General features: G+C 67.4%; 48 protein-coding genes. 29 read left to right on the forward strand and 19 right to left on the reverse strand.

Translation table 11 applies throughout. From position 1 onward, the window contains the following. The first annotated feature begins 182 nt into the window (after window positions 1–182). Window positions 183–1,187 (forward strand): hypothetical protein, encoded by a 1,005-nt coding sequence (locus ACFZCE_RS25345; protein ID WP_390943339.1) that lies wholly within the window; start codon window positions 183–185, stop codon window positions 1,185–1,187. A 47-nt stretch (window positions 1,188–1,234) separates the two neighbouring features. Here ACFZCE_RS25345 and ACFZCE_RS25350 read toward each other — a convergent pair whose 3' ends face one another. Next, entirely contained in the window at window positions 1,235–2,386 is a 1,152-nt protein-coding gene (locus ACFZCE_RS25350) for a galactose-1-epimerase (RefSeq protein ID WP_390943295.1), read from the reverse strand. Between the two features lie 185 nt (window positions 2,387–2,571). Here ACFZCE_RS25350 and ACFZCE_RS25355 point away from each other — a divergent pair, with 185 nt between their 5' ends. From ACFZCE_RS25355 to ACFZCE_RS25375, 5 genes are all read left to right on the forward strand, one after another. After that, a complete protein-coding gene (locus tag ACFZCE_RS25355) occupies window positions 2,572–3,441 on the forward strand; it encodes an SMP-30/gluconolactonase/LRE family protein (protein ID WP_390943296.1) in 870 nt (289 codons plus the stop codon). 93 nt (window positions 3,442–3,534) lie between these two features. Continuing rightward, entirely contained in the window at window positions 3,535–4,539 is a 1,005-nt protein-coding gene (locus ACFZCE_RS25360) for a substrate-binding domain-containing protein (protein WP_390943297.1), read from the forward strand. Window positions 4,540–4,553: 14 nt separating this feature from the next. Next, window positions 4,554–6,068, forward strand: a complete 1,515-nt coding sequence (araG, locus tag ACFZCE_RS25365; RefSeq protein WP_390943298.1) for an L-arabinose ABC transporter ATP-binding protein AraG — start codon at window positions 4,554–4,556, stop codon at window positions 6,066–6,068. 12 nt (window positions 6,069–6,080) lie between these two features. After that, the gene (gene araH / locus ACFZCE_RS25370) at window positions 6,081–7,055 is read left to right on the forward strand and encodes an L-arabinose ABC transporter permease AraH (protein ID WP_390943299.1); all 975 of its coding nucleotides are present in this window, start codon (window positions 6,081–6,083) and stop codon (window positions 7,053–7,055) included. A gap of 151 nt (window positions 7,056–7,206) precedes the next feature. Continuing rightward, on the forward strand, window positions 7,207–7,869 hold the full coding sequence (locus ACFZCE_RS25375; protein WP_390943300.1) for a GntR family transcriptional regulator: 663 nt from the start codon (window positions 7,207–7,209) through the stop codon (window positions 7,867–7,869). Between the two features lie 115 nt (window positions 7,870–7,984). Here the strand turns inward: ACFZCE_RS25375 and ACFZCE_RS25380 are convergent, their stop codons facing one another. Next, entirely contained in the window at window positions 7,985–8,311 is a 327-nt protein-coding gene (locus ACFZCE_RS25380) for an NIPSNAP family protein (protein WP_390943301.1), read from the reverse strand. Window positions 8,312–8,429: 118 nt separating this feature from the next. On the opposite strand from ACFZCE_RS25380, the gene ACFZCE_RS25385 reads away from it, so the two are divergent. The 10 genes from ACFZCE_RS25385 to ACFZCE_RS25430 all read left to right on the forward strand — a co-directional run bounded on the left by ACFZCE_RS25385 (window position 8,430) and on the right by ACFZCE_RS25430 (window position 17,807). Further along, on the forward strand, window positions 8,430–9,305 hold the full coding sequence (locus tag ACFZCE_RS25385; protein ID WP_390943302.1) for an NAD-binding protein: 876 nt from the start codon (window positions 8,430–8,432) through the stop codon (window positions 9,303–9,305). Window positions 9,306–9,310: 5 nt separating this feature from the next. Beyond that, entirely contained in the window at window positions 9,311–10,741 is a 1,431-nt protein-coding gene (locus ACFZCE_RS25390; protein WP_390943303.1) for an aldehyde dehydrogenase family protein, read from the forward strand. A 104-nt stretch (window positions 10,742–10,845) separates the two neighbouring features. Continuing rightward, window positions 10,846–11,229, forward strand: coding sequence for a carboxymuconolactone decarboxylase family protein (locus tag ACFZCE_RS25395; RefSeq protein WP_390943304.1), 384 nt, complete (start codon window positions 10,846–10,848; stop codon window positions 11,227–11,229). Window positions 11,230–11,291: 62 nt separating this feature from the next. Continuing rightward, a complete protein-coding gene (locus tag ACFZCE_RS25400) occupies window positions 11,292–12,632 on the forward strand; it encodes an MFS transporter (RefSeq protein WP_390943305.1) in 1,341 nt (446 codons plus the stop codon). Between the two features lie 16 nt (window positions 12,633–12,648). Continuing rightward, window positions 12,649–13,557 carry an NAD(P)-binding domain-containing protein gene (locus ACFZCE_RS25405; protein ID WP_390943306.1) on the forward strand — a complete coding sequence of 303 codons (909 nt, stop codon included), beginning with the start codon at window positions 12,649–12,651 and terminating at the stop codon, window positions 13,555–13,557. After that, the gene (locus tag ACFZCE_RS25410; RefSeq protein ID WP_390943307.1) at window positions 13,554–13,943 is read left to right on the forward strand and encodes a cupin domain-containing protein; all 390 of its coding nucleotides are present in this window, start codon (window positions 13,554–13,556) and stop codon (window positions 13,941–13,943) included. The genes ACFZCE_RS25405 and ACFZCE_RS25410 overlap by 4 nt, the downstream gene beginning before the upstream one ends. An 85-nt stretch (window positions 13,944–14,028) precedes the next feature. Next, window positions 14,029–14,778, forward strand: coding sequence for a carboxymuconolactone decarboxylase family protein (locus tag ACFZCE_RS25415; RefSeq protein ID WP_390943308.1), 750 nt, complete (start codon window positions 14,029–14,031; stop codon window positions 14,776–14,778). Then, window positions 14,771–15,580, forward strand: a complete 810-nt coding sequence (locus ACFZCE_RS25420) for an MBL fold metallo-hydrolase (RefSeq protein WP_390943309.1) — start codon at window positions 14,771–14,773, stop codon at window positions 15,578–15,580. The genes ACFZCE_RS25415 and ACFZCE_RS25420 overlap by 8 nt, the downstream gene beginning before the upstream one ends. Beyond that, the gene (locus ACFZCE_RS25425) at window positions 15,577–16,911 is read left to right on the forward strand and encodes an MmgE/PrpD family protein (protein ID WP_390943310.1); all 1,335 of its coding nucleotides are present in this window, start codon (window positions 15,577–15,579) and stop codon (window positions 16,909–16,911) included. The genes ACFZCE_RS25420 and ACFZCE_RS25425 overlap by 4 nt, the downstream gene beginning before the upstream one ends. Beyond that, complete coding sequence (locus ACFZCE_RS25430) at window positions 16,908–17,807, forward strand: NAD(P)-binding domain-containing protein (RefSeq protein WP_390943311.1); 900 nt, start codon at window positions 16,908–16,910, stop codon at window positions 17,805–17,807. The genes ACFZCE_RS25425 and ACFZCE_RS25430 overlap by 4 nt, the downstream gene beginning before the upstream one ends. Here the strand turns inward: ACFZCE_RS25430 and cobF are convergent. Together cobF and ACFZCE_RS25440 are read right to left on the reverse strand one after the other, a co-directional pair. After that, on the reverse strand, window positions 17,761–18,528 hold the full coding sequence (cobF, locus tag ACFZCE_RS25435; protein WP_390943312.1) for a precorrin-6A synthase (deacetylating): 768 nt from the start codon (window positions 18,526–18,528) through the stop codon (window positions 17,761–17,763). The two genes, ACFZCE_RS25430 and cobF, sit on opposite strands and share 47 nt — an antisense overlap. A 196-nt stretch (window positions 18,529–18,724) precedes the next feature. Next, window positions 18,725–20,875 carry an EAL domain-containing protein gene (locus ACFZCE_RS25440; protein WP_390943340.1) on the reverse strand — a complete coding sequence of 717 codons (2,151 nt, stop codon included), beginning with the start codon at window positions 20,873–20,875 and terminating at the stop codon, window positions 18,725–18,727. A 190-nt stretch (window positions 20,876–21,065) separates the two neighbouring features. Here ACFZCE_RS25440 and ACFZCE_RS25445 point away from each other — a divergent pair, with 190 nt between their 5' ends. After that, on the forward strand, window positions 21,066–21,476 hold the full coding sequence (locus tag ACFZCE_RS25445; protein ID WP_390943313.1) for a response regulator: 411 nt from the start codon (window positions 21,066–21,068) through the stop codon (window positions 21,474–21,476). Window positions 21,477–21,480: 4 nt separating this feature from the next. Here ACFZCE_RS25445 and ACFZCE_RS25450 read toward each other — a convergent pair whose 3' ends face one another. Then, window positions 21,481–22,107, reverse strand: a complete 627-nt coding sequence (locus ACFZCE_RS25450; protein ID WP_390943314.1) for a LysE family transporter — start codon at window positions 22,105–22,107, stop codon at window positions 21,481–21,483. A gap of 92 nt (window positions 22,108–22,199) precedes the next feature. On the opposite strand from ACFZCE_RS25450, the gene ACFZCE_RS25455 reads away from it, so the two are divergent. After that, window positions 22,200–23,636, forward strand: a complete 1,437-nt coding sequence (locus ACFZCE_RS25455) for an aminotransferase class I/II-fold pyridoxal phosphate-dependent enzyme (RefSeq protein ID WP_390943315.1) — start codon at window positions 22,200–22,202, stop codon at window positions 23,634–23,636. A gap of 120 nt (window positions 23,637–23,756) precedes the next feature. Here ACFZCE_RS25455 and ACFZCE_RS25460 read toward each other — a convergent pair whose 3' ends face one another. Together ACFZCE_RS25460 and ACFZCE_RS25465 are read right to left on the reverse strand one after the other, a co-directional pair. Next, window positions 23,757–25,373, reverse strand: a complete 1,617-nt coding sequence (locus ACFZCE_RS25460; protein WP_390943316.1) for a methyl-accepting chemotaxis protein — start codon at window positions 25,371–25,373, stop codon at window positions 23,757–23,759. A 123-nt stretch (window positions 25,374–25,496) separates the two neighbouring features. Next, entirely contained in the window at window positions 25,497–26,081 is a 585-nt protein-coding gene (locus tag ACFZCE_RS25465) for an NAD(P)H-dependent oxidoreductase (protein ID WP_390943317.1), read from the reverse strand. A 151-nt stretch (window positions 26,082–26,232) separates the two neighbouring features. On the opposite strand from ACFZCE_RS25465, the gene ACFZCE_RS25470 reads away from it, so the two are divergent. Both ACFZCE_RS25470 and ACFZCE_RS25475 read left to right on the forward strand, forming a co-directional pair. Continuing rightward, window positions 26,233–26,526, forward strand: coding sequence for an antibiotic biosynthesis monooxygenase (locus tag ACFZCE_RS25470; protein WP_390943318.1), 294 nt, complete (start codon window positions 26,233–26,235; stop codon window positions 26,524–26,526). Between the two features lie 74 nt (window positions 26,527–26,600). After that, window positions 26,601–27,332 (forward strand): hypothetical protein, encoded by a 732-nt coding sequence (locus ACFZCE_RS25475; protein WP_390943319.1) that lies wholly within the window; start codon window positions 26,601–26,603, stop codon window positions 27,330–27,332. On the opposite strand, the gene ACFZCE_RS25480 is transcribed toward ACFZCE_RS25475, so the two are convergent. After that, complete coding sequence (locus ACFZCE_RS25480; protein ID WP_390943320.1) at window positions 27,333–27,896, reverse strand: DJ-1/PfpI/YhbO family deglycase/protease; 564 nt, start codon at window positions 27,894–27,896, stop codon at window positions 27,333–27,335. A 141-nt stretch (window positions 27,897–28,037) separates the two neighbouring features. Further along, complete coding sequence (locus ACFZCE_RS25485; RefSeq protein ID WP_390943321.1) at window positions 28,038–28,292, reverse strand: PepSY domain-containing protein; 255 nt, start codon at window positions 28,290–28,292, stop codon at window positions 28,038–28,040. A 172-nt stretch (window positions 28,293–28,464) separates the two neighbouring features. On the opposite strand from ACFZCE_RS25485, the gene ACFZCE_RS25490 reads away from it, so the two are divergent. Together ACFZCE_RS25490 and ACFZCE_RS25495 are read left to right on the forward strand one after the other, a co-directional pair. Further along, a complete protein-coding gene (locus ACFZCE_RS25490; RefSeq protein ID WP_390943322.1) occupies window positions 28,465–29,556 on the forward strand; it encodes a catalase family protein in 1,092 nt (363 codons plus the stop codon). Window positions 29,557–29,655: 99 nt separating this feature from the next. Continuing rightward, on the forward strand, window positions 29,656–29,898 hold the full coding sequence (locus ACFZCE_RS25495) for a hypothetical protein (protein WP_390943323.1): 243 nt from the start codon (window positions 29,656–29,658) through the stop codon (window positions 29,896–29,898). Between the two features lie 3 nt (window positions 29,899–29,901). Here ACFZCE_RS25495 and ACFZCE_RS25500 read toward each other — a convergent pair whose 3' ends face one another. The 3 genes from ACFZCE_RS25500 to ACFZCE_RS25510 all read right to left on the reverse strand — a co-directional run bounded on the left by ACFZCE_RS25500 (window position 29,902) and on the right by ACFZCE_RS25510 (window position 32,657). Then, window positions 29,902–30,117: a protein L gene (locus ACFZCE_RS25500; RefSeq protein ID WP_390943324.1), complete on the reverse strand. Its 216-nt coding sequence runs from the start codon at window positions 30,115–30,117 to the stop codon at window positions 29,902–29,904. Between the two features lie 303 nt (window positions 30,118–30,420). Then, window positions 30,421–31,806 (reverse strand): amino acid permease, encoded by a 1,386-nt coding sequence (locus tag ACFZCE_RS25505; protein ID WP_390943325.1) that lies wholly within the window; start codon window positions 31,804–31,806, stop codon window positions 30,421–30,423. 350 nt (window positions 31,807–32,156) lie between these two features. Next, entirely contained in the window at window positions 32,157–32,657 is a 501-nt protein-coding gene (locus ACFZCE_RS25510; protein WP_390943326.1) for a methylated-DNA--[protein]-cysteine S-methyltransferase, read from the reverse strand. A 118-nt stretch (window positions 32,658–32,775) separates the two neighbouring features. On the opposite strand from ACFZCE_RS25510, the gene ACFZCE_RS25515 reads away from it, so the two are divergent. Continuing rightward, window positions 32,776–34,842, forward strand: a complete 2,067-nt coding sequence (locus ACFZCE_RS25515) for an EAL domain-containing protein (RefSeq protein ID WP_390943327.1) — start codon at window positions 32,776–32,778, stop codon at window positions 34,840–34,842. On the opposite strand, the gene ACFZCE_RS25520 is transcribed toward ACFZCE_RS25515, so the two are convergent. The 5 genes from ACFZCE_RS25520 to ACFZCE_RS25540 all read right to left on the reverse strand — a co-directional run bounded on the left by ACFZCE_RS25520 (window position 34,826) and on the right by ACFZCE_RS25540 (window position 39,382). Further along, the gene (locus tag ACFZCE_RS25520; protein WP_390943328.1) at window positions 34,826–35,671 is read right to left on the reverse strand and encodes a c-type cytochrome; all 846 of its coding nucleotides are present in this window, start codon (window positions 35,669–35,671) and stop codon (window positions 34,826–34,828) included. The two genes, ACFZCE_RS25515 and ACFZCE_RS25520, sit on opposite strands and share 17 nt — an antisense overlap. 1 nt (window position 35,672) lies before the next feature. Beyond that, entirely contained in the window at window positions 35,673–37,250 is a 1,578-nt protein-coding gene (locus ACFZCE_RS25525) for a GMC oxidoreductase (protein ID WP_390943329.1), read from the reverse strand. Then, window positions 37,243–37,725 carry a sugar dehydrogenase complex small subunit gene (locus ACFZCE_RS25530; RefSeq protein ID WP_390943330.1) on the reverse strand — a complete coding sequence of 161 codons (483 nt, stop codon included), beginning with the start codon at window positions 37,723–37,725 and terminating at the stop codon, window positions 37,243–37,245. Before ACFZCE_RS25530 ends, ACFZCE_RS25525 begins: the two co-directional genes overlap by 8 nt. Before the next feature lie 135 nt (window positions 37,726–37,860). Further along, window positions 37,861–38,994 (reverse strand): NAD(P)-dependent oxidoreductase, encoded by a 1,134-nt coding sequence (locus tag ACFZCE_RS25535; RefSeq protein ID WP_390943341.1) that lies wholly within the window; start codon window positions 38,992–38,994, stop codon window positions 37,861–37,863. Window positions 38,995–39,157: 163 nt separating this feature from the next. Further along, entirely contained in the window at window positions 39,158–39,382 is a 225-nt protein-coding gene (locus ACFZCE_RS25540; RefSeq protein ID WP_390943331.1) for a hypothetical protein, read from the reverse strand. Between the two features lie 461 nt (window positions 39,383–39,843). Between ACFZCE_RS25540 and ACFZCE_RS25545 the strand changes: the two genes are divergently transcribed. Further along, entirely contained in the window at window positions 39,844–40,542 is a 699-nt protein-coding gene (locus tag ACFZCE_RS25545) for an ATP-binding cassette domain-containing protein (protein ID WP_390943332.1), read from the forward strand. Beyond that, the gene (locus ACFZCE_RS25550; protein WP_390943333.1) at window positions 40,539–41,330 is read left to right on the forward strand and encodes an ABC transporter permease; all 792 of its coding nucleotides are present in this window, start codon (window positions 40,539–40,541) and stop codon (window positions 41,328–41,330) included. Before ACFZCE_RS25545 ends, ACFZCE_RS25550 begins: the two co-directional genes overlap by 4 nt. Before the next feature lie 335 nt (window positions 41,331–41,665). Here the strand turns inward: ACFZCE_RS25550 and ACFZCE_RS25555 are convergent, their stop codons facing one another. Beyond that, the gene (locus tag ACFZCE_RS25555; RefSeq protein WP_390943334.1) at window positions 41,666–42,580 is read right to left on the reverse strand and encodes a LysR substrate-binding domain-containing protein; all 915 of its coding nucleotides are present in this window, start codon (window positions 42,578–42,580) and stop codon (window positions 41,666–41,668) included. Window positions 42,581–42,711: 131 nt separating this feature from the next. Here ACFZCE_RS25555 and ACFZCE_RS25560 point away from each other — a divergent pair, with 131 nt between their 5' ends. The 4 genes from ACFZCE_RS25560 (at window position 42,712) to ACFZCE_RS25575 (ending at window position 47,824) form a co-directional block, all read left to right on the forward strand. After that, the gene (locus tag ACFZCE_RS25560) at window positions 42,712–43,593 is read left to right on the forward strand and encodes an NAD(P)-binding domain-containing protein (RefSeq protein ID WP_390943342.1); all 882 of its coding nucleotides are present in this window, start codon (window positions 42,712–42,714) and stop codon (window positions 43,591–43,593) included. A gap of 4 nt (window positions 43,594–43,597) precedes the next feature. Beyond that, on the forward strand, window positions 43,598–45,112 hold the full coding sequence (locus ACFZCE_RS25565) for an aldehyde dehydrogenase family protein (RefSeq protein ID WP_390943335.1): 1,515 nt from the start codon (window positions 43,598–43,600) through the stop codon (window positions 45,110–45,112). A 5-nt stretch (window positions 45,113–45,117) separates the two neighbouring features. Beyond that, window positions 45,118–46,278: an amidohydrolase gene (locus ACFZCE_RS25570; RefSeq protein ID WP_390943336.1), complete on the forward strand. Its 1,161-nt coding sequence runs from the start codon at window positions 45,118–45,120 to the stop codon at window positions 46,276–46,278. Between the two features lie 214 nt (window positions 46,279–46,492). Then, window positions 46,493–47,824, forward strand: a complete 1,332-nt coding sequence (locus ACFZCE_RS25575) for a DUF3100 domain-containing protein (protein WP_390943337.1) — start codon at window positions 46,493–46,495, stop codon at window positions 47,822–47,824. Here ACFZCE_RS25575 and ACFZCE_RS25580 read toward each other — a convergent pair. Then, entirely contained in the window at window positions 47,787–49,094 is a 1,308-nt protein-coding gene (locus ACFZCE_RS25580; RefSeq protein ID WP_390943338.1) for an O-antigen ligase family protein, read from the reverse strand. The two genes, ACFZCE_RS25575 and ACFZCE_RS25580, sit on opposite strands and share 38 nt — an antisense overlap. Between the last annotated feature and the right edge of the window lie 367 nt (window positions 49,095–49,461).

Below are 49,461 nucleotides of genomic sequence, written 5' to 3' on the forward strand. Positions count from 1 at the left end.
CTGGGATCGAATTTTCTGTACTTCTTGGTCATGAAAAGCTCCTCGATAGGGTCATTTTCACCTATCGAGGTGTCCGGGGTTAGTAGACCACTACATGGCGCCTAACCCTCCCCGGCATCACCGCCACCCCATCCACCCCCAACACCCCTTGGGACTACACCCCCATCCCCCTGACCCAACCCCTGGAAACCGTGTTCGCCGACCAACTCGCCTGGCTCACCGCCTGGCGCATCGGCCGCTACGCCAATGGCAGTTACACACGCCAACCCTTCTTCCGCTCGGCCATCGAGAACACCCCCGCCGAGGTTGAACAAGGCGAGGCCGCCTTCGAAGCCGCTAAAGCAAAGGCACTCAAGGAACGCGCCGGTGGCAATTCTAAAGCAGCCGGCCCACCCCTTTACGAAGGCCAGATCGATCAAACCCAACTGGGCGAAGCCGCCGCTGAATTCGCCAGCGACTACCGCGACGAAAAGCGCCAGCAAACCAGCCCCAAAGGCTACATCTTCGACGTGCTGGCGCGGGAAACCGTTTACTGGCTCAACGACGATGAAGAGCGCCGCGACCGCCACGAACTGGTGACCCAGGGCGACCAGTACCACCGTGAGTTGTTCGCCGACCACCACGGCACCCCGAGCCGGGATCGCAACCGGGCGCTGCTGGTGGAGCTGTTCGACGAGCAGGTGCACGACTCCCGCGCCTGGTTCATGCACTCGGCGCTGGGCACGCGGGAGATCTGGGCGGGGTACTTTTTCTACCGGATGATCTACTTCGGCAACCACAGCAACCGCCGGCTCACCCCGATGATGGTGGCGGGCAAGGTCATCGGTGTGACGATGGTCGCCGGGGCGGCGCTGTACGGCGTGCGCCGGCACCTGCGCAACGGCGTGGATGGGGCGGTGGCCGGCACGCTGGGGGGCTTCGGCAGCGCGGTGCTGGCGGTGACCTTGCCGGGCATCAGCTATGAGATTTTCGACGTGAGCACCGGCCGCACCCTGGGTTTCGTCGAGGGCGCGGCGGAGTTGCTCAAGCCGACCCAGGCCATCGGCGAGGTGGCCGGTGCGCTGAAGGCGCAGTTTATCCGTGACGACCAGGCCGAGCGCTTGAGCCGCAGCGATGCCTACTTGCGCGCCGCCGGTGTGCTGGTGGAGTGGGGCCAGGACAAAGGCGCTGCGGTGCAGCCTCGGTGAACCGATAGCCTAGTGCTGCGCACAAGCGCCTGAGGGCCCTCCACCCACTACAACGCACTAAACCTGAACACCGTGTTCTGGCTATACACCTGCCCCGGGTTCAAGCGGGTGCTGGGGAAGTTCGCCTGGTTGGGCGAATCCGGGTAGTGCTGGGTCTCCAGGGTGAAGGCGCCCCAGTGCGGGTAGGTGAGGCCGCCCTTGCCGCTGAACGCCCCGGTGAGGAAGTTGCTGGTGTACAGCTGCACCCCCGGTTCGCTGGTGAACAACTGCAGGCGCCGGCCGCTGCCGGGATCGGTCACTTCCACCGCCAGTTTGCGCGCGTCGCCCGCGGCATCCAGCACCCAGTTGAAGTCAAAACCGCCTTGCTTGGGCTCGGCGAACTTCAACTGCGGGTGCTCGTCACGGATGTGCTTGCCGAACGCCGTGGGCGTGGTGAAGTCCATCGGCGTGCCGGCCACTGGTGCCAGTTCGCCGGTGGGGATCAAGGTGCCGTCGATCGGTGTGTAGCGCGCCGCGTGCAGCACCGCCACCTGGTTGAGGATGTCGCCGTGGCCGGCGCCGGCCAGGTTGAAATAGCTGTGGTTGGTCAGGTTCACCACCGTGGGTTTGTCGGTGGTGGCCTTGTACTGGATGCGCAGTTCGTTCTGCTCGTTGAGGCTGTAGGTCACCTCCACGTTGAGGTTGCCGGGGAAGCCCATTTCGCCGTCTTTGGAATGGTAGCTGAGGGTCACCCCGACCCAGCCCGGGCCTTGCGCCGGCTTGGCCTTCCACACCTGATGGTCGAAGCCCATGGGCCCACCGTGCAGGGCGTTGGGCCCGTCGTTGAGCGGCACCTGGTAGGCCTTGCCATCCAGGCTGAAGCTGCCCCCGGCCAGGCGGTTGCCGAAGCGCCCGATGGTGGCGCCGAAGTGCACGTCGCCGTGGTCCTGGTAGCCTTGTGGGTCATCGAAGCCCAGCACCACGTCGGCGGCCTGGCCGTTGCGGTCGGGCACCTTCAGCGCCTGCAGCACGGCGCCGTAGGTGATCACGCTGGCCTGCATGCCGCGGCTGTTGCTGAGCACGTAGCGCTCGATCGGGGTGCCGTCCTTGAGGGTGCCAAAGGCGCCGTGTTCACTGCTCAGGGCGGCATGGGCAGAGGCGGCGAAAGCGCTCAAGGCCGTGGCCATCAGCAGTTGGCCCAAGCGAAAGGGGTGTGCCATGGGGGTGTCTCCTTGCATTGTTTTTATTGTGGCGTGAAGGCGAACAGGGCACCTTCTACTTCCAATATAGTCATACCAATCGAACGGGTTGAACGTTTTTACACCGTTGAATAATCCGGTTGCGCCATCAAAGGTAATACTTTTTAATCGGCCTACGCGTTCAGAACAACAACAACGGAGGCGCCATGCACTGGCAGCCGATCACGCCACAGCGCTATGCCCTGGCCGAAGGCCCGTTCTGGGACGGCCCCAGCCACAGCCTGTACTGGGTAGACATCGCCGGCCGCCTGGCCTGCCGCCTTGGCCCCGAGGGCTTGCAACAGTGGCCGATGCCCGAGCCGGTGTCGGCGTTCATCCCCACCCAGGCCGGCGACGCGCTGGTCACCCTGGCCAGCGGCGTATACCGCTTGCCCCTCGACCGGCCCACCGCCGCGCTCAGGTTGTTCTGCCAAGCCGACCTCACCCCGGGCAACCGCGCCAACGAAGCGCGCTGCGATGCCCAGGGCCAACTGTGGCTGGGCACCATGCAGAACAACCTCGGCGAGGGCGGCAGCGACCTTCCCGTGACCCGGCGCAGCGGCGGTTTGTTCCGCATTGCCAGCGATGGCACGGCCACCCGCCTGCTGGCCGAGCAAGGCATCGTCAACACCCTGCTGTGGAGCGCCGACGGCCAGTGGCTGTATTGCGCCGACAGCCTCGACGGCGAACTGCGCCGCTATCCGCTGCTTGCCGGGGGCCAATTGGGCCCGGCGCAGCCGTGGGCGCAAGCCGGCCCTGGCAGCCCGGACGGCTCGGCGATGGACGAACAGGGTTACGTGTGGAACGCCCGCTGGGGCGGTGGCTGCCTGCTGCGCTTCGCCCCCGATGGGCGCCTTGACCGGCGCATCGAGCTGCCGCTCAGCCACCCCACCAGTTGTGTGTTCGGCGGCCTGCAGCGGCGCCATTTGTACGTGACCTCGGCGCGCCCGCAAGGCAGCGACAACCCCTTCGACGGCGCCGTGCTGTGCGCCGAAACCGAGGTCGCCGGGGTGCAGTGCCAGCGGTTTGCCGGCTAGGCGAGGGTGACAATTCGTTACTTTGATGGCCAGACCACTCTGCTATCAATGCTTTGCAACAACAGGCTTTCAAACAACAACAAGGAGTGAGCCATGTTTGCTACCCAATGGGCCCGTACCCTCTGCGCGGCCGCCTGCACCAGCGTAATGCTGTCTGCCTCCAGCCTTGCCCTCGCGGCAGACCCAGTCAAGATCGGCTTTCTGGTCAAGCAACCGGAAGAACCCTGGTTCCAGACCGAATGGGCCTTCGCCGAAAAAGCTGCCAAAGACAAAGGCTTCACCCTGCTGAAGATCGCCGTGCCCGACGGCGAGAAAACCCTCTCGGCAATCGACAGCCTGGCCGCCAACGGCGCCAAGGGGTTTGTAATCTGCCCGCCGGACGTGTCGCTCGGCCCGAGCATCGTCGCCAAGGCGAAAATGGCCGACATGAAGGTCATGGCGGTGGACGACCGCTTCGTCGACGCCAACGGCAAGTTCATGGAAGACGTGCCCTACCTGGGCATGGCCGCCTTCGAAGTGGGGCAAAAACAAGGCAGCGCCATGGCCAGCGAAGCGCAGAAGCGCGGCTGGAAGTGGGATGACACCTACGCGGTGATCAACACCTACGACGAACTCGACACCGGCAAGAAGCGCACCGACGGCTCGGTCGATGCCCTGAAAAAAGCCGGCCTGCCGGCCGACCACATAGTCTTCGCGCCGCAGAAAACCCTCGACGTGCCCGGCGGCATGGACGCGGCCAACGCGGCCTTGGTCAAGCTGCCCGGCGCCGCCAAGCACTTGCTGATCGGCGGCATGAACGACAACACCGTGCTCGGCGGCGTGCGCGCCACCGAAACCGCCGGCTTCAAGGCGGCGGATGTGATCGGCATCGGCATCAACGGCACCGATGCCAAGGAAGAGCTGAAAAAGGCCAACAGCGGGTTTTATGGCTCGCTGCTGCCCAGCCCGCACATCGAGGGCTACAAAACCGCCGAGATGGTGTTCGACTGGGTGACCACCGGCAAGGAGCCGCCCAAGTACACCGCGATGGATGAAGTCACGCTGATCACCCGCGAGAACTTCAAGCAGGAACTGGAAAAAATCGGCCTGTGGAACTGAGCGGAGGGCTTGCGATGAGCAGCACCCCAGCGGCATTGCGCTTTGACGGCATCGGCAAGCAGTTCCCCGGCGTGCGCGCCCTGGCCGGCATCACCTTCGAGGTGCGCCCCGGCCAGGTGCATGCGCTGATGGGCGAGAACGGCGCGGGTAAATCCACCTTGCTGAAGATCCTCGGCGGCGCCTACACCCCCAGCGATGGCGAACTGCGCCTGGGCGATGAAGTGCTGCGCTTCAAAAGCGCGGCCGACAGCATCCACAGTGGCATCGCGGTGATCCACCAAGAGCTGCACCTGGTGCCCGACATGAGCGTGGCGGAAAACCTGCTGCTCGGGCACCTGCCCAACCGCTTTGGCCTGGTCGACCGCCGCGCCCTGCGCCGGCGTGCCACTGAGCTGCTGGCCGGGCTGGCCGACGAGATCGACCCAGGCATGCGCCTGGGCGAGCTGTCGCTGGGCCAGCGGCAGTTGGTCGAGATCGCCAAGGCGTTGTCGCGCGATGCCCGGGTGATCGCCTTCGACGAGCCCACCAGCAGCCTGTCGGCGCGGGAAATCGACCGCCTGATGCAGATCATCGGCCGCCTGCGCGACGAGGGCAGGGTGGTGCTGTACGTGTCGCACCGCATGGAAGAAATCTTCCGCATTTGTGACGCGGTCACGGTGTTCAAAGACGGCCGTTTTGTGCGTACCTTCACCGACATGGCCGCGCTGACCCACGACCAACTGGTCACCAGCATGGTCGGCCGCGACATCGAAGACATCTACGACTACCGCGAGCGCCCCCACGGCGAGGTGGCCCTGCGCGTGCAAGGCCTGCTTGGCCCGGGGGTGGTCGAGCCGGCCAGCTTTGCCGTGCGCCACGGCGAGGTGCTGGGGTTCTTCGGCCTGGTTGGCGCCGGCCGCACCGAGCTGTTGCGCCTGCTCAGCGGGCTGGCCCGGCGCCAGGCCGGGGAGGTGCTGCTCGACGGCAAAGCCCTGGCCTTGCACAGCCCCCGCGCAGCCATCGACGCCGGCATCCTGCTGTGCCCTGAAGACCGCAAGAAAGAAGGCATCGTGCCGCTGGCCTCGGTGCAAGAGAACATCAACCTCGGCGCGCGCCCGGCCCACGCGCGCTTTGGCTGCCTGCTGCGCGGGCCGTGGGAACGGGCCAACGCCGAGAAGCAGATCCGCGCGCTGAACGTGAAAACCCCCTCGGCCGACCAGGCGATCCTGTACCTCTCCGGCGGTAACCAGCAAAAAGCCATTCTCGGCCGCTGGTTGTCGTTGCCGATGAAAGTACTGCTGCTCGACGAGCCGACGCGTGGCATCGACATCGGCGCCAAATCGGAGATCTACCAGATCATCCACAACCTGGCCGCCAGCGGTGTGGCGGTGATCGTGGTGTCCAGCGACCTGATGGAAGTGATCGGCATCAGCGACCGCATTCTGGTGATGAGCGAAGGCGCCCTGACCGGCGAGGTGAACCGCAGCGAGGCCGATGAAGCACGCCTGCTGCAACTGGCACTGCCGCGTACCCGCGAGCGCGCCCAATAACAAGAGGTGAACATGGCTACCATCCCCCACAAAAAGCCCCTGGGCCTGCCCGGCCACCCCTTCAACCTGCGCCGGTTCCTCGACGACTGGGCCATGCTGCTGGTGGCGGTGCTGGTGTTCGCCGGCTCCGCGCTGTTGATCGACAACTTTCTTTCGCCGCTGAACATGCGCGGGCTGGGGCTGGCGATTTCCACGGTTGGCATTGCCGCCTGCACCATGTTGTTCTGCCTGGCGTCTGGGCATTTCGATTTGTCCGTTGGCTCGGTGATCGCCTGCGCCGGGGTGATCGCCGCGGTGGTGATGCGCGACACCGGCAGCGTTGCCTTTGGCGTGGCCGCGGCGCTGGGCATGGGCCTGGTGGTGGGGCTGATCAACGGCATCGTGATCGCCAAGTTGCGTATCAACGCGTTGATCACCACCCTGGCGACGATGCAGATCGTCCGTGGCCTGGCCTATATCTTTTCCAACGGCAAGGCGGTGGGCGTGGGCCAGGAGGGGTTTTTCGTGTTCGGCAACGGCCAGTTGTGGGGCGTGCCGGTGCCGATCGTGATCACGGTCGTGTGCTTCGCCTTTTTCGGCTGGTTGCTGAACCACACCACCTACGGGCGCAACACCATGGCCATCGGCGGCAACCAGGAAGCCTCGCGGCTGGCCGGGGTGCGGGTCGACCGCACCAAAGTCGTGATCTTCGCCGTGCACGGGGTGATTGGCGCGCTGGCCGGGGTGGTGCTGGCCTCGCGGATGACCAGCGGCCAGCCGATGGTCGGCCAGGGCTTCGAACTCACGGTGATCAGCGCCTGCGTACTGGGTGGGGTATCCCTGGCCGGCGGCATCGGCATGATGCGCCATGTGATTGCCGGGGTGTTGATCCTGGCGATCATCGAGAACGCGATGAACCTGAAGAACATCGATACCTTCTACCAGTATGTGATCCGCGGGACCATTCTGCTGCTGGCGGTGATCATTGACCGCTTGAAACAGAGGTAGGTGGTGAAGAGGCAAGGGGCAAGGGGCAAGCGGCAAGGGGTGCGCGGCGGTGGCTATGTCGCGGTTTTTACTTGCCGCTTGTAGCTTGACACTTGCCCCCTGCTCTAATTGTCATACAATCCTATATCAAGGATTGTGGAGTTTTACCTCGATGAAAGTACACCGCCAAGCTGCTTCGCTGCGCCACCAGGTGCAAGATGCCCTGCGCAACGAGATCATCTCCGGGCGTTTCAAGCCCGGCGACCGGCTGGTCGAGCAACAGCTGTACACCGCGCTGGACGTCAGCCGCACCTCGCTGCGCGAGGCCCTGCGCCAGCTCGAGGCCGAAGGCCTGGTGGAACAGGTGCCGCACCGCGGCGCCTTTGTCGCCTCGGTCGATGCCGCCGACGCGCGGCAGATCTACGACGTACGCGGCGCGCTGGAAGTGCTGGCGGTGCGGAACTTCGTGCGCTTTGCCAGCGCCGAAGACGTGGCCGAACTGCGCGCGGTGTTCGATGAATTCGCCGAGCGGGCCAGCATCGGCCTGGACGGCACCGCGCTGCTCGACATCAAGCAGCGCTTTTACCATGTGCTGCTCGACATCGACCAAAGCCGCATGGTCGGCAACATGCTCGAGCTGGTGAACAACCGCGTCAGCCTGCTTCGCGCGCTCTCGCTCGGCCGCCCGGGGCGCATGGCCTATACCCTCAGCGAGCTGCAAGCGGTGGTGCGCGCCATCGAAGCGCGCAACGAAGCCGCCGCCTGCGCCGCCGCCTTGACCCACGTGGAAAATGCCGCGGAGAACGTGCTGGGGTTGCTCCGCGATCAAGCCTGAACGGCCCCTCGCCCGGCACAGCCGGCCTCCCACCGGTTCTGTGTTGCCATGTAAATCAAGCATTTACACAAATCTGGTGGGAGGCCGGCTGCGCCGGGCGAAGGGCCCTAAAACCTTACTTCAACGCCGAATACCCCGTCGGCTGTAAGAACTGGTTCTCGATCCGCTCGACGATCGGCTTTTCCGCCTCGGTCGCGGCGCGTTTGGCGATCCACTCCGGGTCTGCCTGGAACGCGTTCCACTTCTGCTCACGCTCGGCCAGGCTGTCCCATTCCAGCAGGTAGGTAAGGGCGTGGTTCGACGGGCCGGCGATAGTGGTCCAGAAGCCGATGGGGCGGATGCCGTACTTCTCGAAAAAGCCTAAGGTGATCTGGGTAAAACGGTCGTTCAGCGCCGGCAGGCGGCCGGGGGCACAGTGGTAGATCCGCATTTCGACGATCATGGCATCGCTCCTTGTTGTGGTTCGGGCCAGAATACCCGTTGACGTATTGTATGACAATCCTATAGCTTATGGATCAGACGCTGTCGCTCGCTCACAAGAACACAATAGGGGCAAACCCATGAGTACACCGCACCGCATCGGTTTCATTGGCCTGGGGATGATGGGCCAGCCCATGACCGCCTGCCTGGCCAAGGCCGATTTCGCCCTCTACCTGCTCGATGCAGACACCGCCCGCGCCGAACAACTGGCCGGCGAATTGAAGGCCAACCTGCTCAACGAAGGCAATGCCGCCCAGCTCGACGTGCTGATCACCATGCTGCCCAGCTCGAAGGTGGTCGAACAGGTGCTCGAAGGCAACGGCTGGGCCGCGCGCCTGGCCCGTGGCGCCACGGTGATCGACATGAGCTCTTCGGAGCCGGCCCGCTCCCGTGCCCTCGGCGAACGGCTGCAGGCCGCCGGCCTGGGTTACCTCGACGCACCGGTATCCGGTGGGGTCAAGCGCGCCATTGCCGGCAGCCTGGCGATCCTCGCCGGTGGCGACGCCGAGCTGCTGCAACGCTGCCTGCCACTGCTCGAATGCATGGGCAGCAGCGTGCTGCACATCGGCCCCGCAGGCGCCGGCCACGCCGCCAAGGCGCTGAACAACTACGTCTCGGCCGCCGGGCTGGTGGCCACCGTCGAAGCCCTGCACGTGGCCGAGCGCTTCGGCATCGCGCCGCAGGTGATGGTCGATGTGCTCAACGCCTCCAGCGGGCGCAGCAACACCTCCGAGAACAAGGCCGGGCAGTTCATGCTCAGCGGCAGCTATGCCTCGGGGTTCTCCCTGCAGTTGATGGACAAAGACCTCAACATCGCCATGGCCCTGGCCGAGGCGCTGGGTTACCCGATGCCGCTGGGCAAGGCCTGCACCGCGCTGTGGGATGCCGCCGCCGAGCACGCCACGGCGCGCACCGACCACACTGAAATGTACCGCCTGCTCGCCGCCAAGGAGTGACCGCCATGGCTCACCTGGAACAGTTCTACATCGGCGGGCAATGGGTGGCGCCCACCGCGCCGCAGTGGCACACGCTGATCGACCCGGCCACCGAGCAGGCCGTCGGCCGCCTGGCCATGGGCAACGCCGCCGACGTCGACCGCGCCGTGGCCGCCGCGCGCCAGGCCTGGCCGGCCTGGGCCAATACCACGGCGGCAGAGCGCCTGGCCCTGCTGCAGCGCGTGCTGGCGATCTACCAGCGCCGGCAAGACGAATTCGCCGAAGCCATGCGCGTGGAAATGGGCGCGCCGATCACCTTCTCCCGCCAAGGCCAGGCGCCGCGTGGCGTGCTGCACCTGCAGGCGCTGATCGAGGTGATGCAGCGCTTTGCCTTCGAGCGGCCCCAGGGCAGCACCTTGCTGCGCTACGAACCGGTCGGGGTGTGCGGCTTGATCGTGCCGTGGAACTGGCCGGTCAACCAGATCGTGGTCAAGGTCGCGCCAGCGCTGGCCGCGGGCTGCGCCATGGTGCTCAAGCCCAGCGAATACTCGCCGTTGAGCAGCCTGCTGTTTGCCGAGGTGCTCGACGAAGCCGGGGTGCCGCCAGGGGTGTTCAACCTGGTCAGCGGCGAGGGCGCGGTGGTCGGCGCGGCGCTGGCGGCGCACCCGGACGTCGACATGGTGTCGTTCACCGGCTCTACCCGCGCCGGCATCGAAGTGGCGCGCGCGGCGGCCGGCACGGTCAAGCGGGTGGCCCAGGAACTGGGCGGCAAGTCGGCCAACCTGCTGCTCGATGATGCCGATTTCGAACAGGCGGTCTCCCGCGGCGTGGCGGCGTGCTTCACCAACAGCGGGCAGTCGTGCTCGATCCCCACCCGCATGCTGGTGCCGCAGGCCCGCCACGCCGAGGCGGTGGCCATCGCCCGGCGCTGCGCCGAGGCCTACGTGCTAGGCCCCACCGAGGCCGCCGATACCCAGCTTGGGCCGTTGGTCAACCGCGTGCAGTTCGAGCGGGTGCAGCGGCTGATTCGCCTGGGCATGGAGGAGGGCGCCCAACTGGTGTGCGGCGGCCCCGGCCTGCCGCCGGGCATCGAGCGTGGCTATTACGCGCGCCCCACGGTGTTCGCCGGGGTCGCGCCACACATGGCCATCGCCCAGGAAGAGGTGTTTGGCCCAGTGCTGGCGATCATGCCTTACCAAGATGAGGCCCATGCCATCGCCATTGCCAACGGCACGCCCTATGGGCTGGCGGCCTACGTGCAGTCGGCCGACCACAGCCGCGCCCAGCGTGTGGGCCGCGCCCTGCGCGCCGGCAGCGTGCACTTGAACTACCCACCGGCGGATTTCCACGCGCCGTTCGGCGGTTACCGGCAGTCGGGCAATGGCCGCGAGTGGGGCGAGCATGGCTTGCTGGAGTACCTGGAACTGAAAGCGATGGTGGGGTATACGCCGCGCTAGGCTGTGCCGCCCTTCGCCCCGCTCATATGGGGTGAAGGGCGAAAAAAATTTTAGCTATTTTGATTGTATGACAATCATCCCATCACACAGGCGGGGTACCACCGATGGACAATAACGAACGCTTCAACAAAGGCTTTGAAAACCGCAAAGAGGTGCTTGGCGCCGCCCACGTGGAGAAATCCTGGGCCGCCGCCGATGCGTTCAACCGGCCCATGCAACAGTTGGTCACTGAATACTGCTGGGGCGAGGTGTGGGGCGACCCCACCCTGCCGTTCAAAACCCGCAGCCTGCTCAACCTGGGCATGCTCACGGCGATGAGCCAGCACCACGAACTGGCGGTGCACGTCAAAGGCGCGCTGCGCAATGGCGTGACCGAAGAAGAAATCCGCGCGGTACTGATGCAGGCCTCGATTTACTGCGGCGTACCACTGGGGCTGGCGGCCTTCCGGGTGGCCAGCGAAGCGATCAAGGCGTACCGCGCCGAGTAAGCCCCAGCGCGGCACTTGGCACCTGATCAGCGTCTCGACAATAACGATAAAGGACACGCGCAATGACAACCCTAGCCCAGGAGCGGTCGGCCGAAGCCACTGACGCTTCCGTCGACAGCAAACGCAAGAACGCCATCAAAGGCGCGTTTTTCTCCGAATACATCGACATGTTCGACATCTACCTGCCTGTGGTGGTGTTGTCACCCGTGTTGTTCGTGTTCAAGCCCGACAACCTCTCGCCGGGCGTGCAGGCGATCTTCGCCTCGTTGATCTTCATCACCACCCTGCTTGGCCGGCCGATCGGCGCGCTGCTGTTCGGCATGATCGCCGACCGCACCGGCCGGCGCATGGCCTCGATCTACTCGGTCACCGGCTTTGGCGTGGTCACCCTGTTGATTGCCTTGCTACCGGGGTACCAGACCCTCGGCATTGCCTCGTATTGGCTATTGGTGCTACTGAGGTTCGTCGACGGGATCTTCCTGGGCGGTGGCTACACCGGCGCCATGCCGCTGGCCATCGAGTACTCGAAGAAGGAACAACGCGGGTTTGTGGGCGGGCTGATCATCGCCGGCTTCCCGCTGGCCTACGTGAGCATCAACCTGGTGGCGATGCTGATGTTCATGCTGTTCCCCCTCGACGGCCCGGATTCGCCCTACGCCCAATGGGGCTGGCGCATTCCGTTCGTGATCGGCGCGCTGTTGGCGGGTGTACTGGCGCTGTACTACGTGTACGCGGTGTCGGAGTCGGAAATCTGGGAAACCGAAGCCAGCGAAAAACCCAAAGAGAAGCTGCCGCTGTCTGACCTGATCCGTGGCCGTAGCGGGCGCAACCTGCTGCAAGTGCTGCTGATGATGACCGGCTTCTGGCTGACGCAGAACATCATCACCATCTTTTTGCCCACCGGCTTGCTGGTCAACACCCTGCACCTGAGCGGGCTGCAGGTCACCGGCACTTTGCTGCTGTGCTACACCGTGCTGTTCTTCAGCTACATCGGCTCGGGGATGATCGGCCAGCGCATCGGCCGCCGGCGGTTCTTCCTGACCCTGGGCCCGATCATCGCCAGCGCTGGCGCCGGGATCATGTACGTGCTGGCCAACGTGCCGAACCTGTCGTTCCCGGCCATCGTCGCGCTGGTGTGCGTGATGTCGGTGCTGGTCACCGCGCCCTGGGGCGTCATTGTCACCTACATCAACGAGCGCTTCGTCACCGACGTGCGCGCCACCGGCTTCGGCGTGGGCTTTAGCCTGTCGGTGATCCTGCCGTCGTTCTATGCCTTCTACATGAGCTGGCTGGGGCAGATCGTGCCGTTCAGCGTGACCCCGGCAATCTTGCTGGTGATCGGCGGTGTGATCGCGACGATTGGCGCGTACATGGGCCCGGAAACCAAAGATGTCGATTTCTGAATCTGGAGGCAATGCCATGAACCAACAGACACTGGGCTTTATCGGCCTGGGTAACATGGGCGGGCGCATGTGCAAGCGCCTGGTCGGCGCCGGCTGGCAGGTACTGGGCTACGACCCCAGCGCCGGGCGCGCCGAAGCCGCCGGCGCGCAGCCGGTGGCCAGCCTGGCCGAGGCGATGGCCGCCGAGGTGGTGTTGCTGTCGCTGCCCGACAGCCGCGTGGTCGAAGCCGTGGTCGAAGGCGAGGGCGGGCTGCTGGCCCACGCCCGCGCCGGGCAGATCGTGGTCGACCTGTCCACCGCCGCCGCCAGCTCGACCATCCGCTTGCAACAGCGCTTCGCCGAGCGCGGCGTGCACTACGTAGACGCCGGTATCTCTGGCGGCGCGGCGGCAGCCGATAAAGGCACGCTGACGCTGATGGTCGGCGGCGAAACCGCCGCGGTGCAGGCGCTGGAAGCGGTGTTCGCGCCGTTCAGCAGCAAGGTGGTGCACATGGGCGCCTCCGGCACCGGGCACACCACCAAGCTGTTGAACAACTTCCTCAACGCCGTCAGCCTGGCGGCCACCGCCGAGGTGATGGTCGCCGGGAAAAAAGCCGGGCTCGACCTGCGCCAGTTGCTGGAGGTGATCAACGCCAGCAGCGGGGTGAACTTCGCCAGCCTCAACCGCTTCCCGAAGATCATCGAGGGCGACTACCTCGAAGGCGGCTTGACTGGCCAGCTGATGACCAAGGACGTGGTGCTGTACATCGAGCGCGCCCGCGAACTGGGCGTGGCCTCGCTCAATGCCTCCGGGCCGCTGGCCAGCTTTGGCCTGCAGACCGCGCTGGGTTACGGCGGCCTGATCAGTAACCGGGTGGTCGATGCCATCGGCGACATGGCCGGTGGCGTACGCCTGCATGAACCGCTCAAGGAGCAAAGCGCATGATCGTGATCCACGGCAACGCCGAAGGCAGTACCAGCGAAAAACGCACCTCGACCTTCACCGGTGACGTGTGGGCCGACCCGATCCTGCCGGCGACCGACGCCGGCGGGGTATCGGTGACCCTCAACCATGTGCACTTCCTGCCCGGCGGGCGTACCCACTGGCACACCCATGAACATGGCCAGGTGCTGCAGGTGACCGCCGGCCGCGGCTGGGTCTGCCTCGAAGGCCAGCGCCCGCAGGCGATCGGCCCGGGCGACACGGTGTTCATCGCCGCCGGCGAGCGGCATTGGCACGGCGCCAGCGTGGACGGGTTGATGTCGCACATCGCCACGTCCATCGGCCAAACCCGCTGGGAAGAGCCGGTGGCCGACAGCGACTATCCGTGATGGCCTGAGGGCGCTTCGCCCGGCACAGCCGGAGTGCCGGGCGAGAGGCCCGTAACCCCCAACAACAATAACAAGGAGGCCCCCGATGCCCGATTCCCGCCCCTGGCTCACCGACCACCCCGGCTGGGCCAGCCTCAGCCGCCTGCACCCGGCCTTCGCTGAGGCCTGCGCCGATTACGCCCAGGTGCCTTGGCGCAACGGCCCGCTGCCGGCCAAGGTCAAGGCCTTCGTGGCCCTGGTGGCCTGCGCCAACGCCACCCACCTGCATGGCCCCGGCACCGAAGCCTGCCTGCGCCTGGCGCTGCGCTGCGGCGCCAGCCGCGAGGAACTCGCCGAGGTGCTGGCGCTGCTCAGCACGGTCGGCATCCATGCCGCCAACGTCGGCGTGCCGGTGCTGCTCGAGGTGCTCGAAGAGCGCGGCCTGCGCAGTGGCCCGGCCGCCCTGAATGAACACCAGCAAGCGCTCAAGGACGGGTTTGTCAGCAACCGCGGCTACTGGCACCCCAGTTGGGAAGGCCTGCTGGAATTCGACCCGGCGCTGTTCGAGGCGTACCTGGCGTTTTCCTCGGTGCCCTGGCGCCAGGGCGTGCTCGAGCCGAAGGTGAAGGAGTTCATGTACTGCGCCTTCGACGCCGCCGCCACCCACCTCTACGTGCCCGGGCTGAAGCTGCACATGCACAACGCCCTGGGCTACGGCGCCAGCGCCGAAGAACTGATGGAAGTGCTCGGCATCACCAGCCTGATCGGCATCCACGGCGCGCTGGCCGCCGCGCCACTGCTCGAACAACTGCTCGAGCCCGCCACCCCGCACACCCAAGGAGCGAACCATGCCTGATTTCCACGACCGCAGCCTGACCATCGTGCGCTACGGCACCCGCCCCACCCGCAAAAGCGAGTGCTACTACAACTACGCGCTGTACCACGAGCCCGACGCCCCGGTGGTGATGGACTACTTCTTCTGGATCTACCGCGACGCCGGCCAGGTGATCGTGATCGACTCCGGCTTCAGCCACGCCGCCGCCGTGGCGCGCAAGCGCTCGCCGCTGATCGCCCCGGCCGACGCCCTGGCGCGGCTGGGCATCGACCCGGCCGAGGTCAAGCAGTTGATCCTCACCCACGCCCACTACGACCACGCCGGCAACCTCGGCCTGTACCCCAATGCCCAGGTGATCATGTTCCGCCGCGAGTACGACTTCTGGCGCAGCCCCCTGGGCCAGCAGCCGCAGTACCTGCACCACGCCGACCCGCGTGACCTCGACTACCTCGCCAGCCTCGCCGAAGCCGGCCGGGTGACCCTGCTCGACGGCCCGGAGCACACCCTGATGCCCGGCTTTGAGCTGTTCGAACTGGGCGGCCACACCCCCGGGCAGATGGCCCTGCGCATCCAACTGGCGGAGGGGCCGTTGATCCTCGCCTCGGACGCGGTGCACTACTACGAGGAGCTCGAGCTCGACCGGCCGTTCGCGGTGATTGACAGCCTGGCGGCGATGTACCACGGCTACGCGCGCATCCGCGACTGGCTCCAGGCCCCGGGCGCGGTGATGGTGCCTGGGCATGACCCAGACGTGATGAACCGCTTCCCGCCGGTCGACCCGGCCGCGCCGGAGTTCGCCGTGCGCGCGGGGGCCGCGGCATGAGTGAGGCGCCCGTCACCGCGCCGCTGGCGCGGTTCATCGCCGGCTGCGCCTGGGCCGATGTGCCCACGGCCATCCGCCATGAGGCCAAGCGCGCGCTGGTGAACTACTTTGGCGTGGCCCTGGCCGGCGCCAGGGACCCAGACGTCGCCGCCGCGCGGTCGCTGCTGGCGCGTTTCAGCGGCCCGGCCGACGCTAGCCTGGTCGGTTGGCCGGTGCGCCTCGACGCCCTCAGCGCCGCCGCGCTGAACGCCATGGCGGCCAACGTGCACGACTACGACGACACCCACCTGCCGACCATCATCCACCCCACCGCGCCGGTGGCCGCCGCGCTGTTCGCCTTGGCCGAGCGCTACCCCGTCAGTGGCGAGCAATGGCTGCTGGCCTTTGTGCTGGGGGTGGAGGTGGAGTGCCGGCTGGGCCTGGCCCTGGGCGAAGGCCACTACCGCCGTGGCTGGCATATCACCGCCACCTGCGGGGTGTTTGGCGCGGCGGTGGCGGCGGCCAAGCTGCTCGGGCTGGGTGAGCAGGCCATCGGCGGCGCCCTCGGCAACGCCAGCGCGCAAGCCTGCGGGCTGGTCGAAACCCTCGGCAGCGCGGCCAAAAGCCTCGGTGTGGGCAATGCCGCCCGTGGCGGGCTGCTTTCGGCCTTGCTGGCCGCCGAAGGCTTCTACGGCCCGGCGCAGCCGCTGGAAGGCGAGCGCGGCTTCGTCCCGGTGTTCGGCCAGCCGGGCGCTGCCGCCGGGCTATTGGAGGGCCTGGGCGAACACTGGGCGTTGGCCGCCAACACCTACAAACCCTACCCTTGCGGGGTGGTGCTGAACCCGGTGATCGAAGCCTGCCTGGCGCTGCACCCGCGGCTGGCCCAGGCCAGCATCGAGCGCATCGAGCTGCGTGGCCACCCGCTGCTGCGCCAGCGCACCGACCGCCCCGGCATCCGCAGCGGCCGCCAGGCCCAGGTCAGTGCCCAGCACGCGGTGGCGGTGAGCTTGCTCGACGGCCAGGCGGGCCTGGCGCAGTTCAGCGATGCCGCCGTGGCCCGCGCCGACCTGCGCGCGCTGTACCCGCGGCTGGTGTTCGAAGATTGCCCCGAGATGGGCGTGGAGGCCGCCAACGTGCGGGTGCTGCTGCACACCGGCGAATGGCTGGAACAGCACGTCAGCGCGGCCCTCGGCAGCCTGCAACGGCCGCTGCCCGACGCGGCCCTGGAAACCAAGCTGCATACCCTGGCGGCGCCGTTCGACAGCACGGCGCTGCTTCAACTGATTTGGGGGCTCGAGCAGGCCGTTGACGCCGCCGCGCCCCTGCACCTTTGCCGTGAGGTCACTGTATGAGCAACGCACCGATCGTGGGTTTTATCGGCGTGGGCGTGATGGGCCAGCCGATGGCCCTGCACCTGTTGGCCAAGGGCCATACCCTCCATGTGTACGACCGCAGCGCTGAGGCGCTGGCGGTGCTCGAGGCCGCTGGCGCGCAGATCGCCAGCAGCGCCCGGGCGGTGGCCGAGCAGGCCAGTGTGGTGTTCACCAGCCTGCCCAACCCGGCGATTCTCGAGGCCGTGGTGTTCGGCCCCGAGGGCCTGGCCGAAGGCCGCGCCATGAAGGTGCTGGCGGATCTGTCCACGGTGGGCCCGGAGCTGATCCGCAGCCTCGCCGAGCGGCTGGCCGGGCAGGGCGTCAGCGTGGTCGACGCGCCGATCAGCGGCGGCGCCGAACGCGCCCGCAGCGCCACTCTGGCGGTGATGATGTCGGGCGCGCCGGAGGCGCTGCGGCAGGTGATGGACTTGGCCGCGGCGTTCGGCACCGAGCTGTTCAACGTCGGTGAGCAGCCGGGCCAGGCGCAACTGCTCAAGCTGCTCAACAACATGTTGTCGTCGACCGCGCTGTTGATCACCGCCGAGGCCTTCGTCGCCGGGGTGCGCGGCGGGCTGGACCCTCAGCTGATGATCGAAGTGTTCAACGCCGGTACCGGCAAGAACGGCTCGACGATGGACAAATTCCCCCGCCACGTGCTCACCGGCAGCTTCGACTTCGGCCATTCGATGGCCGGGGTGTGCAAGGACGTTGGCCTGGCGGTAGACGCCTGCCAGGCCCTGGGGGTGCCGATGTGGCTGGGCAACAGCGCCCGCCAGCTGTGGACCGCCGCCGCCCAGGGCGGCGCCCGCCAGGACATGACCGCGGTGGTCAAGACGATCGAGGGCTGGGCCGGCGCAGCAGATACGTGTCCATGATCCAGCCATGCTCGGCGCGGGCGGCCAGGCGGGTGCGCTGGATGTCGGCGCCGACCTCGTCGAGCAGGCCGGCCATGAGGATCTCCTGCGGGGTGCCGAGGTAGGCGCCCCAGTAGATCTCCAGTCCCTGGCCGCGCAGGCTGAGGTAGCTGTCTTCGGCGTCGAGCATGACCACCGTGTTGCCTTCGGCGGCCACGCCCTGGGCCAGCAGGCGCCGGCCGGTGGTGATCAGCACCGGCTGGCCGATCTCGTTCAGCGCCACCTTGTGCCGCGCCGCCAGGGCCTGCACCGAGCTGATGCCGGGGATCACCTCGAAGTCGAACGCCAGCCGGCCCTCGGCGAGGATCGCGCCGAGGATGCGGCTGGTGCTGTCGTACAGGGCTGGGTCGCCCCAGACCAGAAACGCCCCGCATTCGCCGTCGGCCATCTGCTCGATAAGCTGCTCGAACACCTGCTGTTTGGCCCGGTTCAGTTCTTCAACGCGGGTGGCGTAGTCGCCACCGCGTTCGCGCTCGGGGCTGTTCGCCTCAACGAAGCGATACGGCCGGCTGGCATCGATGTAGCGCTGGCACACCTGCTCGCGAAACGCGATCAGCGCCTGCTTGGCCGGGCCCTTGTCGAGCAGGAAAAACACCTCGGCGCGGTTCAGCGCGGCGATGGCCTGGGCGGTGAGGTAATCCGGGTCACCGGCACCGATGCCGATGAGCAACAACGTTTTCATGCAGAACAATCCTGGTTACGCGAGCAGGGGGCTATGGTACCGGGGGCGGGGGGGGCCGATACAGGGTGAATTTGCCGGCCCTTCGCCCGGCACAGCCGGAGTGCCGGACCACGGCCTCCCACAGGTTCTGTGTTGTACAGTAAATCAAGTATTTACATAAATCTGGTGGGAGGCCGGCTGTGCCGGGCGAGGGGCCCTATGCGCGCCCCATGACCCCCAGCAACCCCTCCGCCGGCAGCGCCTCGCTGAAGTGAAACCCCAGCACCTCGTCGCAGCGGTGCAAGCGCAGGCAGGCCAGTTGCTGGGCGGTTTCGATGCCTTCGGCGGTGACGGTAATGCCCAGCGAGCGGCCCAGGTCGATCATCGAGCGCACCACCGCCTGGTCGCCGGCCTCCTGGGCCAGGCCGGCGATGAAGCTGCGGTCGATCTTGATCCCATCCAGCGGGTAGTGGCGCAGGTACGCCAGCGACGAAAAGCCACTGCCGAAGTTGTCCAGGCTTAGCCGTACGCCCAGCGCCTTGAGCTGTTGCAGGGTGGCCAGGGCGCTGTCGCGGTGTTCCAGCAGGGCCTGCTCGGTGAACTCCAGCTCCAGCCGCGCCGGCGCCAGGCCGCTGCTGGCCAGCACCGCGGCAACGCCCTCGGCCAGCCGCGCCGGGGCGCTGAACTGCGCCGGCGCCAGGTTCACCGACACCTTCATCGCCGCCGGCCAGCCGGCTGCCTCGGCACAGGCCTGTTGCAGCACCCAATGCCCGAGCGGCTGGATCAGCCCGCATTCCTCAGCCAGGCCAAGGAACCGCCCGGGGTAGAGCAGCCCGTGTCGCGGGTGCTGCCAGCGCACCAGCGCCTCGGCGCCGCACACCTGGCCGCTGGCGGTGGCGTAGCGCGGCTGGTAATGCACGCGCAACTCACCCTCGGCCAGGGCCCGGCGCAACTCGTGCTCCAGTTGCTGGCGGGCCAGCAGGGCCTGGTTCATCCGTTCGTGGTACAGCCGCCAGGTATTACGCCCGGCGGCCTTGGCCTGGTACAGGGCGATGTCGGCCAGGCGCAACAGCTCGGCGGCCTCGGCGGCATGCGCCGGGGCCAGGGCGATGCCCACGCTGGTGCCGATGAACAGCACCTGGCCGGCCACCGCCAGCGGCTGGCACAGGGCATCGATCAGCGGCTGCGCCAGGCTGGCCAGCGCCGCCTCGGCGCAGGGGCCAGGCACCAGCAGCACGAACTCATCGCCGCCCAGCCGGGCCACGCTGGCGCCCGCCGGGGCGGCGCCGCGCAGGCGCTGGGCAACGGTTTGCAGCACCTGGTCACCCACCGCGTGGCCGAGGGCGTCGTTGATCGGCTTGAAGCGGTCGAGGTCCAGGCTCAGCAGCGCCAGCGGCTGGCCCTGGGCGAGCAGGGCGGCCAGTTGCTGGTGCAGCTGGTGGCGGTTCGGCAGGCCGGTCAGGCTGTCGTGCAACGACAACTGCTGCACCTCACTGAACTGCGCATCGAGCTGGCGCGCCGAGAGGATTGCGTAACGCAACAGCACCGTCAGCACCCCGGCCAGGGCCAGCACCGCGGCCATGAACAACGGCAGGGTTTGCTTGAGCAGGTGCCGCCCAGGCCGGGGCGGGTGCCAGTTGAGCAGGATGTTCGAAGCGGCCAGCGGCAGCGCGTCCTGCCCCGGCAGCGCGTTGTGGGCCACGCTCAGCGGCGGCAGGCCGTAGGTGTCGCTGAGGTGGCCGAGCTTGGTGGGGTCGAGCACGTTGACGAACATCATCACCGAGGCCGCGCCGGGGGTCAGCGCCACATGGGCAGCGCCGGGAGTGATGGTCGCCGCCGCCACCAGCGCCGGCGTGCCGCCCACGCGGAAGGCACGCACCACGCCGTACTCCTCGCTGTCGCTGGCGCGGGCGGCGGCGACCAGCCCGGGCAGGTCGCCCTGCAGCCAGTCGCCGGCCTGCAGGGTGGCCGGCTGGCCGTCGATCACCGCGTACACCGTGCGGTCCTGGGCGTCGAGCACCAGCACGCCGTTGTAGCCATACAACTGGTAGGGCACATCGCCGACGTTGCGCTGCACGTCGGCCCAGTCTTTATCCACCACCACGTGCAGGTGCTGGTAAGCCTCGCCCCATTTGGCGTAGTTGACGATATTGCGCCCCACCTCATTGCACACCTGGTCCAGGGTGCGGGCGATGAAGGTGCGCGAGCGCTGCTGCACGTCGGCATCCTGGCTCAGGGCATTCTTGACCAGCAGGAAGCAGCCCAGGCCGATCAACGCCGACAGCGCGGCGATGGCCGGCAGCAAGCGCAGGATCAACTGGCGGCTGCGGCCGCGGGCAGCCCAGCGGGTAAAGGCGGGTTTGAACATGGCGGGCAAGGGGCGGGCCGGTGGTGGCGTATGGCTATCCTAACGGCTGAGGCCCCTCGGGGCCAGTGTTAAGACGGCAGCAGGATGCCGCGCTCCGGCGCGGGATGAGCGATCGATGGAACGAATGGTTACAGCCCATGGTCGCAGGGTCAGTACGCCTTGAAAGTTCGTGACCGTAGCAGACCGATTGATGAGCCTTTTGCAAAATTCCCCCGCGCTTTCCCTGCCTTCGACCGTGCTGGTGGTCGAGGATGACGACATGCTGCGCCTGCTGACCCTGGAAGTGGTCATCGAGCTGGGCCTGCCGGCGGTCGGCTTCGCCACCGCCGATGACGCCCTGGCGTATGTGCAGGCGGGCGGTGACACCGGCATGGTGATCACCGACCACAGCATGCCCGGGCAACTCACCGGCAATGACCTCGCCACCCTGCTGGTGCAGCAGCACCCCGGGTTGCCGGTGATCCTCACCAGCGGCTACGGCTACGCCGCCGAGCAAAAGGCCCCCGGCGTGACCTTTTTGCCCAAGCCGTGGGGGGTGGAGGTGCTCGCCACCCTGGTGATGACCCTGCTCGCCGCGCGCAACGCCCAGCGGCCTGGCTAACCCATTACAGCCCGGCGTTCCACGCCATGATCCCGCCAAAACCCAGCAGCAGGGTGCCGCACAGGCGTTTGCCCCAGCAGCCGGCGCGCGGGCCACTGAGCCGTGCCCGCAGCGGCGCGGCGGCCCAGGCATAGCCGGCCGCCACCGCCAGCTTGACTGCCACGAACAGGCCGATCAGGCCCAGTAGCGCCGCGCTGCCTGGGTGCTCGCTGGGCAAGAACTGCGGCAGCAACGACGAAAAGAACAGCATCGCCTTGGGGTTGCTCAACCCGACCATGAACGAGCGCCGCCACAGCCGCGCGAAGGGCTCGGCGGCGGCTGCGGGCGCCTGCGCCGGCGGGCTGTGCCGGGCCTGGCGCCATTGGCCGATGCCCAACCACACCAGGTAGCCGGCGCCCAGCAGCTTGACCGCCAGGAACAGCGCCGGTTGGCCCAGCAGCAAGGCATCCAGGCCGAGCAGCGCGGCGCCGGCAAGCAGGGCAATGGCCAGCAGGTCGCCACTGAGGATCGCCAGCGCACGGCCAGGGCCATAGGCCAGGGCGTTGTTGATCAGGTTCAGCGTCGACGGCCCGGGCGAACCCACCTGGGCAACGGCAATGGCGCAAAACAGCAGGTAATCGGGCAGGCCCATGGGGCACCTCACAGCGTGGTCACTGGCGCTGACATTACGGCGGCTATGGCCCATAGTTAAGGGCCATATAAGCGGTTAACCATTGGACCATTATGCCTAAAGGCCGTGTTGCCCAACGCTTCGACCTGCCGCGCCCGTTGCCGGCGCCCGGGCAAACCCGCCAGGGCGCGGCCTACCAGGCGTTGCGCGATGCCATCCTCAGCGGCCTGTTGCCGGCCGGCAGCGCCTTGCCCTCCAGCCGCGGCCTGGCCGAGCGCTGGCAACTGGCGCGCGGCACCCTTGAAGAGGTGTTCGACCGCCTGCGCCTGGAGGGCTATATCGAGCGCCGGGTGGGCGCCGGCAGCCGGGTGCGGGCAGTGTTGCCAGAGTTCTACCACCGCGCGCCGCCACCCCCGGCGCCGCGGGCGCTGGCTGAGCCGCTGGCGGCCGTGCCAGCGGCGGGGCGGCCACGGGTGGGGGTACCGTTCGCCGCGCGGCTGGCCAACCCGCAGCTGTTGGCCCCGGCGGTATGGGGCCGGCACCTGCAACGGGCAATGGCGGGCCTGCGCCCGGAGCAACTGGGCGAGGCCGAGGCCCAGGGCGCGCTGGCCCTGCGTGAGCAAGTGGCCGCTTACTTGCGCAGCCAGCGCGGTATCCCCTGCCAGGCCGATGAGCTGATCATCACCCATGGCATCCGCCATGGCCTCGACCTGGTCGCCCGTTGCCTGCTGCGCCCTGGCGACGGCGTGGCGGTGGAAGACCCAGGCTACCCGGTGGCGCGGCGGATCTTCCAGCAGGCCGGTGCGCGGGTGCAGCACGCCCGGGTCGATGAGCAAGGGCTTGACCCGGCCAGCCTGGGCGCCGGCCTGCGCCTGGCCTACGTGACCCCGGCGCACCAGTCGCCGCTGGGCGCCAGCCTGCCCGCGGAACGCCGCCTGGGCTTGCTCGCCTGGGCCGAGCGCGAGCAGGCCTGGGTGCTCGAAGACGACTACGACAGCCAATTCAACTACCGCAGCGCGCCGCTGCCAGCGCTCAAGGCGATCGACCGCGGCGAGCGGGTGATCTACTGCGGCAGCTTCAACCAGGCGCTGTTCGCCAACCTGCGGGTGGGCTACCTGCTGGCGCCGCGGCCGGTGCGCGAACAGGTGCTGGGGTTGTGGCAGGTGGTGGGGCGCAGCGTGGGCATCAGTGAGCAACTGGGCCTGGCGGCGTTCATGGCCAGCGGTGATTACCAGCGCCACCTGCGCCGGGCGCGGCTGCATTACCAAGGCCTGCGCGACACCCTGCTGGCGGAGCTGGCTAGCGCCGCGCCCGGCTGCCGGGTGAGCGGCGAGCATGCCGGGTTCCACCTCACCCTGTGGCTGCCCGCCGGCTGTGATGAAGCGCGCTTGCTCGCCCGCGGCCAGGCCGCCGGGCTCGACCTCTATCCGCTGAGCCAGGCCTGCCACGGCACCCGCCTGCCGCCGGCGTTGATCCTTGGCTACGCGGCGCTGGCGCCGGCGCAGGTGCGCCAGGCCGCGCGGGTGTTGGTGGGGTTGTTGGCGGGGTAGGGGTAGAGGGCCCTTCGCCCGGCACAGCCGGCCTCCCACCAGATTTGTGTAAGTACTTGATTTATTGGGCAGCACAGAACCCGTGGGAGGCCGGCTGTGCCGGGCGAAGGGCCCTGCGCCTCAAGCAAAACTGAACCGCCCCACCACCGCATTGAGGTTCACCGCCAGCCGCGCCAGTTCGGCGCTGGCCTCGGCGGTTTGCTTGGCGGCGCCGGCGCTGTGGCCGGCGAGGTCCTTGATGCTCACCAGGTTGTGGTCCACCGAGCGCGCCACCTGGGCCTGTTGCTCGGCGGCGGCGGCGATGACCAGGTTTTTCTCGCCGATTTCCATCACCGCGTCGGCGATCTGGTTGATCGCCTCACCGGCCTGGCGGGCGATTTCCAGGGTGTTGCCGGCTTCCTCGCTGCTCACCGCCATCGCCTGTACCGCCTGGGCCGAACCCGCCTTGATGCCTTCGATCATCACCGCGATGTCGCGGGTCGAGGTTTGCGTGCGGTGGGCCAGCGCGCGCACCTCATCGGCCACCACCGCGAAGCCGCGGCCCTGTTCGCCCGCGCGGGCCGCTTCGATCGCGGCGTTCAGCGCCAGCAGGTTGGTTTGTTCGGCGATCGCGCCGATCACTTCCAGCACTTTGCTGATCTGCTGCGAACGCCCGGCCAGTTCGCCCAGTTGCTCGCTGGTCACCGCTACCGCATCGCTCAGCCGAGTGATCGAGGTCAGGGTTTGGCCCACCCGTTCACGGCCCTGGCTGGCCGACTGTTGCGACTGCTGGGTGGCCACGCTGGCGTAGGAGGCGCTGCGCGCCACTTCCTCGACCGCGGCGCTCATCTGGTTCACCGCGGTGGCGGCCAGCTCGGTTTCCTGGCCTTGGCGCAGGATGCCGGCGTTGGCGTCGTGGGTCACCTGGGTGAGTTCTTCGGCGGCCGCGGCCAGTTGGCTGGCCGAGTCGTTGATCAACTGCAGGGTGCTGCGCAGGTTGCCGAGCATGGCCTCGGTGCTGGTTTGCAGCTCGGTGATTTCATCGGCGCCGTTGATCACCACCCGGCTGCCCAGGCGGCCTTCGGCGATCTCGCGGGTCACGCCCATCAGTTGCTGCACCGGCAGCAGGATGCTGCGGGTGAACAACAGCGCCACCAGCAGGGTGATCAGCACCGCCGCGGCGATGATCGCCCAGGTGGTCACCAGCCCGTGCTGGTACTGCTGCTCGGCCTCGCTGGCGGCGGTTTGGGCGTTGTCGTTGTTGAGCGCGACCAACTGGTCGATGCCTTGCTGCAGCTTCTCGGCCAGCGGCACGCTGACGCTGTTGACGAATGCCGTGGCCTGGCCGGTGCTTTGCTCGCCCTGGCCCAGCAACTGTTCGACGCTGTTGTTGTAGGCGTCTACGTCGCCCTTGAGCCGCGTATAGATCGCGCCTTCCTCGGCGCTCGAAACCAGCGGGGCGTAGTCCTGCACGGCCTTGGCCAGCGCCTGGCGGCGTTGTTCGAGGGTCGCGCGCAGCGCGGGTTTGTCGTCTTCGCCCACATAGTGCAGCAACGCCAGGCGCAGGCGCAGCGTCGCCGCCTCGATGGCATCGCCTTGGTGCACGCTGGGCAGCGCGTCGTTGGCAACCTTGCCCACAGCGCTGTGTAACTCACCCATCTTCCCTAGGGCAACGAGGCTCAGGCCGATCAACAGCAGGCAGATCAAACCGAAACTCAAGGTGGCACGGGTTTTCAAGCGCACGGATCGCAACAACATGATGGCGACTCCCAGGGGTGGATAAGTGGTGGCACTTTGACGTTACTTATCCGCCTCCCGGCGCCGTTTGGCAAGCCCCCGCAGACAACCCGCCCGCGGCCCGCTGGGCGGTTCAGGCGCGGTTCAGTTTGCCCCCAGCACCGCCTGCAAATGCGCCTCATACCGGGCCACGTCGGCCTCCACGTTGGGGCGCTTCATCACATCGACGGCGAGGAAGGTGGGCAGGGCGCTCATGCCGAGGAACTGGTTGGCCTTGTGGAAGGGGAAGTACACCGCATCCACGCCGCGCCCCTCGAAAAAGTCCGTTGGGTCTTCGAACGCCTGCTGGGGGGCGTTCCAGGTGGCGCTGATCATGTAGCGCTTGCCGTGGATCAGGCCGCCGCTGCCGTATTTCTGCGAGGCGTCGGCGCGGGTGCGGCCGTCGTTGGCGTAGAGGCTGCCATGGCCTTCGGTGAACACTTCATCGAGGTAACGCTTGACGGTCCAGGGCGCGCCCATCCACCAGCCGGGCATCTGGTAGATCACCACATCGGCCCAGAGGTACTTCTGCACTTCATCGGCACTGTTGTAGCCGCCGTCGATGAAGGTCGCCTGGACGTTGTGGCCGGCGCGGTCGAGCCAGGCCAGCGCGGCGTTGTGCAGGGTTTCGTTGTAGCGGCCATCGGAGTGGGCGAATTGCTTGCCGCCGTTTAACAGGAGCACGTTCATGGTAGGGCCTCGTGAGCTAGGAATGCTGCGCAGGCTACAGGCATCGCGGTGGGCGACCAAGGCACGGGGCGGTCAATAGCTTTTGCATAAAAGTCACAAATAGCCGGGTTTTGATGCGCTTAACATGGGTAAACCCAAGAGGCCCCCCGTGATGACCCAACCCGTAGCCTTTGTACTGCAAGCGAAAACCCGCCCCAGCCACAGCAGCGCCTTCAAGGCGTTTTTCCATCAGCACCTGGCCGCCAGCCGGCGCGAGCCGGGCTGCCTGCAGTACCACATGCTGCAAGATGCCGCAGACCCGACCCTGTTCGTGTTCTTCGAGGTGTGGGCCAGCCAGCAGGCCCTGGATGTGCACGCCAACCTGCCGCACATGCGCGCCTTCATGGCGCGAAAGGCCGAGTATCTGGAGGCAGACTTTGTGATCCAGGCGGTGCAGCCGCTGTAACGCCAAGTCACGGTTTTGCTTTAGGAAAGTTCTGATTGGATCCTTACCATGGCGCCTTTTTCGAGGAGGTGCCTATGTTCTTACGCTGCATCGGTCCAACCCTTGTGCTGGCGGCCACCGGGCTGCTGGCCGGGTGCCAGGCGGCCAGCCCGGTTCACACCGCGCCAGAGCGCCAGCGCCTGGCGGTGGCGCTCAACGCCGCCCTGGCGCCCTGGCTGCTGGCGGCCAATCACACACGAGACAGCGGCCAGTTCACCCTGGCGCTCACCTTCGACCGCCAGGGCCAGTTGCTCACCTGCAAGGCGCGCAAGGACTGGGGCGTGGCGCCCACGCTGGCGCGGGCAGCGGAGCGCGCCTGCTGGAATGCCGCGCTGCCCGAGGTGTCGGCTTCGTTCTGGGGCACGAACAAAACTCTGACGTTTTTGGCGCCGATCAACTTCCAATCCGCGCCGCTCACCCCCGGCCGTGCCTTGCGCCTGGGCATCGCCCAGTTCACCCCGTTCGAGCAGAACGAATACGTATGGGCGCGACTTCGCGAGGTGCAAATCGATGGCATCGGCGTGGCGGCGTTGTACTACCGGGCCAATGCCGCCGGGCAGGTGCAGGCCTGTGAAGTGGCGCTGTCGCGCGCGGTGGGGCGGGAGGGGGATTTTCGTGATAGCAAGCCGTTCCAGCGGCGCTTGCAGCAGGCCTGCCTGGGCCTGAACCTGGCCGCCATGCCCGGCTTTGCGGTCAGCCAGGATGGCCAGGCCCAGGGGGTGGTGCGCCTGCCGTATTCGCCCTGGCGGCGCAACGCCCCGCTGTGATCAGGCGGCTTCCAGCGCCTTGGCGATCGCCTCGTTGAAGGCCGGCAGGTCTTTCGGGGTGCGCGAGGTGATCAGCGTCCAACCGTTGGCGCCACACTGTTTTACCTGGGCGTCGACCCAGCCGGCGGCGTGGGCGTTTTTCAGGTCGGTGCTCACGCTGGGGTACGAGGTAAGGGTTTTGCCTTCCACCACCCCGGCGTTGATCAGCACCCAGGGGCCATGGCAAATCGCAGCGATGGTCTTGCCGGCCTTGGCGAAGGCTTGCACCAACTGCTGGGCGTCGGCGTCCTGGCGCAGGGTGTCCGCGTTTACCGTGCCGCCGGGGATCACCAGCGCATCGAACTCACCGGCGTTGACCTCGGCGAGCTTTTTGCTCGAGCGCACGGTGGTGTCTTTTTCGGTATCGCCCACGAACGTCTGGGTGGTGCCGCCTGCCTGCGAAGCGTGCACCACGTGGGCGCCCAGCGCTTGCAGCGCCTGCACCGGCTTGATCAGCTCGTCGCGTTCGATGCCGGTGTTGGAGGTGATCACCAGTACGTGCTTGCCTTCTAATCGATTGCTCATCGGTTTGCCTCTGTGCTGAGTGGAAGGAATGGCCTGGCAGGCCTGGGTACACCACAGTGGAGGGGCAAGGCGCGGGGATGGTTCAAACTGCTTGGCCGCGGGCCAGCCGGCCTACCGCGGTGGCGGCGGGCCGGCGGGGGCTTACATGTCCATTTCTTCCTTGGTGATCTTGCCGCTGTGCGGGTCGAGGTGGAAGTCGTACTTCATGCCGTCGGTTTTCAGGCCTTCACCTTCCCATTGGCCGTCGTCGGCCTTGATCTTGGTGACCTGGGTGTAGCCGGCGGCCTTGAGCAGTTGCTGGGCTTTTTCCAGGGGTATCCAATCCGCGCCGGGGGTGTCGGCGAAGGCGGGCAGGCTGAGGGCGGCGCCGAGGGCGAGCAGGGCGAGGCGTTTCATCGGGTGAACTCCTTGTGCGGTTGACCGTGGCAGTTTAACGGCGCGCCGGCCCGGCGGCCACCGGGCAGCCGGGCGGAACCGCCTCGCCATGCCCCCGGTCAGCACAGGTAAGTGGCCACCGGCCTGCGCCATGCAGGCCCCTAAACAAGCCGCGCTACCGTGAGGAAGCCCCATGACCGCTACCGTACCGGGCGCTACGCCCATTCCGTTCGCGCCAGCCTATGAGCAGATCCCCGACGACGAAGCCGCCACCGGCCAGGCCCTGGTCGAGGCCATGCAGCAGATTCTGCAAACCACCTACGCCGATTACGGCCGCCCGGTGCGCAGCGTGCACGCCAAGGCCCATGGCCTGTTGCAAGGCACCCTGGAGGTGTTCGATCACCTGCCGCCGGTGCTGGCCCAGGGTGCCTTCGCCAAGCCTGGGCGGCTGCCGGTGCTGATGCGCTTGTCGACCAACCCCGGCGACCTGCTCGATGACCGCGTGTCGACCCCGCGCGGCATGGCGCTGAAGATCATCGGCGTGGAGGGCGAGCGGCTACCTGGCAGCGAGGGTGACGTGACCCAAGACTTCGTGATGCAGAACGCTACGGTGTTCACCGCGCCCACCCCCAAGGCATTCTTGAAGAACCTGCAACTGCTGGCCAAGACCACCGACCGCCTGCCCGGCAGCAAACGGGTGTTGTCGGCCGCCTTGCGCGGGGTAGAGGCCGTGGTAGAAGCGGCCGGTGGCGAAAGCGGCACGCTCAAGAGCCTGGGCGGCCACCCGCTCACGCACATTCTCGGTGAGCGCTTCAACACCGTGGTGCCGCTGCTGTACGGGCCTTATTACGGCAAGCTCAGCGTGGTGCCGGTGAGCGAAGAACTGACCCGCCTCGCCGGCCAGAAGGTCGACTTTCACGACCGCCCCGACGGCCTGCGCGAAGAGGTACAGGCCTTCTTTGCCGAACACGACGGCACCTGGGAGGTGCGCGTGCAACTGGCCACCCACGCCGAGCACATGCCCATCGAAGACGCCACCGTGGAGTGGCCCCAGGCCTTGAGCCCTTACGTGGCGGTGGCGCGCCTGCACGTGCCGCGCCAGGCCAGTTGGAGCCCGGAAAAGGTCCAGGCCATCGATGAAAACCTCGCCTTCAGCCCTTGGCACGGGCTGGCCGCGCACCGGCCACTGGGCGGGATCATGCGGGTGCGCAAGGCGGCCTATGAGCATTCGGCGGCGTTTCGTGGCCAGCACCAAGGTTGCCCGATCCACGAACCGCGGGCGTAGGGCGGGCCGGCGCAAACGCGGCTATCGTGTAAGCAGCCGGCTGTAGTCGCGTTCGCTGAGCGGGCCCACCCCCCAAGGCCACAACAATAAGGACATGCCATGACACCGCTGGAGCTACGCCACACCATCGAGGCAGGCTTGCTGCCGCTGAAAAGCCAGACGAGCATCGACGAACGCGGGATGTTGCAGGTCACCGTGGAGGTACGCCCGGGGCAGCGCTTCGTCGCCGAACCGGTGCAGGTCGAAACCCTGGGCAGCACCCGCGCCATCCTTAACCTGATCGGCGCGCTGAAGGCCGACATCGCCGCCGGCAAGCCGGCGCGGCGGCGCCAACGGCGTTGACGGTTAATGCACTTCCTGCTTGACCACTAGCCGCCAGCGGATGCTCAGCAGGCTGGCGTGCTTGTGGTGGTTGGCCGGTGGCAACGGGCGCTGGCGCATCACCGTGACCTCTTGGCCACAGCCTTCGCAGCGATAGATGCCAGACGCCGGCGCATCGCTGCCCGGGGCATACGACGCCCATTGATCACCGGCGAGAAACCCATCAGTACCCATTGGCATGGCGCGCATCCTGTGCGTTGAGAGGTACCTTTGGGTATAGCGCATAGGATCCATTCGCGCGAAGCGGGGCGGGCTCTTGGCCTGGCACAGCCGGGGTGCTGTTGACTTAAGCCATTTCACTGCTTTATGGAAGGGATCATTCTGTGAGCGCTGCTGATTTTGTGCATGAGCTTTAGGGCCCTTCGCCCGGCACAGCCGGCCTCCCACCAGTTCTGTGTTGCCCCGTAAATCAAGTACTTACACAAATCTGGTGGGAGGCCGTGGTCCGGGAGGCCGGCTGTGCCGGGCGAAGGGCCCTCGGCCTCAACGCGATACCGCCACCACCCCCGCCTCGCGCCGGCGCCGCAGCAGGCCGATCAACAGCATTGAGCCGGCCACCGCCGCGGTCATCAAGGTTTCGTAGCGGTACGCCGGGGTGACCAGCATGTAGCCAAGCACCAGGGCGATCACCGCGATCACCAGCCAGGTCAACCAGGGGAACAGCCACATCTTCAGCGGCAAGTCATGGCCTTCGCGTTCCATCATCCGGCGCATGCGCAACTGCGACACGGCGATCACCAGGTACACCAGCAGGGCAATCGCGCCAGTGGTCGAGAGCAGGAAGCTGAATACCTTGCCCGGTAGTACGTAGTTGATGAAGCAGCCCACGAACCCAGCCAGGGTAGAGGCCAGCACGGCCACGCTCGGCACGCCGTTGGCGCTGATGCGCCGGGCCAGCGGGTGGGCGTCGCCGCGGGCGCCGAGCGAGTAGAGCATGCGCGAGGCGGTGTACAGGCCCGAGTTCATGCAACTGGTCACCGCCACCAGCACCACCACGTCGACCAGCCACTTGGCCCCCGGCACGTTGAGCACTTCCAGGGCACGCTGGAACGAGCCTGCCTGGGTGAGTTGCGGGTCGTTCCAGGCCACCAGCGAAACGATGAAGAAAATCGACGCCAGGTAGAACAGCGCGATGCGGTACACCACCAGGTTGGTCGCGCGGCGGATCTTCTCCCGTGGGTTGGCGGTTTCATCGGCGGCGATGGTCACGATTTCCGCGCCGAAGAACGAAAAAATCGTCACCAGCACCCCGCCCAGCACGGCGCCGAAGCCATTGGGCATGAAGCCGCCATTGCCCAGCAGCTGGCCCACGCCCGACACCGGCGCCAGCGGCCAGACGCCCACCACCGCGCTGCCGCACACCAGCAAAAAGGCGATGATGGCGATGACCTTCACCAGCGCGAACCAGTACTCGAAGGTGCCGAAGTTGTTCACGCTGACCAGGTTGGTCGCTGCCAGCCCGAGCATGATCACGAAAGCGAACGCCCACGACGGCACCAGCGGGAACCAGGCGTGGAGGATGTCGGCGCCGGCGATGGCTTCGACCGGGATGATCAACACCCAGAACCACCAGTACAGCCAGCCGATGGTAAAACCGGCCCAGGGGCCGATGGCGCGGCTGGCGTAGGTCGAGAACGAGCCGCTGTCGGGCTGCACGATGGCCATCTCGCCGAGCATGCGCATCACCAGCAGCACCAATAGGCCGGTCAGGCCGTAAGACAGCAGGATCGCCGGGCCGGCGGTGGCGATGGCGTTGGACGAACCAATGAACAACCCGGCGCCGATGATCCCGGCAATCGAGATCATCGACACCTGGCGCGAAGTGAGCCCGTGCTTGAGGCTGCGGGCGGGGGTAGGGCGGTGTGGCATGTGCGGTCCTCGTAGGGCGGGGCCGGGCTTTTTTCAAGCTGAACGGCGCCGCTGCCAAGCGTTGTTATAGGCAGTTGTGGCTTATGCAAGAGGGTGAGGTGTGCGTCTTCTGGCGCGCCGGGCGGTTAACGCGGGGCGGGCACACTCCCGTGGTGGCGTATTGACCGAGGGCAATCTTCACGGCTGGGAGAAGGGGCGGGCAAACGAAGTTTTGGCGGGATGTGATTCCGCTGGGGAATGGATGGCGGTAAACGGTCAAGTAAGAAGCAAAATTAGGCTTTAAGCATGAAATAAAGGAATGACATTGCGCGTTTTATTCTGATCGTCCAAGCCCAGCACGCCAGCCACCCTCAGCCCAACGCCAAGCCCTGTTGCGGCGCCTCGTGGGCCAACAGCCATTGCTTGGCGCCCAACCCCCCGGCAAACCCGGTCAACGCGCCACTGCTGCCGATAACCCGGTGGCAAGGTGCTATTATAGAGATCGGGTTGCGCCCATTGGCCGCGCCCACCGCCCGCACCGCCGCCGGGTTGCCCAGTTGTACGGCGATGTCACGGTAACTGCGGGTTTCACCATAGGGGATGGCCAGCAACGCGGCCCACACCTGGCGTTGGAAGGCCGTGCCGTTGAACGCCAGTGGCAGGTCGAAGGCCTGGCGGCGGCCGTTGAAGTAGTCCTGCAGTTGCCGCTGGGTGGCCAGCAACACCGGGTTGCCGCCGGCCGGCTGCAGCGCCGGCAGCGGCACCCGTGCCGGGCGGTCGTGTTCCCACAGCACCGCGCACAGGGCGTGTTCGCTGGCAACCAGGGTCAATTCGCCCACAGGGCTTGGCATAACAGTGGCAAACAGTGCCATGATGGGATCCGATGCGACCAGCGGCCAATGGCCAGCCTCTAGGGTTGCTTGACTGGGTCGATAAGGGTGAATGATTAACCGAGTTTCTCTTTTTTGCTCACTGCCAAGGTAACAGCCCATGCTGGTCGGTAGCTACAACCCGGTGATGGTGATCATCTCGTTGATCATCGCGGTACTGGCGTCTTATACGGCCCTGAACATGGCCAGCCGCGTCACCGCCTCCAAGCGCATGGCGGCCTATTGCTGGCTGGCCGGCGGTTCGGTGGCCATGGGCTTCGGCATCTGGTCGATGCACTTTATCGGCATGCTTGCCTTCAGCCTGCCGATCGCGCTGGGCTATGACCTCACCCTGACCCTGGTGTCGCTGGGCATCGCCGTGCTGTGCTCGGTGTTCGCCCTGTCGCTGGTGTGCCAGCGCACCTTGCCGCTGCCGCGCCTGTGCGTGGGCGCGGTGCTGATGGGCATCGGCATTGCCGCCATGCACTACACCGGCATGGCCGCGATGCGCATGCAGCCGGGCATCGACTACGAGCCGGTGCTGTTCAGCTTGTCAGTAGTGGTGGCGGTGCTGGCCTCCGGCGCTGCGTTGTGGATCGCCTTCCGCCTGCGCCGCGACGGCAAGGGTGTGGCCTTGCAGCGGTTGTGGGCGGCGCTGGTGATGGGCGTGGCGATCGTTGGCATGCACTACCTGGGCATGCTTGCCGCGCGGTTCCCGGACGGCAGCTTCTGCGGCGCCGCCGGCGACGGCATCGACACCCGCTGGCTGGCGATCGGCATCATCGTGATCAGCCTGATGGTGTTCGCCACCGCGCTGATCGTGGCCATGCTCGATGCGCGCACGGCGATCCTCGCCAGCTCGCTGGACCGCGCCAACCACGAGCTGGTGCAACTGGCCCTGCACGACAACCTGACCAAACTGCCCAACCGCCTGCTGCTGGGCGACCGCATGGAGCAGGCGATACAAAAAGCCAGCCGCGAGAAGCGCCACTTCGCCGTGTTGTTCATGGACCTCGACGGCTTCAAGGCGGTGAACGACATGTACGGCCACTACACCGGCGACCTGCTGCTGCAGGCGGTGGCCGAGCGCATCCAGGCGACCAAGCGCGGTGAAGACACCGTCGCCCGCCTGGGCGGCGATGAGTTCGTGTTGCTGATCGACCCGGGCAACCCCGAAGACGCCGCCGCGCTGGCCCAGCGCCTGGTCGAACGGATCGCCGAGCCGTACACGCTGTCACGCAACGTGGTGCGGGTTTCCACCAGCATCGGCATCGCCATCTACCCCACCGACGGCGCTACCCCCCACGAGCTGATGGTCAATGCCGACGCGGCGATGTACCACGCCAAAGAGATGGGCCGCGACGGTTATTCGTTCTTCGAAGTGAACATGAACCTCAACGCCCACCAGCAACTGCAGCTGCAGCAAGACCTGCGCGCGGCGTTGGACAACCGCGAGTTCACCTTGCACTACCAGCCCAAGCTGGTGGCCCCGCGCGGCCCGGTGACCGGGGTCGAGGCGCTGCTGCGCTGGGAAAGCCCGAACCACGGCTATGTTGCCCCAGACCGCTTCCTGCCGTTGGCCGAGCGCACCGGGTTGATCGTGCCGATCGGCAACTGGGTGATCGACGAAGCCTGCCGGCAACTGGCGGCCTGGCGCGACCAGGGCCACCAGGGCCTGACCATGGCGGTGAACCTCTCCACCGTGCAGCTGGCCCATGGCGGGCTGGTGGCGGTGGTGCGCGAGGCGCTGCAGCGGCATGCCCTGGACCCGGCCCAACTGGTGCTGGAGGTGACCGAGTCGTCGGCGATGCGTGACCCTGAAGCCAGCCTGGCGGTGCTCGATGAGCTGACCGCGCTGGGCGTGGGCATCTCCATCGACGACTTCGGCGCCGGCTACTCCAGCCTGCTCTACCTCAAGCGCTTGCCGGCCCAGGAGCTGAAGATCGACCGTGGCTTCATCCAGGAGCTGGGCTTGGCCAATGAAGACGAAGCGATCGTTTCGGCGATCATCGCCCTGGGCCGCACCCTGGGGCTGAACGTGGTCGCCGAAGGGGTGGAAACCGAAGCCCAGCAGGTGCTGTTGACCCGCCTGGGCTGCAACACTCTGCAAGGCTACCTGTTGGGCCGCCCGGTGCCACCGGAGCAGTTGCAACTGGGCGTACCGGCGGTGCTCAGCCACCCCGCCTGAGCCGCCAGGCCAGCGCGCCCACCGCCAGCAGCAAGCCGGCGCCGGCGGCGCCGAGCAGCACCCAGCCACGAAAATACAACGGCGGCTGGCCGCGGCGGGCGGCCACATCGCCGGGCACCAGCGCTGGCAGCCCTGGGGCGGCGAGGGCGTTGACCAGGGTCGCCGCCTGGCGGTCCGTGAGTTGCCCGGCAAAGCCGGGCATGCGGGTTTCGCCGCCGCGCTGCACGCCGTCGAGGATCACCATCAGCAGGTTCGCGCTGGCGCGCCGGGCGAGGATTTCTGGGTCATTCAACGCCGGCAGGCCACGGCCGCCACCGCGGTGGCAGCTGGCGCAATGGGCGTCGAACAACTGCCCGGCGCTGAGCTGCTCGGGGTTGGCCGGGCGCGGCTGGCCACGTGGCGGGCTCAGGTCGGCGTTTGCCGGCCCATCGCTGGCCGGTGCTGGCGCCGGCCCCGGCACGTGGCGCAGGTACAGGGCGATGGCGGCCAGGTCGGCACCGTTCAGGCGGCTCAGGCTTTGCTCGATCACCTCGGCCATCGGCCCAGCGGCGTGGGCCTTGCCGGGCGCCTGGCCGCTGGCCAGGTACTCCACCAACTGCGCCTGGCTCCAGCTTTGCAGGGCCTGGCCGTTGATGGCCGGCGCCGCCCAGCCTTGCACCCAGCCGCCCTGCAGCGGCGCCTCGCTGCGCTCCTGCAACCACAGCCCCCGCGGGGTGTGGCAGGCACCGCAGTGGCCGAGGCCATTCACCAGGTATTCGCCGCGTTCCAGCGCGCCCTGGGCCTGGGCCAGGCTGGCCCAGGCCAGCAGCAACGGCCACAGCCAGCGCACCTCAGCCTTGCACCTTGAGTAGCGGGCGGATCTGCTCGGCGCTGCGCAGCGCCAGGGCCACCGCGGTGAGGGTGGCGTTCATGGTGCCGGAGGTGGGCATCACCCCGGTGCCGCACAGGTACAGGTTCTCGTGGTCATGGGCGCGGCCGTAGCCATCGCACACCGAGCGGCTGGGGTCGGTGCCCATGGCCAGGGTGCCGGTCACGTGGTGGTTGGCCGAAAACGCCCCGGGCTTGCTCAGGCGCAGGCGCTGCCCGCCCATGCGCGCGGCGATGCGCTGGAAGTCTTCCTCGGCGGCCGCCGCGCCGCGCCGCACGTAATCGTCGATGCGGTAATGCACCTGTGGTGTGGGCAGGCCCAGGGCATCGCGGCGGCTAGACAACACAATGCGGTTGGCCGGGTCTGGCAGCACTTCGAGTACGTTGCGCACGCCCATTTCATGGGCCACCCGGCGCCGCAGTTGCACCTCCAGTTGCGGCCCGTACACGCCGTGCTCGAGCAATTCGCGGGTCACGCTGTCGACCCGCGACACGTTGGTGAAGTCCAGCCGGTAGGCGGCGTGCTCGCTTCGAAAGGCACCGTCGCGGCGGCTGTTGATCGCGCTCGGGCTTTGCGGGCCGCGGCCCAGCCAGAGGGGTTCGTCGGCCTCGAACTGCATCGAGGTGCTGAGGTGGTCCATCAGGTTGCGGCCCACCTGGCCGGAGCGGTTGGCAACCTCAGACATCAACAGCAGCTTGGGGCTTTCGACGCCGCCGGCGGCGAGCACGAAGACCTCGGCCTGTACTTGCCTGGCCTTGCCCTCCGGGGTGAGGTAGTGGGCGGCGCGGATGCGACCGCCAGGCTGGGTTTCGAGCCGGTGCACCACGGCCTCGCTGCGCAAGCGCACGCCGGCGGCCAGCGCCGCCTGTACGGCGATGCCGCCATGGTACTGGGCGTCGATCGGGCAGATCGGCTGGCAACTGTTGTTGCCACAGCACGCCGGGCGGCCGCCGTAGCTACGGCTGTTGCGCGCGGCGGTGTTGGCCTGCACCGCGTAGTCGGGCGCCAGCCGCTCGCGGATCCGGCGCATCGCCCAGGGCTCGGCCACCGGCGCCATGGGGAAGGGTTTGGCCCGCGGCGACCCGGTGCCTTCGGCGCCGGCCACGCCGAGAATCTCTTCGGCTTCCTGGTACCAGGGGTCAAGCGCCTCGTAACTCATCGGCCAGTCCACGGCCAGCCCGTACAGGCTGTGCAGGCGCATGTCGTTGGGTATCAGCCGCCAGGCCTGCGCGGCCCAGTGCCAACTGGTGCCGCCAACCCCGCGCAGGTACTGCACCGGCCACGGGTCGGGCCCGGCCTGCACCAGGTACTGGTTGCTGGCGGGCTGGTACAGCGGGTGCGGCGCCCAGGGGTGAAAGGGGTAGGGGGCGATGAAGTCACTCTTGCGCGGCGCGTCGCGAAACGCCGCCACCACCGCGCCGCGCTCGATCGGGCCGCCGGCCTCGAGCATCAGCACATCGGCCCCGGCCAAGGCCAGGCGCCGCGCCGCCAGGGCACCGCAGATGCCCGAGCCGATCACCACAACGTCGGCATCAGCCATCGCCGCGCTCTGCCCAACTGCCGTAGGCGCCATAGGCGTAGCTGGGGGGGCGCAGTACGTCGGCGACCATCTGCGCGTTAAGCGCGGTTTCATAGGCCAGGCAGCGCGCCCGCGCGCCGTCACCCACCACCCCGGCCAGCCACGCGCGCAGCACCTGGCGCGGCAGGCCGGCCAGCGGCGAGCGTTCGGCGTCCAGCGTGCGCTGCAGGGTTTCCGGCGGCAGTTGGCGGTCGTGAATCTGCCCCAGCAGCGCCAGGCAGCGCGCCGGGAAATCCCCGGCGTCGGCACACAGCGCCTCGAACAACGGCCGGCCCTGAGCCGGGTCGAGGTAGTCGCGGCCGACCAGGTACGCGCTCAGGGCGAGGAAGGCCGCCTGCTCATCGGCCGCCGGCGGCGCCGCCAGGGCCGGCAACAGGCCAGCGGCGTAGGCGGCAAGCAAGGCTTTGAGCAAGGTGCGGCGGTTGGCTGGGGGCATGCGCGGGCGGTTCCGGTTCAGGCAAGGCGCCTGCGCGCGGCGGGGCTTGCCGTGCGGGCGTACCGGGTAAGAGTGTGGCGCGCGGGGATTGTTCCGTGGCCGGGCGCGCCGCGTGTGCGCGCCCGGTACGGCAGGTTACGAGGCTTGTTGCACCAGCACCGGGGCGAAGCGCCGCTGCAGTTGCACGATCTCCAGCGCGCGGCTGTCGGGGATGTCGACATCGGCGAAGGTGATCACCTGCCCCGGCTCGATGCTGTGGCGCAGCACCGCGTGGTCGAGCATGCCGATCGGCACGTGGTCGGGGTTTTGCTCCAGCAGCACGGCCTCGCCGCGCAACTGGTAACCACCGATGCCGCGGCTGATCACATCGCCGGCTTTCATCGCGCGCTTGGCGATGGCCGCCACGCCGAGGGTGGGCGCGGTGGAGTTGTTCAGCAGTACGCCGCCGCCGTTGATCACCCGGCGCAGGGTTTTGCCAACCTCCAGCGAGCACAGGTGGAACGGCCGCAACAGCGTGTAGTAAGGCCCGCCGCCCAGCTTGAAGTACTCGATCGCCTGGGTTTGCGCGCGGTCATGGCGGCCCACCAGAAACACCCCGCCGGCCGGGTAGCCCTTGGGCAGCACGTAGTCGACGATGGGCTGGCCGAGGCGGTCGGCCAACTCGCCGAGCTGGCTGCCGCTTTGCATCAGGTCGGTGGAGGTGGGGCCCTCGAGGCCCTGGCAGGTGATGGTCGCGCCCAGGCCATTGCCCACCAGCGCCTGCTCGATCTGCACCTTGGTGCCGTCGGTGAACGAGATCGTCTGGTTCACGCTGATGCCCTGGCGCTGGGCCCAGTAGGCCATGTCCTCGGGCTTGGGGTCGTGGTTCAGGTAGCCTTTCATGTTGCCGTACACCAGCGGCGTGAAGCCCATGCTCAGGGCTTCTTCATGCAGGGCCGCGAGCGAGCCGGGCTGGTCGCCCTCGGCTTCGGTCAAAAAGCCCTTGCCGGCCAGGTAGGCGCCGGTGGTCACCTGCAGCTCGGCGTTGATGGTGATCACCTTCAGCCCCGCGGCAAAGGCGCGCTCGATCACCAGGGTGCCGTGGCACACATCGCCGCTGCATTCGATGATCAGGTCGGATTGCTCCACCAGGTCATCCATCGAGTGGGTGAGCAGGTGGTTGAGGGGGAAGTAACCCAGGCTGTTGAGCGGGCGACGGGTGAGGATGCGTGAAAGGCGGACATCGGGGTAATGCTCAGCCAGTAACCTGACCAGCGCCAGGGAAATCATACCGGTGCCGCTAATTCCAACACGTGTCATCAATGTTCTGTCCATAGAGTCGCTCGTTATACAGTGAGGTGAGTGCTAACCCGCCTGCGGGCGAATGGGTACGCCCTGCGGCAAGCTGGGGGCCAAACAATGCAAACAGTGCCCGTGCTCGCGCACGCGGCGGTCAGGGCATGAACAAGCCCGGGGAAGGGCGGGGGGCTGCGTCGGCGGCTACGGGCGGCGCCAGGCTGCCGATCGGCATCAGCGTGGGCAGCGGCGATAGCTCGGCCAGCAGCGCGGGCGCGGCGGCGGGCAGGCTGTGAGGGGGTTGCAGGCCGGCGGCCAACTCCAGGATGGAGTACCCATCAGCGAACACGATTGTCGGTTGAGCCAGATGAACTTCGAGCATGTCATCACCCCTTAGCACGCGCCACCGGGACCGTAGAAGAAAGTTGTTATTAGGGCGCCGCCAACGGCGGCCGAAGTAGCCAGGGGCTTGCTCCGAAATACCTGTGCACCTAGCGCCAGAGGCGAGAAGGTTTAAATGCCAGGCTGCCTGCCAACTCACATCTACAAGGATTGGCGACTGCTTCTGCCTGTTGCAGCAGGGGTGGAAATAAACTTTTTTACTGTGCCGCAGTGAAGAAATTTTCACCTTGGCAAGTGCGAGTTAAGAGGCAAAACCGAACGAAGTCAATCGGCCCGGCGAAAATGTGTCAGAAAAACCGACAGAAGGATTTTTAGGTTTTTCAAGCTATTGATATATAAAGGGTATTTATTTTTGATAAAGCCTTCATTGCAGCGGCAAAGCAGCCTGGGGCGCTCCGTGGTAACGTTCGCTCCATTATTTTGTGCCAAGGGCAAGGCCACGTGAGTTCACTACCGCCAGCGGGCGAGGGCAGCCCTTTGATCGAGGCGCGGGGCATCACCCGCCACGATGAGCGCAGCGGCGCGCTGCTGCTGCACCCCACCACCTTTACCCTGCGCGCCGGGGATAAAACCGCCATCAGCGGCGCCTCTGGCTCGGGCAAGAGCGTGCTGCTCAAGGCCCTGGCCTGGCTCGAGGCGCCCAGCGCCGGCATGCTGCACTGGCGTGGCGAGGGCCTGGGCAAGGCGCGGGTGCCGCAGTACCGCAGCCAGGTGTGCTATCTCTCGCAACGCCCGGGGCTGACCGAGGGCAGCGTCTTGGCCAACCTGCGCATGCCCTACGCCTTGAGGGCGCACCGCGGCCAGCGCTTCGACCAGGCCTGGGTCGAGCAGCGCCTGGCCAGTAGCGGCCGCGGGCCGGCGTTTCTCGAGCGGCGCGCGGCCGAGTTGTCCGGTGGCGAGGCGCAAATCGTCGCGCTGCTGCGCGCGCTGCAGTTGCAGCCCACGGTGTTGCTGCTCGACGAGCCCACCTCGGCGCTCGACGCCGCCTCCGCGGCCCAGGTCGAGCAACTGATCGCCGGCTGGTTCGCCCAGGCGCCGGGGCGCGCCTACGTGCTGGTGTCCCATGACCCAGCCCAGGCCCAGCGCCTGAGCAACCGCCAGTGCACGATGGCCGCCGGCCGCCTGGAGCAAACCCCATGAATTACCAAGCCCTGAGCGCCACCGACCTGGCCCTGGCGGCGGCGTTGATCCTGGTCAACGGCGCGTTGTCGGTGTTGCTGCGCCTGGGCCTGGAGCGGGTGCTGCTACTGGCAGCGCTACGCACCGTGGTGCAGTTGCTGTTGATCGGCTACGTGCTCGGCTATGTGTTTGCCTACGCCTACTGGTACGTGGTGCTGCCGCTGATGTGCCTGATGACCGTGATCGCCGGGGTGTCGGCGGCCGGCCGGGGCGGCCTGAGCTACCGCGGGCGCACCCTCGACAGCCTGCTGGCGGTGTGGGGCGGTTCCTGGTTGGTGGCGGCGCTGGGGTTGCTGTTGATCATCCGCATTCGCCCCTGGTACGAGCCGCAGTACGCGATCCCGATCCTCGGGATGATCCTCGGCAACACCCTGACCGGGGTGGCGCTGGGCATCGAGCGCATGGCCCAGGCGCTGAGCAGCGGCCGCGCCCAGGTGGAGGCGATCCTGGCCCTGGGCGGCAGCCGCTGGGAGGCCGCCCAGGGCCCGGCGCGCCAGGCGGTGCGCGCCGGCATGCTGCCAACCCTGAACCAGATGAGCGTGGTCGGTATCGTCAGCCTGCCAGGGATGATGACCGGCCAGGTGCTGGCGGGCGAAAGCCCGGCCAACGCGGTGCGCTACCAGATCGTGATCATGTTCCTGATCGCCGCCGCCTCGGCGCTGGGCACGGTGGTGGCGGTGCTGCTCACCTACCGGCGGTTGTTCTCGGAAGACCACCGGTTCCTGGCCCATCGGTTGCTTGAACGGTAGGGTTCCAGGGCCCATCGCCCGGCACAGCCAGAGTGCTGTTCACTTAAGCAATTTCACGGCTTTACGGAAGAGATCAATCTGTGAGCTCTGATTTTGTGCATGAACTTCAGGGCCCATCGCCCGGCACAGCCGGCCTCCCACCAGATTTGTGTAAGCACTTGATTTAAAAGAAAACATAGAACCCGTGGGAGGCCGGCTGTGCCGGGCGATGGGCCGGTCAGGTCATGCGCTCAGTAAAACCATTTGAAGAAATCAGGGCTTTTTAACCCTGATTTAGCGCTCTGATTGCTTAAGTGAACAGCATTACAGCTGTGCCGGGCGAAGCGCCGCCAGCCTCAGCGCCCAGGCCCGCGAAACGCCGCCACATCCTCCAGCAACATCGCCAGCACCCGGTTGGCGCCCACGCTCAGCTGCCGCCCCAGGCGGGTGATCAACTGCGCCTCGGGCTGGGCGAACACCTCGTGCAACAGCGGCAGCGCCACCAGGCTGCCAGCGTGCAGTTCGGCCTCGACGACGAAGGTTGGCAGCAGCGTGACCCCGCCTTCCATCGCGTAGCGTTTGAGCATCGCCAGGGTGTTGCAGGTCAGCGTCGGGCTCAGGGCGATGCCCAGCTGTTGCTCGGCCACGGTGAGGATCTGCCGAATGCCATAGGCCACCCCCGGCAGCGCCAGGCGGTGGCGGTCCAGCCCTTGCAGGGTGATCGCGCCCTTCTCCAGGGCCAGCGGGTGGTCTGGGCGGGCGATGGCCCGTACTGGCTGGCGCTGGCGCACGTGGGCGCGCAGCTTGGGGTCGTTGGCCGGGTTGAAGATCAGCCCCAGGTGGGCTTCGTCTTCCACCACTTGGCGGATCACCTCGTTGCTGCCGCTCACGTTGACCCGCAGCTCGATGCGCGGGTAACGCTCGGAAAACCGCGCCAGCGGCTGCGCCAGCGCCTCGATAAAGCCTTCGCCGCTGGCGATCACCACCGTACCGCTTTGCAGCCCGCGCAGCGCCTGCAGGCTGTCGAGCAGCACTTCTTGCTGGGCCAGGCGCTGGCGGTAGTACTCCAGCACCCGCTCGCCGGCCTCGGTCGGCTTCACCCCGCGGCGGTGGCGCTCCAGCAGCGCCGCGCTGAGTTCATGCTCAAGCTGGGCAATGTGCCGGCTCACCGCCGACGGGGCGACGTCCAGCGCGTCGGCGGCGGCGCGCACGCTGCCCAGGCGCACGGCTTCGAACAAGTAGAGAATGCGGTGATCGTGCAATTGGCTCATGCCAGCCCCGGTGTGTTGCGATAAACGCAACAAATTTGGAATGCACGGATTATTGTTGAGAACTCAGCGTGCTGTCCATACTCGTGGCCATCAGCCGCCAACCGGTGGCGCAGGCATGCGAGGGCAAGGCGATGGCAGTGAAGGTAGGTGTGATTGGCCTGGGCAACATGGGTGGCGGCATGGCCGCGACCCTGGCCGGCAAAGGCTTTGAGGTGCTGGGCTTCGACCTGGCCGCCAGCGCCCGTGAGGCGGCCGCCGCGCGCGGCGTGCAGCCGGTGGCCGAGCAGGCCGCGGTGATCGGCGCGGTCGATGTGTTGATCCTCTCGTTGCCGAAGGCCGAACACGTCGAAGCCGTGTGCCAGGGCATCCTCGCCCAAGGCCGCGCCGGCCTGGTGGTGGTCGACACCACCACCTCCACCCCCGACACCAGCCGGCGCATGGCCGCCGCGCTGGCCGCGCAAGGCATCGGTTTTATCGATGCGCCGGTCAGCGGTGGCCCCAAGGGCGCGGCCAGCGGCACCATGGCGATGGTCATCGGCGCCGCCGATGAGCACCTGGCGACCGCGCTGCCGGTGCTCGAAGCCATGAGCGGCACCCGCGTGCACGTCGGCGCGGTGGGCGCCGGCAACGTGGCGAAGATCGCCAACAACCTGCTCGCCGCCGCGCATTTGATCAGCACCGCCGAGGCCGTGAGCCTGGCCGCCCAGGCGGGCGTGGCCCCGGAAAAACTCCTTGAGGGCATCAATGCCGGCTCTGGGCGCAGCGCCGCCAGCCAGGTGATGTTCCCCACCTGGGTGATGAACAAAGCCTACGACTCCGGCTTCAGCATGGGCCTGATGCGCAAGGACGTGGGCCTTGCCGCGAGCCTGGCGCAAAGCCTCGATGCCGACCTGCCGCTGGCCCGTGAAGTGGCCCGGCTGTGGCAAGCCAGTGCCGAAACCCTGGCCGATGGCGACGATTTCTGCTGCATCGTGCAACGCACCGATGCCCAACTGTTTGGCCGTGGAGAGTAACCCGATGAGCTGGCAAACCCTGCAAACCCTGATGCGCCCGTTCTGGGGCGACCGCGACAGCGTGGCGAGCTATGTGGGCGGTGAGTTCATCGCTGGCGGCGGCAGCCCGGTTGAGGTGCGCAATGCCCACGACGGCAGCCTGCTGCTCAGCTACGCCGACGCCGACGCCTCGTTGGTGGCCCGCGCCGACGCCGCCGCCAGCGCCGCGGGCGCCCAATGGTGGGCGCTGACCGGCCAGGCCCGTGGCCGGGTGATGTACCAGGTGGGTGCGCTGCTGCGCGAACACGCCGATGCCCTGGCGCAGATCGAAGCGATCGGCGCCAGCAAGCCGATCCGCGACGCCCGGGTCGAAGTGGCCAAGGTTGCCGAGATGTTCGAGTACTACGCCGGTTGGGCCGACAAGCTGCACGGCGAAGTGATCCCGGTGCCGACCACCCACCTCAACTACGTGACCTACGAGCCCCTGGGCACGGTGTTGCAGATCACCCCGTGGAACGCGCCGATCTTCACTGGCGGTTGGCAGGTGGCCCCGGCCATCGCCGCCGGCAATGCGGTGATCCTCAAGCCGTCGGAACTCACCCCATTGACCTCGCTGGTGATCGGTGTGCTGGTCGAGCGCGCGGGCGCCCCCAAGGGCCTGGTCAACGTGATCGCCGGTTACGGCCATACCATCGGCCAGGCGTTCATCGCCGAGGCCAATATCCGCAAGGTGGTGTTCGTCGGCTCGCCGGCCACCGGCCGCCACATCGCCACCGCTGCGGCGCAGCGCTGCATCCCGGCGGTGCTGGAGCTGGGCGGCAAGTCGGCGAATATCGTTTTCGAAGACGCCGACCTCGAGGTGGCCTTGCGCGGTGCCCAGGCGGCGATCTTCTCCGGCGCCGGGCAAAGCTGTGTGTCCGGTTCGCGGCTGCTGGTGCAGGCGTCGATCTTCGACAAATTCACCCGCGCCCTGGCCGAGGCGGCCACCCAGTTCAGCGTGGGCGACCCGCTCAGCGCCGACACCCAGATCGGCCCGATCAACAACGCCAAGCAGTTTGCCCATGTGAAGGGCATGCTCGCCGCTGCCGTGCAGGACGGCGCGCGGTTGGTTGGCGATGCCGAGCCGGTGCCAGCGGGCAGTGGCTATTACGTCAAGCCGACGGTGCTGGCCGGTGAAAACCACCTCGCCTGCGCCCAGGAAGAAATCTTCGGCCCGGTGGTGGTGGCGATCCCTTTCGAGACCGAAGCCGATGCCATTCGCATCGCCAACGACAGCCGCTTCGGCCTCGCCGGTGCGGTCTGGACCCGCGACGTCGGCCGCGCCCACCGGGTGGCCAAGCAGGTCAAGGCCGGCACGTTCTGGGTCAACGGCTACAAGACCATTCACGTCAGCTCGCCGTTTGGCGGCTATGGCGAAAGCGGCTATGGCCGTTCCTCGGGGCTGGACGCACTGCGTGAGTACAGCGAAGTGAAAAGCGTGTGGGTCGAAACCGCCGCCACCCCCGCCGCGAGCTTCGGCTACGGCGCCAGCCTGGAGTAATGCCCATGCAGGCCATCAACCCTGAACTGCTGGCGGCCGCCGCCGGCTGGCGGCGTGCCTTCCACGCCGCCCCGGAGCTGGGCTTCGCCGAGCACCAAACCGCCGAGCGGGTGGCGCAACTGCTGCAAGGCTTCGGCCTTGAAGTGCACCGCGGCCTGGGTGGCACCGGCGTGGTCGGCACCTTGCGCACCGGCGACGGCCCGGTGATCGGCCTGCGCGCCGACATGGACGCCTTGCCGATCCAGGAGCTGGGCGAACAGGCCCACCGCTCCGGCCACGCCGGCTGCATGCACGCCTGCGGCCACGACGGCCACACCGCCATGCTGCTGGCCACCGCCCAGCACCTGAGCGAACTGCGGCACTTCCGTGGCACCGTGCATTTTATTTTCCAGCCCGCCGAAGAAAGCCTCGGTGGCGCGCAGAAGATGATCGAAGACGGCCTCTTCGAGCGCTTCCCGATGGACGCCGTGTACGGCCTGCACAACTGGCCGGGGCTGCCGGCCGGGCAGGTGGTGGTCAACCCGGGGGCGATGATGGCCTCGCTCGACACCTTCGAGATCACCCTCACCGGGCAGGGCTGCCATGCCGCCATGCCCGAGCGCGGCGCCGACCCGATCGTTGCCGCCGCGCAACTGGTGCTGGGGCTGCAAACGGTGGTGTCGCGGCGCTTGTCGCCGCTGGATTCGGCGGTGGTGAGCATCACCCAGCTGAACGCCGGCGAGGCGATCAACGTGATCCCGGAAACCGCCGTGCTGCGCGGCACCGTGCGCTGCCTGCAAACCCCGGTGCGGGAGAAGGTCCAGCGCCTGATCGGCGAGTTCGTCGAGCAACTGCCGCAGGCCTTTGGCGTACGCGGGCAATTGGCCTACCAAGTGGGCTACCCGGTCACCGAAAACCACCCGCAGGCCGCTGAGGCGGTGTTCAAGGCGGCGGTGGCGGCAGTGGGCGAGGGCCAGGTGCACTGGGGCCGGCCGCCGTCGATGGCGTCTGAGGACTTCGCCTTCATGCTCGGCGCGTGCCGTGGCGCGTACTTCTGGTTGGGCGTGGACGGGGTGGAGCCTTCGCGGGCCCTGCACAACCCCTATTACGACTTCAACGACGGGGTGATCGAGGCCGGCGTGCGGGTGTGGGCGCAACTGGTGGAGCAATCGCTGCCGTTGGCCTGAGGTGTTCTAATAAACGCAACGATAACGCAAAGCCGCGATGTCGATGCGCTACCAGCCGCGGGTCATACTGCGGCCAATCGGTGACCGGCCCCTGAATAAAACGCCGGCACCGCCAACAACGCTTTGAAACTGCCCCGGGCGCCTTGCGCGCCCCCTGTACAACCAAAACAATCTCTGGCCGGCCCGCGTGCCGCCAGCAGGTGAGGGGATAACCATGCACAACGCACCAACCGCATCGATAGGCGGCCACCCGGCCGTGTCCGCGACCGCCAAGCTGTACCTGTGGGCGGGCGTGATCCTCATCCTGGCCGAATGGCTGGGGGCCGTGAGCCTGCCGCTGGGCCCGGGCAAGGTGGTCTTGTTGCCCATGGTCTGGGCGCTGCTGTTCGGCGCCGCCGTGGGCCTGGGCAGCCGCCGTTTGCCCAGCGCGCTGGCGATTACCCGTAGTGACCAGTTCCGCGCCGCCGCCGTGTTGCAGCCGGCGCTGTTGCTGTTCGTGGCCAAGCTGGGCCTGGTAGTGGGCGGTTCGCTGCCGGTGGTGTTCGCCTCTGGCTGGGCGCTGGCGTTCCAGGAGCTCGGCCACTTCGTCGGCACCGTGCTGCTCGGCCTGCCGGTGGCGCTGCTGCTGGGGATCAAGCGCGAAGCCGTGGGCGCGACCTTCTCGGTCGGCCGCGAGCCGAGCCTGGCGATCATCGGCGAGCGCTACGGCATGGACTCGGCCGAAGGCCGTGGGGTGCTGGCCGAGTACCTTACTGGTACCTTGTTCGGCGCGCTGTTCCTGGCCATCGTCGCCGGGTTCATCACCAGCCTGGGCATCTTCGACCCCAAATCCCTGGCGATGGGCTCGGGCCTGGGTTCGGGCAGCATGATGGCCGCCGCCGCCGGCGCGATCGCCGCCCAGCAGACCCCGGAAGTGGCCAAGCAGGTGATGACCCTGGCCGCCGCGTCGAACCTGATCACCACCACCCTGGGCACCTACTTCACCCTGTTCATCTCGCTGCCGCTGGCGGTGTGGGGCTACCGCGTGCTCGAGCCGTTGATCGGCCGCACCACCAAGGCTTCGAACCAACCGGCCGATGGCCTGAAGGCCAGCGAGGTTGAACTGGAAACCCGCGAGCTGGGCTGGGGCGGCAAGGTCAGCGCCTGGCTGGCTGCCGCGGCACTGGCGCTGCTGGGCAACTACGTGGGCTACAAAACGCTGTCGGCGGCGGCCTTCGAAGGCATGGCGGTAATGGTCTTCGCGGTGTTCCTCGGCGAGCTGCTGTGCGTGGCCCTGCGCCGGCGCATCCCGGCGGTGTGCACGGTGTCGGTGGTGGCGATGTTCATGACTTCGCCGCTGTGCCCGTGGGCCGCGCAGGTGACCCAACTCACCGGCAGCATCAACCTGCTGGCGGTGATCACGCCGATGCTGACCTTCGCCGGCCTGGCGGTGGCCAAGGACATCCCAGCGTTCCGCCGCCTGGGCTGGCGCATCGTGCTGGTGTCGTTCCTGGCCAACTTCGGCACCTTCATTGGGGCAGTGCTGATCGCCGAAGCATTCCATTGAGTGAGCCTTCCGGCGCCGCCGCGGCCCGCGGTTGGCGCTGGGGCAGGGTGCTGGCCACCAGCGCCAGTTGGCTGAACAGCGCCAGGCACGCCAGGCGCTGGTGCAGCACCACGTCGACCAGGCCAAACAGCAGCAGCGGCAGGGCGAACAGCAGCAGGTCGAGGTGCCGCGCCCTGATCGCCAACCCCAGTAACGCGGCGTAGAACGCCAGCAGCAAGGCCGCCGCGGCCACCCCGCGCAGCGCCAGGGTGTCGAGCAGCTCGTTGTGCAGGTGGTAGCGCAGCGAGGCCAGTGCCCCCGGGTTACCTTGCTCGAAGGTGTTCAGGTACTGGCCGAGGTTGCTCGCCCGTTGCTGCACCGTTTCGCCCCACACGCTCGGCGTTTGCCCCAGCACCCCAGCCTTCCATAGCAGCAACCGCGAGCTGGTCGAGGTGTTGTTCTGGGTGCCGTAGTGGGTGAATTCCTCGGGCAACCGGGCCACCCGCTGCCAGGCGGCGTTGAGCACCAAGGCGCCGGCCAGCAGTATCGTGATCACCACCAGCCACCGCGCCCGCGCGGGCAACTGGCGCGCGCCGGGCCAGGCCAGCAGCAGGAACAACCACGGCGCCAGCAGCACCGCCGAGCGGGTGCGGGTCAGCCCGACCAAGGCCAAGGCCATCAGCGTGGCCAACAGAAACAGCGCCATGCCCAGGCCACGCGGGCTGAATGCCTGGCGCACGGCGCTGGCCGTGGCCAGCCCGTAGGCGGTGATCAGGTACGCGGCGGTGGTGGCGGCGTCGGTGTTCAGCCGCACGCGCCAGCCGCTGCGCTGGTGCTCCAGCACCCCCGCCAGCAAGGCCAGGCCCAGCCCTGCCAGCAGCACCCATGCAACCTGCCGGCGCCCCGTGGGCGCCAGCGCGGCGCGGCAGTGGTAGGCGCACCACAGCGCGCCCATCGCCAGCATGATCCGCTTGCCGCCTTCCTGCTGGTTGTAGGCCAGGTCTTCGCCGGGGCTGCCGAAGTGCCAGGCCCACAGCCATTTCGACAGCCCCAGGGCAAACCCTGCCAGCAGCAGCGGCCACAACGCCAGTGCCGAGGGCTGCGCGGGCCGCGCGCCGCGCCAATGGGCCCAGGCCACCGCGGCGGCGCAGGCCCAACCGATGGCGCCGGCGAGGGTGAACAGCTTCAGCGCCAGGCCACGGTGCAGCAGGCTCAGGGCGGCGGCCAAGGCCAACAGCAGGAAGTAGGCGTGGATCCAAGCGGGGCGATGGGCAAAGCGGGGGGTGTTCAAGGGCGAACCGCTCAAAAGGGTTGAACCGGGCGTGCACAAACCCGGAGGCGGCTCGGAGGGGTTGCTGTTATATCAGTTTTTAGCGCGCCTGGCTTTGCGGCCCTTCGCCCGGCGGTGCCGGGATGCGGTTCACTTAAGCAATCAGAGCGCTAAATCGGGGTTAAAAAGCCCTGATTTCTTCAAATGGTTTTACTGAGCGCATGACCTGACTGGCCCTTCGCCCGGCACAGCCGGCCTCTCATCAAACAAAAAATATCCCCTTGTTTTTTAACAGAAAAAATCAAGCAGCCCTCACCAGTTCCATCCCCAACTTCCGGGCCTTGCGCAGCAAGGCCCGGAATTGCCTTTCCTTGCTTTGCTCTTCAAA

It is taken from the genome of Pseudomonas sp. NPDC007930 (assembly GCF_042958985.1).
Classification (GTDB): Bacteria; Pseudomonadota; Gammaproteobacteria; order Pseudomonadales; family Pseudomonadaceae; genus Aquipseudomonas.

Coding starts and splice junctions, on each gene's coding strand:
- ACFZCE_RS25350 (WP_390943295.1), bottom strand. CDS start 2,386: ATGGCACACCCCTTTCGCTTGGGCCAACTGCTGATGGCCACGGCCTTG.
- ACFZCE_RS25355 (WP_390943296.1), top strand. CDS start 2,572: ATGCACTGGCAGCCGATCACGCCACAGCGCTATGCCCTGGCCGAAGGC.
- ACFZCE_RS25360 (WP_390943297.1), top strand. CDS start 3,535: ATGTTTGCTACCCAATGGGCCCGTACCCTCTGCGCGGCCGCCTGCACC.
- araG (WP_390943298.1), top strand. CDS start 4,554: ATGAGCAGCACCCCAGCGGCATTGCGCTTTGACGGCATCGGCAAGCAG.
- araH (WP_390943299.1), top strand. CDS start 6,081: ATGGCTACCATCCCCCACAAAAAGCCCCTGGGCCTGCCCGGCCACCCC.
- ACFZCE_RS25375 (WP_390943300.1), top strand. CDS start 7,207: ATGAAAGTACACCGCCAAGCTGCTTCGCTGCGCCACCAGGTGCAAGAT.
- ACFZCE_RS25380 (WP_390943301.1), bottom strand. CDS start 8,311: ATGATCGTCGAAATGCGGATCTACCACTGTGCCCCCGGCCGCCTGCCG.
- ACFZCE_RS25385 (WP_390943302.1), top strand. CDS start 8,430: ATGAGTACACCGCACCGCATCGGTTTCATTGGCCTGGGGATGATGGGC.
- ACFZCE_RS25390 (WP_390943303.1), top strand. CDS start 9,311: ATGGCTCACCTGGAACAGTTCTACATCGGCGGGCAATGGGTGGCGCCC.
- ACFZCE_RS25395 (WP_390943304.1), top strand. CDS start 10,846: ATGGACAATAACGAACGCTTCAACAAAGGCTTTGAAAACCGCAAAGAG.
- ACFZCE_RS25400 (WP_390943305.1), top strand. CDS start 11,292: ATGACAACCCTAGCCCAGGAGCGGTCGGCCGAAGCCACTGACGCTTCC.
- ACFZCE_RS25405 (WP_390943306.1), top strand. CDS start 12,649: ATGAACCAACAGACACTGGGCTTTATCGGCCTGGGTAACATGGGCGGG.
- ACFZCE_RS25410 (WP_390943307.1), top strand. CDS start 13,554: ATGATCGTGATCCACGGCAACGCCGAAGGCAGTACCAGCGAAAAACGC.
- ACFZCE_RS25415 (WP_390943308.1), top strand. CDS start 14,029: ATGCCCGATTCCCGCCCCTGGCTCACCGACCACCCCGGCTGGGCCAGC.
- ACFZCE_RS25420 (WP_390943309.1), top strand. CDS start 14,771: ATGCCTGATTTCCACGACCGCAGCCTGACCATCGTGCGCTACGGCACC.
- ACFZCE_RS25425 (WP_390943310.1), top strand. CDS start 15,577: ATGAGTGAGGCGCCCGTCACCGCGCCGCTGGCGCGGTTCATCGCCGGC.
- ACFZCE_RS25430 (WP_390943311.1), top strand. CDS start 16,908: ATGAGCAACGCACCGATCGTGGGTTTTATCGGCGTGGGCGTGATGGGC.
- cobF (WP_390943312.1), bottom strand. CDS start 18,528: ATGAAAACGTTGTTGCTCATCGGCATCGGTGCCGGTGACCCGGATTAC.
- ACFZCE_RS25440 (WP_390943340.1), bottom strand. CDS start 20,875: ATGTTCAAACCCGCCTTTACCCGCTGGGCTGCCCGCGGCCGCAGCCGC.
- ACFZCE_RS25445 (WP_390943313.1), top strand. CDS start 21,066: ATGAGCCTTTTGCAAAATTCCCCCGCGCTTTCCCTGCCTTCGACCGTG.
- ACFZCE_RS25450 (WP_390943314.1), bottom strand. CDS start 22,107: ATGGGCCTGCCCGATTACCTGCTGTTTTGCGCCATTGCCGTTGCCCAG.
- ACFZCE_RS25455 (WP_390943315.1), top strand. CDS start 22,200: ATGCCTAAAGGCCGTGTTGCCCAACGCTTCGACCTGCCGCGCCCGTTG.
- ACFZCE_RS25460 (WP_390943316.1), bottom strand. CDS start 25,373: ATGTTGTTGCGATCCGTGCGCTTGAAAACCCGTGCCACCTTGAGTTTC.
- ACFZCE_RS25465 (WP_390943317.1), bottom strand. CDS start 26,081: ATGAACGTGCTCCTGTTAAACGGCGGCAAGCAATTCGCCCACTCCGAT.
- ACFZCE_RS25470 (WP_390943318.1), top strand. CDS start 26,233: ATGACCCAACCCGTAGCCTTTGTACTGCAAGCGAAAACCCGCCCCAGC.
- ACFZCE_RS25475 (WP_390943319.1), top strand. CDS start 26,601: ATGTTCTTACGCTGCATCGGTCCAACCCTTGTGCTGGCGGCCACCGGG.
- ACFZCE_RS25480 (WP_390943320.1), bottom strand. CDS start 27,896: ATGAGCAATCGATTAGAAGGCAAGCACGTACTGGTGATCACCTCCAAC.
- ACFZCE_RS25485 (WP_390943321.1), bottom strand. CDS start 28,292: ATGAAACGCCTCGCCCTGCTCGCCCTCGGCGCCGCCCTCAGCCTGCCC.
- ACFZCE_RS25490 (WP_390943322.1), top strand. CDS start 28,465: ATGACCGCTACCGTACCGGGCGCTACGCCCATTCCGTTCGCGCCAGCC.
- ACFZCE_RS25495 (WP_390943323.1), top strand. CDS start 29,656: ATGACACCGCTGGAGCTACGCCACACCATCGAGGCAGGCTTGCTGCCG.
- ACFZCE_RS25500 (WP_390943324.1), bottom strand. CDS start 30,117: ATGCCAATGGGTACTGATGGGTTTCTCGCCGGTGATCAATGGGCGTCG.
- ACFZCE_RS25505 (WP_390943325.1), bottom strand. CDS start 31,806: ATGCCACACCGCCCTACCCCCGCCCGCAGCCTCAAGCACGGGCTCACT.
- ACFZCE_RS25510 (WP_390943326.1), bottom strand. CDS start 32,657: ATGGCACTGTTTGCCACTGTTATGCCAAGCCCTGTGGGCGAATTGACC.
- ACFZCE_RS25515 (WP_390943327.1), top strand. CDS start 32,776: ATGCTGGTCGGTAGCTACAACCCGGTGATGGTGATCATCTCGTTGATC.
- ACFZCE_RS25525 (WP_390943329.1), bottom strand. CDS start 37,250: ATGGCTGATGCCGACGTTGTGGTGATCGGCTCGGGCATCTGCGGTGCC.
- ACFZCE_RS25530 (WP_390943330.1), bottom strand. CDS start 37,725: ATGCCCCCAGCCAACCGCCGCACCTTGCTCAAAGCCTTGCTTGCCGCC.
- ACFZCE_RS25535 (WP_390943341.1), bottom strand. CDS start 38,994: ATGATTTCCCTGGCGCTGGTCAGGTTACTGGCTGAGCATTACCCCGAT.
- ACFZCE_RS25540 (WP_390943331.1), bottom strand. CDS start 39,382: ATGCTCGAAGTTCATCTGGCTCAACCGACAATCGTGTTCGCTGATGGG.
- ACFZCE_RS25550 (WP_390943333.1), top strand. CDS start 40,539: ATGAATTACCAAGCCCTGAGCGCCACCGACCTGGCCCTGGCGGCGGCG.
- ACFZCE_RS25555 (WP_390943334.1), bottom strand. CDS start 42,580: ATGAGCCAATTGCACGATCACCGCATTCTCTACTTGTTCGAAGCCGTG.
- ACFZCE_RS25560 (WP_390943342.1), top strand. CDS start 42,712: ATGGCAGTGAAGGTAGGTGTGATTGGCCTGGGCAACATGGGTGGCGGC.
- ACFZCE_RS25565 (WP_390943335.1), top strand. CDS start 43,598: ATGAGCTGGCAAACCCTGCAAACCCTGATGCGCCCGTTCTGGGGCGAC.
- ACFZCE_RS25570 (WP_390943336.1), top strand. CDS start 45,118: ATGCAGGCCATCAACCCTGAACTGCTGGCGGCCGCCGCCGGCTGGCGG.
- ACFZCE_RS25575 (WP_390943337.1), top strand. CDS start 46,493: ATGCACAACGCACCAACCGCATCGATAGGCGGCCACCCGGCCGTGTCC.